Origin of the sequence: Acinetobacter lanii (genome assembly GCF_011578285.1) — a bacterium.
Lineage (GTDB): Bacteria > Pseudomonadota > Gammaproteobacteria > Pseudomonadales > Moraxellaceae > Acinetobacter > Acinetobacter lanii.
Window position 1 is genome coordinate 1,614,585 of record NZ_CP049916.1, and the last position, 57,671, is coordinate 1,672,255.

51 protein-coding genes and 4 pseudogenes (2 of these 55 cut by a window edge) are annotated in these 57,671 nt (G+C 39.3%); 30 read left to right on the plus strand and 25 right to left on the minus strand.

The window, feature by feature from the left end; all coding sequences use genetic code 11:
• Positions 1–133, minus strand: partial view of an IS630 family transposase gene (locus G8D99_RS07525; RefSeq protein WP_166323708.1) — the 5' portion only. The gene continues 386 nt to the left of window position 1, outside the view; the window shows 133 of its 519 coding nt (coding positions 1–133); the start codon lies at positions 131–133; its stop codon lies beyond the left edge, outside the window.
• Between the two features lie 23 nt (positions 134–156).
• Positions 157–534: an IS630 transposase-related protein gene (locus G8D99_RS07530; protein WP_166324020.1), complete on the minus strand. Its 378-nt coding sequence runs from the start codon at positions 532–534 to the stop codon at positions 157–159.
• A 52-nt stretch (positions 535–586) separates the two neighbouring features.
• On the opposite strand from G8D99_RS07530, the pseudogene G8D99_RS07535 reads away from it, so the two are divergent.
• From G8D99_RS07535 to G8D99_RS15905, 4 genes and pseudogenes are all read left to right on the plus strand, one after another.
• A pseudogene (locus tag G8D99_RS07535) lies at positions 587–1,135 on the plus strand (RHS repeat-associated core domain-containing protein); the annotation flags it as partial.
• A gap of 10 nt (positions 1,136–1,145) precedes the next feature.
• Entirely contained in the window at positions 1,146–1,559 is a 414-nt protein-coding gene (locus tag G8D99_RS07540) for a hypothetical protein (protein ID WP_166324024.1), read from the plus strand.
• 88 nt (positions 1,560–1,647) lie between these two features.
• A complete protein-coding gene (locus G8D99_RS07545; RefSeq protein ID WP_227554376.1) occupies positions 1,648–2,019 on the plus strand; it encodes a hypothetical protein in 372 nt (123 codons plus the stop codon).
• 95 nt (positions 2,020–2,114) lie between these two features.
• Positions 2,115–2,186: pseudogene (locus tag G8D99_RS15905) on the plus strand (RHS repeat-associated core domain-containing protein); the annotation flags it as partial.
• Between the two features lie 88 nt (positions 2,187–2,274).
• On the opposite strand, the pseudogene G8D99_RS07555 reads toward G8D99_RS15905, so the two are convergent.
• A pseudogene (locus G8D99_RS07555) lies at positions 2,275–3,126 on the minus strand (IS5 family transposase); the annotation flags it as partial.
• A gap of 23 nt (positions 3,127–3,149) precedes the next feature.
• Positions 3,150–4,225, minus strand: a protein-coding gene (locus G8D99_RS07560; RefSeq protein WP_104505755.1) for an IS3 family transposase whose coding sequence is annotated in 2 segments (ribosomal slippage) — positions 3,150–3,973 and positions 3,973–4,225 — 1,077 coding nt in all. Because the reading frame shifts where the segments join, the coding sequence is not laid out codon by codon here.
• Positions 4,226–4,296: 71 nt separating this feature from the next.
• Between G8D99_RS07560 and G8D99_RS07565 the strand changes: the two are divergent.
• A pseudogene (locus G8D99_RS07565) lies at positions 4,297–4,989 on the plus strand (type VI immunity family protein); the annotation flags it as partial.
• Between the two features lie 16 nt (positions 4,990–5,005).
• Here the strand turns inward: G8D99_RS07565 and G8D99_RS07570 are convergent.
• The 4 genes from G8D99_RS07570 to tusD are packed head-to-tail and all read right to left on the minus strand — an operon-like array spanning position 5,006 to position 6,449.
• A complete protein-coding gene (locus G8D99_RS07570) occupies positions 5,006–5,329 on the minus strand; it encodes a TusE/DsrC/DsvC family sulfur relay protein (protein ID WP_166324026.1) in 324 nt (107 codons plus the stop codon).
• A gap of 45 nt (positions 5,330–5,374) precedes the next feature.
• On the minus strand, positions 5,375–5,659 hold the full coding sequence (locus tag G8D99_RS07575) for a DsrH/TusB family sulfur metabolism protein (protein WP_166324028.1): 285 nt from the start codon (positions 5,657–5,659) through the stop codon (positions 5,375–5,377).
• A gap of 27 nt (positions 5,660–5,686) precedes the next feature.
• Positions 5,687–6,037 (minus strand): hypothetical protein, encoded by a 351-nt coding sequence (locus G8D99_RS07580; RefSeq protein ID WP_166324030.1) that lies wholly within the window; start codon positions 6,035–6,037, stop codon positions 5,687–5,689.
• A 43-nt stretch (positions 6,038–6,080) separates the two neighbouring features.
• Positions 6,081–6,449 carry a sulfurtransferase complex subunit TusD gene (gene tusD / locus G8D99_RS07585; protein WP_166324032.1) on the minus strand — a complete coding sequence of 123 codons (369 nt, stop codon included), beginning with the start codon at positions 6,447–6,449 and terminating at the stop codon, positions 6,081–6,083.
• A 72-nt stretch (positions 6,450–6,521) separates the two neighbouring features.
• Here tusD and galE point away from each other — a divergent pair, with 72 nt between their 5' ends.
• The 6 genes from galE (at position 6,522) to G8D99_RS07615 (ending at position 11,655) form a co-directional block, all read left to right on the plus strand.
• Positions 6,522–7,526, plus strand: a complete 1,005-nt coding sequence (gene galE / locus G8D99_RS07590) for a UDP-glucose 4-epimerase GalE (protein WP_166324034.1) — start codon at positions 6,522–6,524, stop codon at positions 7,524–7,526.
• Positions 7,527–7,735: 209 nt separating this feature from the next.
• Positions 7,736–9,130 (plus strand): class II fumarate hydratase, encoded by a 1,395-nt coding sequence (fumC, locus tag G8D99_RS07595; RefSeq protein WP_166324036.1) that lies wholly within the window; start codon positions 7,736–7,738, stop codon positions 9,128–9,130.
• A gap of 169 nt (positions 9,131–9,299) precedes the next feature.
• Positions 9,300–9,482, plus strand: coding sequence for a type II toxin-antitoxin system HicA family toxin (locus G8D99_RS07600; RefSeq protein ID WP_166324038.1), 183 nt, complete (start codon positions 9,300–9,302; stop codon positions 9,480–9,482).
• Between the two features lie 49 nt (positions 9,483–9,531).
• A complete protein-coding gene (locus G8D99_RS07605) occupies positions 9,532–9,936 on the plus strand; it encodes a type II toxin-antitoxin system HicB family antitoxin (protein ID WP_166324042.1) in 405 nt (134 codons plus the stop codon).
• Between the two features lie 277 nt (positions 9,937–10,213).
• The gene (locus tag G8D99_RS07610; RefSeq protein ID WP_166324045.1) at positions 10,214–10,705 is read left to right on the plus strand and encodes a hypothetical protein; all 492 of its coding nucleotides are present in this window, start codon (positions 10,214–10,216) and stop codon (positions 10,703–10,705) included.
• 347 nt (positions 10,706–11,052) lie between these two features.
• The gene (locus tag G8D99_RS07615; protein ID WP_166324049.1) at positions 11,053–11,655 is read left to right on the plus strand and encodes a nitroreductase family protein; all 603 of its coding nucleotides are present in this window, start codon (positions 11,053–11,055) and stop codon (positions 11,653–11,655) included.
• A 162-nt stretch (positions 11,656–11,817) separates the two neighbouring features.
• Here the strand turns inward: G8D99_RS07615 and G8D99_RS07620 are convergent, their stop codons facing one another.
• From G8D99_RS07620 to G8D99_RS07635, 4 genes are all read right to left on the minus strand, one after another.
• The gene (locus G8D99_RS07620; RefSeq protein ID WP_166324052.1) at positions 11,818–13,050 is read right to left on the minus strand and encodes an MFS transporter; all 1,233 of its coding nucleotides are present in this window, start codon (positions 13,048–13,050) and stop codon (positions 11,818–11,820) included.
• On the minus strand, positions 13,043–13,510 hold the full coding sequence (locus G8D99_RS07625; protein WP_166324055.1) for a MarR family winged helix-turn-helix transcriptional regulator: 468 nt from the start codon (positions 13,508–13,510) through the stop codon (positions 13,043–13,045). The genes G8D99_RS07620 and G8D99_RS07625 overlap by 8 nt, the downstream gene beginning before the upstream one ends.
• A gap of 149 nt (positions 13,511–13,659) precedes the next feature.
• Entirely contained in the window at positions 13,660–14,502 is an 843-nt protein-coding gene (locus G8D99_RS07630; protein ID WP_166324057.1) for a DUF805 domain-containing protein, read from the minus strand.
• 201 nt (positions 14,503–14,703) lie between these two features.
• Positions 14,704–15,255 (minus strand): thermonuclease family protein, encoded by a 552-nt coding sequence (locus G8D99_RS07635; protein WP_166324059.1) that lies wholly within the window; start codon positions 15,253–15,255, stop codon positions 14,704–14,706.
• A 1,181-nt stretch (positions 15,256–16,436) separates the two neighbouring features.
• Here G8D99_RS07635 and G8D99_RS07640 point away from each other — a divergent pair.
• From G8D99_RS07640 to G8D99_RS07655, 4 genes are all read left to right on the plus strand, one after another.
• On the plus strand, positions 16,437–17,675 hold the full coding sequence (locus tag G8D99_RS07640) for an acyl-CoA dehydrogenase family protein (protein WP_166324061.1): 1,239 nt from the start codon (positions 16,437–16,439) through the stop codon (positions 17,673–17,675).
• A 150-nt stretch (positions 17,676–17,825) separates the two neighbouring features.
• Positions 17,826–18,947 (plus strand): phosphotransferase family protein, encoded by a 1,122-nt coding sequence (locus G8D99_RS07645; protein ID WP_166324063.1) that lies wholly within the window; start codon positions 17,826–17,828, stop codon positions 18,945–18,947.
• The gene (locus G8D99_RS07650; protein WP_166324065.1) at positions 18,944–19,642 is read left to right on the plus strand and encodes a histidine phosphatase family protein; all 699 of its coding nucleotides are present in this window, start codon (positions 18,944–18,946) and stop codon (positions 19,640–19,642) included. The genes G8D99_RS07645 and G8D99_RS07650 overlap by 4 nt, the downstream gene beginning before the upstream one ends.
• Before the next feature lie 62 nt (positions 19,643–19,704).
• Entirely contained in the window at positions 19,705–20,448 is a 744-nt protein-coding gene (locus G8D99_RS07655) for an SDR family oxidoreductase (protein WP_166324067.1), read from the plus strand.
• 223 nt (positions 20,449–20,671) lie between these two features.
• Here the strand turns inward: G8D99_RS07655 and G8D99_RS07660 are convergent, their stop codons facing one another.
• A complete protein-coding gene (locus G8D99_RS07660; RefSeq protein ID WP_227554377.1) occupies positions 20,672–21,475 on the minus strand; it encodes a hypothetical protein in 804 nt (267 codons plus the stop codon).
• 227 nt (positions 21,476–21,702) lie between these two features.
• Here G8D99_RS07660 and G8D99_RS07665 point away from each other — a divergent pair, with 227 nt between their 5' ends.
• Entirely contained in the window at positions 21,703–22,413 is a 711-nt protein-coding gene (locus G8D99_RS07665; protein WP_166327617.1) for an SGNH/GDSL hydrolase family protein, read from the plus strand.
• 107 nt (positions 22,414–22,520) lie between these two features.
• Complete coding sequence (locus G8D99_RS07670) at positions 22,521–23,111, plus strand: uracil-DNA glycosylase family protein (protein ID WP_166324069.1); 591 nt, start codon at positions 22,521–22,523, stop codon at positions 23,109–23,111.
• Positions 23,112–23,186: 75 nt separating this feature from the next.
• On the opposite strand, the gene G8D99_RS07675 is transcribed toward G8D99_RS07670, so the two are convergent.
• Together G8D99_RS07675 and G8D99_RS07680 are read right to left on the minus strand one after the other, a co-directional pair.
• Complete coding sequence (locus tag G8D99_RS07675) at positions 23,187–23,624, minus strand: hypothetical protein (RefSeq protein WP_166324071.1); 438 nt, start codon at positions 23,622–23,624, stop codon at positions 23,187–23,189.
• A gap of 222 nt (positions 23,625–23,846) precedes the next feature.
• On the minus strand, positions 23,847–25,403 hold the full coding sequence (locus G8D99_RS07680) for a phospholipase D family protein (RefSeq protein ID WP_166324073.1): 1,557 nt from the start codon (positions 25,401–25,403) through the stop codon (positions 23,847–23,849).
• Between the two features lie 123 nt (positions 25,404–25,526).
• Between G8D99_RS07680 and G8D99_RS07685 the strand changes: the two genes are divergently transcribed.
• Positions 25,527–26,642: an S-(hydroxymethyl)glutathione dehydrogenase/class III alcohol dehydrogenase gene (locus G8D99_RS07685; RefSeq protein WP_166324075.1), complete on the plus strand. Its 1,116-nt coding sequence runs from the start codon at positions 25,527–25,529 to the stop codon at positions 26,640–26,642.
• Between the two features lie 88 nt (positions 26,643–26,730).
• On the opposite strand, the gene G8D99_RS07690 is transcribed toward G8D99_RS07685, so the two are convergent.
• A complete protein-coding gene (locus G8D99_RS07690) occupies positions 26,731–27,936 on the minus strand; it encodes an amino acid aminotransferase (protein WP_166324077.1) in 1,206 nt (401 codons plus the stop codon).
• A gap of 320 nt (positions 27,937–28,256) precedes the next feature.
• Between G8D99_RS07690 and G8D99_RS07695 the strand changes: the two genes are divergently transcribed.
• The 4 genes from G8D99_RS07695 (at position 28,257) to G8D99_RS07710 (ending at position 34,903) form a co-directional block, all read left to right on the plus strand.
• The gene (locus G8D99_RS07695) at positions 28,257–29,039 is read left to right on the plus strand and encodes an alpha/beta fold hydrolase (protein ID WP_166324079.1); all 783 of its coding nucleotides are present in this window, start codon (positions 28,257–28,259) and stop codon (positions 29,037–29,039) included.
• Positions 29,040–29,640: 601 nt separating this feature from the next.
• Positions 29,641–31,767 carry a bifunctional diguanylate cyclase/phosphodiesterase gene (locus G8D99_RS07700; protein ID WP_166324081.1) on the plus strand — a complete coding sequence of 709 codons (2,127 nt, stop codon included), beginning with the start codon at positions 29,641–29,643 and terminating at the stop codon, positions 31,765–31,767.
• 540 nt (positions 31,768–32,307) lie between these two features.
• Entirely contained in the window at positions 32,308–33,357 is a 1,050-nt protein-coding gene (locus tag G8D99_RS07705; RefSeq protein ID WP_166324083.1) for a 3-deoxy-7-phosphoheptulonate synthase, read from the plus strand.
• A 376-nt stretch (positions 33,358–33,733) separates the two neighbouring features.
• Positions 33,734–34,903 (plus strand): PilT/PilU family type 4a pilus ATPase, encoded by a 1,170-nt coding sequence (locus G8D99_RS07710; RefSeq protein WP_166324085.1) that lies wholly within the window; start codon positions 33,734–33,736, stop codon positions 34,901–34,903.
• A gap of 89 nt (positions 34,904–34,992) precedes the next feature.
• Here the strand turns inward: G8D99_RS07710 and gcvH are convergent, their stop codons facing one another.
• The 5 genes from gcvH to G8D99_RS07735 form a co-directional block, all read right to left on the minus strand.
• Positions 34,993–35,367, minus strand: coding sequence for a glycine cleavage system protein GcvH (gcvH, locus tag G8D99_RS07715; protein ID WP_166324087.1), 375 nt, complete (start codon positions 35,365–35,367; stop codon positions 34,993–34,995).
• A gap of 86 nt (positions 35,368–35,453) precedes the next feature.
• Complete coding sequence (locus G8D99_RS07720) at positions 35,454–36,485, minus strand: helix-turn-helix transcriptional regulator (protein WP_166324089.1); 1,032 nt, start codon at positions 36,483–36,485, stop codon at positions 35,454–35,456.
• Positions 36,486–36,578: 93 nt separating this feature from the next.
• Positions 36,579–37,034 (minus strand): MaoC family dehydratase, encoded by a 456-nt coding sequence (locus G8D99_RS07725; protein ID WP_166324091.1) that lies wholly within the window; start codon positions 37,032–37,034, stop codon positions 36,579–36,581.
• Position 37,035: 1 nt separating this feature from the next.
• Positions 37,036–38,886 (minus strand): ABC transporter ATP-binding protein, encoded by a 1,851-nt coding sequence (locus G8D99_RS07730; protein WP_166324093.1) that lies wholly within the window; start codon positions 38,884–38,886, stop codon positions 37,036–37,038.
• Between the two features lie 493 nt (positions 38,887–39,379).
• Positions 39,380–40,279 (minus strand): DUF4198 domain-containing protein, encoded by a 900-nt coding sequence (locus G8D99_RS07735; protein WP_166324095.1) that lies wholly within the window; start codon positions 40,277–40,279, stop codon positions 39,380–39,382.
• Positions 40,280–40,383: 104 nt separating this feature from the next.
• Between G8D99_RS07735 and G8D99_RS07740 the strand changes: the two genes are divergently transcribed.
• Genes G8D99_RS07740 through G8D99_RS07750 form a run of 3 tightly spaced genes read left to right on the plus strand, consistent with a single transcriptional unit; the run spans position 40,384 to position 44,081 of the window.
• The gene (locus G8D99_RS07740; RefSeq protein ID WP_227554378.1) at positions 40,384–41,961 is read left to right on the plus strand and encodes a DUF2271 domain-containing protein; all 1,578 of its coding nucleotides are present in this window, start codon (positions 40,384–40,386) and stop codon (positions 41,959–41,961) included.
• A 19-nt stretch (positions 41,962–41,980) separates the two neighbouring features.
• Entirely contained in the window at positions 41,981–42,571 is a 591-nt protein-coding gene (locus G8D99_RS07745; RefSeq protein WP_166324097.1) for a PepSY-associated TM helix domain-containing protein, read from the plus strand.
• Between the two features lie 13 nt (positions 42,572–42,584).
• A complete protein-coding gene (locus G8D99_RS07750; RefSeq protein WP_166324100.1) occupies positions 42,585–44,081 on the plus strand; it encodes a sulfite reductase subunit alpha in 1,497 nt (498 codons plus the stop codon).
• A 56-nt stretch (positions 44,082–44,137) separates the two neighbouring features.
• On the opposite strand, the gene G8D99_RS07755 is transcribed toward G8D99_RS07750, so the two are convergent.
• The 4 genes from G8D99_RS07755 to G8D99_RS07770 all read right to left on the minus strand — a co-directional run bounded on the left by G8D99_RS07755 (position 44,138) and on the right by G8D99_RS07770 (position 48,531).
• On the minus strand, positions 44,138–44,677 hold the full coding sequence (locus G8D99_RS07755) for a DUF2058 domain-containing protein (protein WP_166324103.1): 540 nt from the start codon (positions 44,675–44,677) through the stop codon (positions 44,138–44,140).
• 389 nt (positions 44,678–45,066) lie between these two features.
• Positions 45,067–45,246 (minus strand): hypothetical protein, encoded by a 180-nt coding sequence (locus tag G8D99_RS15910; RefSeq protein WP_406741511.1) that lies wholly within the window; start codon positions 45,244–45,246, stop codon positions 45,067–45,069.
• 164 nt (positions 45,247–45,410) lie between these two features.
• Entirely contained in the window at positions 45,411–46,613 is a 1,203-nt protein-coding gene (sstT, locus tag G8D99_RS07765; protein ID WP_166324106.1) for a serine/threonine transporter SstT, read from the minus strand.
• Between the two features lie 187 nt (positions 46,614–46,800).
• Complete coding sequence (locus G8D99_RS07770; RefSeq protein ID WP_166327621.1) at positions 46,801–48,531, minus strand: SulP family inorganic anion transporter; 1,731 nt, start codon at positions 48,529–48,531, stop codon at positions 46,801–46,803.
• A gap of 302 nt (positions 48,532–48,833) precedes the next feature.
• On the opposite strand from G8D99_RS07770, the gene G8D99_RS07775 reads away from it, so the two are divergent.
• From G8D99_RS07775 to G8D99_RS07795, 5 genes are all read left to right on the plus strand, one after another.
• The gene (locus G8D99_RS07775; RefSeq protein ID WP_227554379.1) at positions 48,834–51,053 is read left to right on the plus strand and encodes a type VI secretion system Vgr family protein; all 2,220 of its coding nucleotides are present in this window, start codon (positions 48,834–48,836) and stop codon (positions 51,051–51,053) included.
• An 8-nt stretch (positions 51,054–51,061) separates the two neighbouring features.
• A complete protein-coding gene (locus G8D99_RS07780) occupies positions 51,062–52,390 on the plus strand; it encodes a DUF2169 family type VI secretion system accessory protein (protein WP_166324109.1) in 1,329 nt (442 codons plus the stop codon).
• 41 nt (positions 52,391–52,431) lie between these two features.
• On the plus strand, positions 52,432–52,821 hold the full coding sequence (locus G8D99_RS07785; protein WP_166324112.1) for a DUF4150 domain-containing protein: 390 nt from the start codon (positions 52,432–52,434) through the stop codon (positions 52,819–52,821).
• Positions 52,822–52,910: 89 nt separating this feature from the next.
• A protein-coding gene (locus G8D99_RS07790; protein ID WP_166322579.1) for an IS3-like element ISAcsp5 family transposase occupies positions 52,911–54,040 on the plus strand; the annotation gives its coding sequence in 2 pieces (ribosomal slippage) (positions 52,911–53,163 and positions 53,163–54,040; 1,131 coding nt in all).
• Positions 54,041–54,156: 116 nt separating this feature from the next.
• Positions 54,157–57,671 carry the 5' portion of an RHS repeat-associated core domain-containing protein gene (locus G8D99_RS07795; RefSeq protein WP_166324115.1) on the plus strand. Its footprint extends 1,135 nt past the window's final position, so only the first 3,515 of its 4,650 coding nucleotides appear in the window; the start codon lies at positions 54,157–54,159; the stop codon falls past the right edge of the window.

Sequence of the window (57,671 nt, forward strand, 5' to 3'; positions counted from 1 at the left end):
CACCTGACTTAAATGCATGACAACGTTGACCTTTTGGAGACCAACCATATTCTGCGGTTTCATTGGTATTGATGCCTGATTCATCGATATAAAGAATGTGATCTTCACCATATTGCTGCTTCCACTGAGGCAAACACCATTCAAATACAGCACGGCTTAACTTGCAGGCTTGTTTGTAGAGAAAACTCTTTTTTTACGCGTCCAACCCATCTTATTTAGAGCTTTTAAAATGACATGATAGCCAACGCTATAACCGAATTTCTGTTCAAACAAAGGAATAAGATCTTTAGCTTGGGTAAATGGCGTTGTTTTTACAAATGCTTCAAAAGCTTGCAGGTCCAGAATCTTTGAGGGACGTCCTACATTTGGAGACTTAGGTTGTTTGAGTTGACCAGTCTGCTGTTCGATCAGGATCCAATCATCGAGCGTGGTTCTGGCAATATTAAATATTTCGCACGTCTTAGATTTATGCTTTGACTGTTTATAAAACTGCATGGCTTTTTCGCGTAAATCGACAGAATATGTTTTTGGCATGGTCTTAAAGATTAAAGTTTTTTCTATTGTAGCTCATCTTCTTAATTTAGCTATACATTACAACCGTCATCGTTATTATGCTCCGAATATTGGTCGTTTTATTTCTAAAGACCCTATTGGGCTTCTAGGTGGTCATAATGTTTATGCTTATGCACCAAATCCTGTGGAGTGGATTGATCCTTTGGGACTGAGTGGTTTTGACCCATTTAAAGATGGCGAAATAACGCCATTTCCTGACAATATCCATTTTGGACAGAAACGGATAGCTCCTCAATTTTCTAATATAGGCTCTCAGGCCTCAGATGCAATAAGGGGAAGAGATATAGCCGATGTTGCTAAAGATCTAAAAAATGGGAAGATAAGCCCTAATGAATTTGTTATTTCATATACTGTTGATCCTAAAACAGGAAAACCTATTACATTAAATAATAGGGGGTTAGCAGCACTTAGTGAGGCAAATGTTAAACCTGATAATGCTATTTTAGTGCCGTATGATAAAGCCCCTAGGCATTTGTTAAAAGATGGTGCTTCAAAAGATATTAATGTCACAACAAATAAAGATGGTTCAGCTAAACTAAGAAGTGTTTCATGTCCATTTTAAGGAAAATATTATGCATAAGTTAAACTTTGTAAGTTTTGAAAAAATATATTTAATAGGGAGCGTATTTGAGTTGAATTTACGCCAAAATGAGGAAGTTTTGAGTATTATTATGGATGGAGAGGAAAATGGATATGACGATCTAATTTTTTTCCATATTCATTTTAATACTGTTGCTTCATGCTATTACGAAATTAACGAAATGTGGCCTGAAGAAGTTGAAAGCAAATATGATATGAGTATTTTTGAGGAAACTAATTGGCAGGCTGGAGTTTATAAAGTTGAGAATTCAGATAAAGAACATATACAAAGATTTGATCCTCAAGATAAATTGAATCTAAGTAAATTTTTAGTTATTTCTCAAAATTGTTTTTGTGAGGTAATTGCTAATTCTAATATAGAAATTAAAAAACAGAAAAATCAGTAGTATCTTTGAAATTTAGTATCTTTTTTAAATTGTATGAAATTATTTTTATGTCGATATAAGGCTAGAATTTAAAAATAGGTGAAATTGAATGAGAAGTGTTGATGTAATAGAACAAGCATTACATTATTTAGGCTTGAAAATGGATTATAGTAATTATGAAGCATTAAATTTTTTAAGCAACTATCAAACTGTAAATTATATTAATAATTTTTTAGACTACATGAGTAAAAAATTGGATAAGGTTTTCGATAAAAGTCAAATTTTAGATATATTTAATGAGCTAAATGAAGCTAATTGGAAAGAAATTGATGATTATGGCTATAAAGAAGATCAATATTATATTTTTTTAAGATTTAAAGTCTTTTTGCTAACAATTGATTATGAAACAGATTTAAAAGAAGATAAAGAGTGGCTTAATTTTTTTGAAAATAAGTTTATTGAATACTTAGAAAAGAAATAATCAATGCATAAGCTTAGTAAACTTTATACTAGGCTTTTTTCTAATTAATAAAATATTGAAGAGTACTGCTTTAAACAGTGTTAGCAAAACATTAAGAACCAGGGCTTCATTATAACCGCTATCGTTATTATTCACCGTATGTAGGCCGTTTCATCACTAAAGATCCTGAGCAAGTACAAAGTGTACTTTGTACGCAGTGCAAGGGCTTTGTTGCACAAAGGTTTGAAAGGTAGAGCTACCCTAAGTGAACCAAATTTAAGTGGCAACTTGGGTATGAGGACGCCCTAATTCTGTAAATCTGTTGAGTACTGCTATACGTGCATGAATCTCGTTCACCTGACTCGGGAAACGCCTAGCCATTAATTTATCACCTAATAACTTGATGCAATGCATCTTGGTTTCCACCAAACTTCGACGATGATAACCCGACCACTTTTTCCAAAGAGATCTTCCTAGCCGTTTGACTGTTTTCAATAACTCATTGCGCTCTATAGACCTTGCTTGTTGATCTTTCCAGGGCTTTGCATTCCTCCTTGGTGGAATGACCGCATGTGCATCTCGATCTATAATGACTTGTCGGCAGTGCTTTGTGTCATAAGCACCATCTGTATAGACTGAATCAATTTTCTCATCCAATGGGATTTGAGCAAGTAAATCATCTAACACTTGTGAGTCGCTGACATTATTTGTAGTGAGCTGTACAGCACGTATTTGCAAGGTTTCGGCATCTATAGCAATATGAAGCTTACGCCATTGGCGACGATATTCAGGCCCATGTTTCTTACATTTCCATTCGCCTTCACCTAGAAACTTCAAACCAGTAGAATCCACGAGTAGATGGAGACCATCGCTACTTTTTTGATAGCTAATCGCAATATCAATATACTTTTGCCTTCTGCATATAGTTGAATAATCCGGTGCTGTCCAATCTAATCCACAGAGTTTGATGAGGCTCTGAACAAAACCTGTGACCATACGTAAAGAGATTCGGAATAGAGATTTGATCATTAAGCAGCACTGAATAGCTGTATCAGAATAGGTTTGATTTCTTCCGTGTTTACCCTGTTGTTGAGCATACCATTGAGTAGAGGGGTAATCCTCCCATAAATAACCGAAGTTAAAAGTAGAGGTTAAGCAGCCATTAGAGGTGGCTTTCCTTTGTTTGCTTGATGTGGTCTTTCATGGTTGTAATGCCACAGCCAACTCGTTGCATAATCTTGTACTTCATCCAAAGTATCAAATAAATGTTTACTCAGCCAGCTATAACGTATGGTCCGATTATAACGTTCAATATATGCATTCTGTTGTGGCTTACCCGGTTGAATATATTCAATACGAATGCCGTGCTCAGTAGCCCAACGTACAAATTCATGACTGATAAACTCCGGGCCATTGTCACACCGAATAACTAACGGTTTTTCTCGCCATTCCAATAGCTGATTCAACGTACGAATAACCCTGATTGTGGGCAATGAGAATCCTGCTTCAATGGCTAGGCCTTCGCGGCGGTAATCATCAATTACATTCAATAGCCGATACTTTCGACCATCGGAAAGCTGATCATGCATAAAATCTAATGACCAAACTTGATTTTCTCGGATTGGTTCCTTTAGTGGTTCTGGTGCATGTCTTTTTAGTCTTCTTCTTGGCTTAATACGCAGATTCAGTGCCAACTCACAGTAAATGCGATAAACCCGCTTGTGATTCCAGCAGTGATTCTCAACATGTCGTAAATATGAGAAGCACAGACCAAATCCCCAATCTGTATTTTCTTCAGTGAGTTCAATGAGCTGTTCAGCAATTAATGCATTGTCATCGCTGAGTTTGGCTTGATAGCGGTAGCAGGTTTCACTAATGCCAAATGCTTTACAAGCCAAACGAATACTAATGGCATGCTGGGCAACTACCTGATGTGCCATCTTACGCCGGCAAGATGGCTTCACCACTTTTTTACCATCGCTTCCTGGATGATCTCTGCCTTTAATCGTTCTTCCGCATACATCTTTTTAAGTCTGGTATTTTCTGCTTCCAGCTCTTTCAGTCGAGCCATCAATGAGGTATCCATACCGCCATATTTGGCACGCCATTTATAAAACGTGGCATTACTCATGCCGTGTTCACGACAAAGGGCGGCTACAGGTGTGCCAGATTCCGCCTGCTTCAAGATGGACATGATCTGACTGTCAGTAAATTTCGATGTTTTCATGCAGAATCTCCTGCTTGTATCTTAAGAGAAAATTCTACTTTTAGATCCTTTTATTTTTAGGGGGGATTACCTCTCCAGAGTTTGAAACAGTTGAGCGGATTTTCACAGACTATTTTTACGGACTCGATATTGACCATCCTGGTATGGAGTTTTCTCATGAAAATATGTTTATTGCAGAAGATCGTGATGGATTAGGTGGTGGTATTCGTACGCCTACTTGGTGCTTTTTACTTTCTCCTTATTGGTTAGAAAAATTAGGTTTAAGTGAAGAGCAAATTCGAGAAAGATTAAATGATCCGCGTATTGAAATAACTAAAATACAAGATTTAGAAAATCCTAATCAATACAGTCTATGGATACGTTTGGGTGAGTTGTCACTTTATCCAGTTGAAGAAGGTATCCCTGATTTATTGGTGATGGCAAATGAACTGATTAAGCCGATACGATGTGACAACTTAAAACTCACCACTTTAGATACTTGGTCAGATGATCCAAATCCACGTTTTGATGCAGTTAGCTCAAAGCAATGGATGGCTCGTTTTGATGAAGACAGCACTTGGCCTGAACTGAAACGAGTTGAAATCGAATCTCAAATTGAAGAAAGAATAGATATTGTAGCTGCTGGTGAATCATGTCCACATGCGGGATATTGGTATACATTTGCCAAAGAAAACTCACGTCAATACTTTAAACAAGGGCAAATTTTCCCTGATTTTGAAAGTGATTGGGGTGATGTGTATTGGCAGTTTGATGGGGAAGAATAAATTGAATTTAATCTTCTTACAAACAATTCGCCGGTTTAGGCACACCCGCCAAACGACTTAAATGGCGAGCCACTAAGCCTGTATTAAATTTTTCTTGAAGCAAAGCATTGTTAATTTCAGGACTCACCACTTTCATTAAAAATTTAATGAGAGGACGTGTCGCAGGAGAATGCCCAAATTGCGCATAAAACTGACGTACCGCTTCCAAAACTTCGAAATGCCATTCAGTCAATTCTAAATCCAGGGATTGAGCCAAAGTCTGCGCAACATCATGATTCCAAATGGTGTAATCCACCAAATGACCATCCTGATCTAATTCCAATACAACATTTTGACTCATAACAAAATCCAGAAACGTGAAACCAAGAATAGAAATTCAATCCGACTATTTTAAACTGATACAGCGCTGAAAAGAGAGCACTAAATCTGAAAATTCAGCGTAGTTGATGATTTTAATATCAGTATGAGGTTGTGAAGCAAATAACTCCGCATCATTTTCCAACATATAAAGCTGGGTTGTGTTCTTTAGCTGCACTGAGTCTGCTGCTAAAACGGCATCTCCCATCAGTACAATACTGTCTTGTTGTGTAGAGATTTGATTGAGTTTGCTCAATGCTGATTGTGTATTAGCAAAATGAGATTGAACCAAATAAAGTGTTTTCTCAGACATTATATTTTCCAACATTTATTTTAAAGCTTACCAATACAGAACGTGATCGAAAGACTGAATCAATTCAGCATTCAACTCAATAAATTCGATCTCTTGTTCAGATTGAATAACAAAAGGATGCTGCTGTTGAGTGGATTCAACAAGAATTGGAGTGAGATCATAAAATTCAAAACTGTCGACCATATTCGATGCAATCTTAAAAGCATGTTTGATTTGATCGAAAGCGAGTTCTGATTTCAATAGACTGAGTGCTGCATCTTGGAGTAAAACTTTAACTTCACAACCAAAAGTTGCCAAAACCATCGTTGCCGATAAACTCTCATGCACCTGCAGAGAATTTAAATTGGCTTGAGTTAATATAACGAGTACAGATTTCAAACAATTTACCTTTCAAAAGCAACAGTCAAATAAAAATAACAACTTAAAATTGAATTAAGCGTTCTGCGGATTGAACTGCATCGGCAAGTTCACCCAAACCAACCAACTCAAAACCTTGAGCAAGGTTAGCGCTAGAGATGTGATGTCGCTGTGCATTTTCTTGATCCGTTATACCGCGTGCAAGGGCAGCACTGACACAGACCGGAAGTCGAATGCCGAGTTTTTGCCATTCTGAAGTCAAATTACGTTGATCATCTGGAACCCACTGCAAAGCATTGGCAACAGATACACCATCTTGATAGAAAAAAACACGGAACTGTTGATTTTTAGTCTGTAGTGCTTGCGCAAGTCCAAAAGCATGCCAAGCATGAATAGAACTAGGAGCAGAGGTAATTAGCAATAAAGTAGACATTGAAACTTCACTTAATGAATGTGCAGAAACTGAATGGACATTCAGACTTCATAACAAAAAAGGTAGTATACAATGATTTTAGTGACGGGTGGTTTAGGCTTTATAGGCTCACACTTGGTTTTAAGCTTATTGGCACAAGGTCAAGAGGTCGTCATTGTTGATAATCTAGCCAATTCAAATTTACAAACTTTAGAAAGACTTGAATATCTTTCAGGCATGTATGTGCCATTTGTCAAACTTGACGTACGAAATACGCCGGCTTTAAACAAAGTCTTTGAACAATATTCCATTGATGCTGTGGTGCATACCGCTGGATTTAAATCAATTGAAGAATCTCGCTTAAAACCGCTTGAATATTATAATGATAATGTCAGTTGCATTATGAGTTTATTACGTGCCATGCAACGTACAGGCGTACGCAACTTGGTGCATTTATCGAGTTTAGCGGTCTATGGTCAATCAAGCTTAAATCTTGTTGAGGATTTAGCCTTTCAATATGACTACCCAAATCCCTATATTAAATCTCAACAAATGATTGAAGAGATTATCCGAGATACAGTTAAAACTGACAATGAATGGAACGTCGCAATTTTACGTAGTGGAAATGTGGTCGGGGCATTTGAACATGGTGTTCTAGGCGAGTTTGTGCAACCTTTACCTAAAAATATTGTGCCATTGGCGCTACAGGTTGCTGCATTACAGCGAGATGATCTTGAACTCCAACAGCATGTCGATACTGCTGATGGTACGGTTGAGCGTAGCTTCGTGCATGTGCTCGACGTTTGTGAGGCGATCTTTGCCAGTTTATATTGGCTAAATGGTAAATTGGGTGTTTCTGAAGCCTTTAATATCGTAGGTGAAGTGTCCTCTATTCAAAATCTTTTAAAGCAGATCGAACAGGTCACGGGTCAATCGATTCGGACACGTCAGAGTGATTATGTCTTTCAAGAGCTTGCGCAATTAGGCTCAAACAGTGATAAGGCATTGACTGTATTAAACTGGAAATCTAAACGTAGTGTGACGCAAATGATTCAAGACGAATGGCGTTTCTATCAAAATACTTTAAACTCTCGTTAATTGATTGAATAAAGACTAGAAGCATTCCATTGTTTCATTCCATCCTTTAAAGGTTTGATGGATTAAACAACTATTGAAGATTAGTATGACGTGTATTTTAAATATTGAAAATGAGAATTATTTACAAAAAGCTTGTGTAAGCATAGGATGTAAGTCAGTCATAGACGACATATAAATGACTTTAAAATTAAATGATCTAGAGGTGGAATATGCAAACACGTATTGAACATGACACGATGGGCGATGTTGAAGTACCGAGCGAAGCAATGTGGGGTGCACAGACTCAACGTAGTTTGCAAAATTTTAAAATCGGTGGTGAGCGACTTCCTCGTGCCATGATCCGTGGTATGGGCTTAGTCAAGAAAGCCGCTGCAATCACCAATGCTGAACTGAATCAAATTCCTCAAGAGCTCTCAACCTATATCGTCGGTGCAGCAGAAGAAGTGATTGCAGGGAAATGGGATGATCAATTCCCCTTGGTGGTTTGGCAAACCGGTTCAGGTACACAAAGTAATATGAACTGTAATGAAGTAATTGCCAATATTGCCAATCAAAAGCTGGGTAATCCTTTGGGGGCGCAAAAACCGGTTCATCCCAACGATCATGTCAATCGTGCACAATCGACTAATGACTCATTTCCAACTGCGATTCATGTGGCGTCAAGCTTATTGATCAATGAATTACTGATTCCTGCAGTGAAAGCACTTCGTGATACGCTTGATGAAAAATCTAAAGCTTTTGCTGGTATTGTGAAAATCGGACGGACGCATTTACAGGATGCAACGCCGTTAACATTGGGACAAGAGTTTAGTGGTTATGTGTCTCAGCTTGATCATGGCTTAAAACGCTTAAATCAAGCGCTAGAAGGGCTATATGAGTTACCTTTGGGGGGCACGGCTGTCGGTACAGGTTTAAATGCACATCCTTACTATGCCGTGAAAGCTGCTGAACAATTGGCAAAACTGACCGGTTTACCGTTTGTGACTGCACCGAATAAGTTTGAAGCTTTGGCGGGTCGTGATGCTGCAGTATTTGCTTCAGGTGCGTTAAAGACCTTAGCAGTGAGCTTAAATAAAATAGCCAATGACGTACGTTGGCTTGCCAGTGGTCCACGTTGTGGTTTAGGTGAACTGCGTATTCCTGAAAATGAACCAGGTTCAAGCATTATGCCGGGTAAAGTTAATCCGACCCAAAGTGAAGCGATGACCATGGTTGTTGCGCAAGTATTGGGTAATGACACCACTATTAATGTGGCAGGTGCATCGGGTAATTTTGAGCTGAATGTATTTATGCCAGTCATTGCATTTAACTTGATTCAATCGATTCGTTTATTGGGCGATGCATGTAATAGCTTTAATGAGCATTGCGCCGTTGGAATTGAGCCAAACCCTGAGAAGATTGATCATTTCCTATATAACTCACTAATGCTTGTGACCGCATTGAATCCTGTGATTGGTTATGAGAATGCCGCCAAAGTGGCGAAAACCGCTTACAAAGAAGGTAAAACACTAAAACAAGTGGCGGTAGAGCTGAACTTAATCACTCCTGAACAATTTGATCAGGTGGTTGTGCCTGAAAATATGGTGTCGGCGAATACGAAGTAATCGATTTATATTTGATAAAGCCCTCAATTAAGGGCTTTATTCTTTTTAAATTTAGACGAGATTGATTCTATAAAGATTTGAAGAGCAATATAAATTATAACTCTAGAGTTATTGATTAAAAACAACTCTAGAGTTATAGTGTGGTAATGAGATAAATATTGAGGGTTAAATGAAGAGTCTGGATTTAATCAGAATGATTGAAGCAGACGGTTGGTATCAGGTGCGATGTAAGGGCGATCACCATCACTTTAAACATCCAACTAAGAAGGGATTGGTCACGATTCCTCATCCTAAAAAGGATTTACCACCTGGCACTGTGAATAGCATTTTGAAGCAAGCGGGTCTAAAGTGAGCTGCACCAATTTCTAGATATATTGATTGACCCTATTTGGAGCGTAATAATGTTATATCCACTCGCAGTCGAGAGAGGCTCAGATCAACAAGCCTACGGTGTGATTGTCCCTGATATTCAAGGGTGTTTCTCTGCCGGAGATACCTTTGAAGAGGCACTTGAGAATGCTAAAGAGGCAATCGCAGGTCATTTAGAAATTTTAGCTGAGGATGGAGAAGAAATTCCTTTAGCATCAGAGGCTGTTAATTTTTTTGATAATGACGATTATAAAGGGATGGTTTGGGCTGTTGTTGATATTGATGTCAGCCGTTATTTAGGTAAGGCCGAAAAAGTTAATGTGACACTGCCAAGCCGTTTAATCCATTTAATCGATGATCGTGTAAAAAAAGACAATCGTTTTAAATCACGTTCGGCATTTTTAGCTGCCAGTGCAGAAAGAATGCTCAATGCATAAATATGTATGAAGAATAAAACCCGTCATGTGCGGGTTTTTTAATCTCCAAATTTTGGAGATTGATGATTTAATCAAAACTTAGCTTTGGATCATCTATTTCACTAAGCTTCATTAAATTCAACTTAAGCGATTTCTATTGAAGGTATTGCTCAATTAACGTTGAATAAGATGTGATAATTGCTAAAATGCAGCTTGCTTTTTTCACTGTTTGACCGTGAGTTTGTAGAAATTCATTGAAGTCTTTATTAAACAGTATGTTATCCCAAGGAATTATTTGATGTTCGATATTTATTTAACAGATGTTCAGAAGAATGTGCAATTTAAAGACTATCCAGGTGAGCACCCTATTAAATTTATTTTGAATTTCAAAAAGATTTTCCCAAGCGTGATGGAACTGATCCTACCTGTATTGCCATCAGATGAAAACTTAGAAGAGATGACATGGGAATCTACCACCACAGATCTCGAACAGTTTAAATTACTCATTAGCGGTTGGGGGGTAATTGAACTACGTTTAACCGCCATTGCGCAGTACAAAACCCGTGCTTTTGCAGATAACTTGGTGAAACAAGCTCAACAAAAACGTAAGACCTATTCAAAAGATCAACCTAAACTGTCTATGGTCGAATTAGACTACCTATTTATGCATGAAGTTCATGCATTGGTTGATGCTGAGTTGGTTGAATTGGGTGAGAAGTTCTATTTACCGACTCTACGTGATCTTTGGAAAGGTCAGCTTAAAGCAAATGTACTTGAAGCAAAATTCTAAGCTTAAAATCAGTTTTAAATGATTGTAAAAGTCCTCCTATTCAGGGGGATTTTTTATGCCTATACGCTATTTATAATTAAGCTACATTTTCCAATTCACAAATTGAATCACAGTGTGTTTCCAAAATTTATGAAAGATATGGAAATTGCGTATTGATTAAAAATAAATCAAATAAAACAAATTTTAATGAATATCAAATAAATACCATAGCAGTTACTACAAGAACTGCTTAAGGTAATAGGGCTAGAATTTGTATTGAATACGAACTAAACATCAGTTTAGATTATCTAATCAATAAAATTCAAAGTATCAAAATTCCCCGGTGGTATATCAAAGGATTTAGTCAAATGTCGAATCAGTTTTTAGATTTAATTAACAAACGCCGTACCATCTATGCCATTGGCAAGAACGTAGAACACACGCCAGAGCAATTAACTGATTTGATTCAAGATGCAATTAAACAAAGCCCATCATCTTTTAACTCCCAATCTTCTCGTGCTGTGATTTTATTTAATGCTGAGCATGAAAAGTTTTGGGGCTTTGTTAAAAACAAACTTAAGTCTTATGCAAAAGATGAAGCTGCTGCAGCCAAGACAGATGCCAAAATGGATAGCTTTGCTGCGGGTGTAGGCACAGTATTGTTCTTTGAAGATATGGATGTGATTCAAGGTCTACAAGAAAAATTCCCATCTTATGCAGAGAACTTTCCGATTTGGGCAGAACACTCAACTGCGATTGCACAATTCGCCGTATGGACAGCATTGCATACCGATGGTGTTGGTGCATCGTTACAGCATTACAATCCGATCGTAGATGAGCAAGTTCATGCAGAGTGGGATGTACCTGCATCTTGGAAACTGCGTGCGCAATTGGTGTTTGGTTCAGTAGAAGGCGGGCCAAATGAAAAGGGTTATATGGATGATGCTGCACGTTTTAAAGTGTTTAAATAAAGGTCTTTAAACATATCGGAACGGTTTGATTTGGCTGAGTAATCTGTGGATTGAAGTTAGATTGACTCGAAGCTGACTATGCTCAATGCCATATCCAAATCCAAAAAAAAGCGCTCAATTTGCTGAGCGCTTTTTTGAATACAGTAAAATGATGAAAAAAATTTAATGCGGTGTTGCACGGGCAGTTTTAACTTTTAGGCTAGACTGACGTCCATGCAGAAGATAATAAATTACGATACATAAGCAGGCACCAATGGCACTATAGAAATAGAGCTGAGCATATCCAATATAATCTAAAGCAATTCCGATAAAATACGGTCCAAAGCCTAAGCCTGCATCGAGGAAAATAAAGAAAGTTGATGTGGCAAAGCCCATTCGTTCAATAGACGCGCTTTTTACTGCAACGGTTTGACATACAGATTGTACATTGCCATAGCCTAAGCCAAGTAAACCTGCACTCAGTAATAACATCCAACCGGTATGGGCTTGACTCAATAGAAACAGTCCCAAAGCCATAATAATAAAGGCAGGGTACATAATCACATTTTCCCCTTTACGATCCAACAGTGGGCCAGTAAATGGACGTGAAATCATAATGGCGATGGCATACATCAAGAAAAAGACTGATGCTGTTTGCACTAAGTTAATTTCTTTGGCATAGAAGTTAATAAAACTTAGTACCCCCGAGTAACAAATAGATGCCAACAGCATGATGATTGCAATGGGTAAGGCTTTTGGTTCAATAAACTGCGAGATAAAACTGGGCTTTTGAACCTCGACTTGAGTGGTGAGGCTATTACTTGAAACTTGAATCTTTGGAATTTGGATAAAAAAGCCAAAGATGACACAGCTAAATGCGATCACACTGGATACGGCAAAAATCAGATTATAGCCTAAGTGAAGCATCATCCAAATGGCGAGGAAAGGGCCTATCGCTGTCCCAACAGTACTGCTTAAACTGTAATAACCAATACCTTCACCACGCCGTGTCGCAGGAATGATTTGCGCGATGATGGTCCCAAGTACCGTCGATGCAACCCCCATCATAAAGCCATGCATAAAGCGTACAATTAACAGTAAGCCGATATCAAATTGAATAAAATAAAGCCCTGAAAAAATCAGGAAACCGAGCAAACCTGTAATAAGGGTAATGCGATGACCAAATCGTTCTAAGAACTTACCCACCAAAAACCGACCGATCAACGTCCCAATAATAAATAAGCCTGATACTAAACCGGCTTGCGCCGTACTTGCACCCAATTCAGCGACTGCATAACCGACAATCACGATCACCAAAAGATAGAACACCAAAACTAGTTGAAAATTGATGGCACTGACTAAAATAAAATTTCTTGTCCATAAGGCGGGCGCTTGTGAATCAGATGTTTTAGTCATGTGTATTCTCCAGTTGGGCATTAATATTATTGCGGGATGTCTTAGGCTGTTGTAATTGATTCAGAAGTTGATTCAGGGTATCAAAACTTTGTTCAAGTGCGTGAGGCGTAAACGAGCTCAATAATGTTTTCTCATAGCTATCGATTTGCTCAGAACAGGTTTTAAACATAAGCAGCCCTTTTTCAGTGAGGCTTAAGTTTTTAGCGCGTTTATCGACGCCGTCTAAGGCTTGAATCAGTTCAAGATGAATCAGACTATGCACACGTTTGGTGATTGAAGGTTTTGAAACATTCAAATATTTGGCAATTTCGTTGGCATTAATTTCAGGTTGATCCTGAATTAAATACAGGACTTGCCACAATGAATAATTCAGTTGATGTTGCAGGAGAATTTCATTGAACTCGTCACTGAGTAAGCGTGCACTACGCAGCAAAACCGTTCTAAATTTAAGATTGGGCATAATAGTTAACTAGGGTAACTAAATTGATTAAAATTTACGCTTAATTGCACTTTATTTCAAGCTTTTCATTTATAAAAAGCCCGATAATGAGATTTTTCAAATAAAAAAGCCCATCTTGTTTAGATAGGCGATTGGATTCAGTTTAAAGTTTATTGTTCAGGCGCTTCAACGGCTTCAGTTGAGTCTTGTTCGGTCATCGGATCTGGATCAGTTTGATCTTGGGTGCGCTCTGCATCATCTAATACTGTGTCAATCGAATCATCAACACCGGTGCTTACGCTAGATTCAATTTGCTGTGGTTGTTCACGGGTGATTGGTTCATCGACATGCTGGGGCACTTGATCAACTTCCACTTGTTTAGTGGATTCCTGATCCATCAGTTCAGTTGACTCTTCATGCGAAGAAGACAGTTGCTCTGAAAGTAGATTCGGAAGGGCAAGGCTTAAAGCAAGTGTCGCGATGGTATATACACCAAAGATAATGGCAAAAATGATTCCCAATGCTTTTTCAGTTTGTTCAGTCGGACGATAATCACCGTATCGATTTGCACCCAAATCACCTTTGGTAAAATACAAATACAACATAAACAGCACCCCAATAATGGGAACAAACACCAAAAGTACCAACCATCCAGATCGATTGAGATCATGCAAACGCCGTATTGAAATACAAATCGTGACATAACCGTAGATCAGAACACTAACGATCGCAATTAAGGTTGCACACCATCCTGAAAAAGTGGATGTAAGCGGCTGAAAATCGAAGAAGTCAATTCCTGAAGTTGCAATGGCATAGACAGCACATCCAAAGGCGATAAACAGGGCACAGCTATACACCATTCCGGTGATAAAGAGCCATGCCAAATAAGACATACGGGTGAAACGTCCATGCGGTGACAGCGGTGAATCTTTGCTTGGCTGATTTCGTTCAGTAAGCTCAGTAGAGTGTATGGGTTCAACAGGAATAGGGTGACTATCAAGCGGTGTTGTCATTGTTATCATCCAAATGTTTTATGAGTTTTATAATGTTGAATACGTGATGAACGTGGTTTTTTAATTATGATGAATATCAATATATTATAAATTTAAAATCAGACCGCAATTTATTTTGTAATTTTAAAATGTAGTGGACTTAAGTCATGCTCAAGTCCATATGATTTAAATTATTAGAAAAAACTTAAATAGCCTAAGCAATTAATGCTGTTTACGATAGACACTTGGGCGAATCGGTTTGGTGCCACGCCATAAACCTTTTTTATTTCTTTTAGCGGTATCTTGCAAAGCGAGTAGATGCTTACGCTGTTTTGGGTCTTTGATATATTCCTCATATACCCATGCAGCACCACGTTTTACCATTTCCTCATTCATATTTTTTTTAAAACGATAGACAACTCCAACACATCGCCCGTAACGGTCTACATCGGTAATTTTGACTCGAACCCATTTACGGTAAACCATTTTTTTAATCAGACGTTGAGATTCAGCGCCGTAACTTTGGCTGGATTCAGGCGCATCAATATAGGCAAAACGCAGTTTGGTTTCCGAACGTCGTAAATTGAGTCTTGCGCAGGTGAGGGTATCGCCGTCGCTGATTGCAATTACACGGCACCAATAGCTTTTGCCTTTTTTATACGGTTTAAAAACCACTTGAGCCCAATTCAGTAAGCGCCGTAACAACAATAAAGCAATAAAACAAAGCACAGCACCGATTGCGATGAGCCATGTCGGGGAGAATTGTGAAAGCATCGTCAGAATAGGACTTTTAACTCAAAGAGAGACGCTTAGTTTAAAGCAAATAGCCTAAGTAAGCTGTTTGATAAGCAACCAAAACCTTATGAATTGATCTAATAACAAGCAATCAGTACATGAAACAAACAAATAAAGCGTAGGAAAAACACATCAAAATAGCCTAAGCAAAAATTTTATTATTTAATCTTTAAAAATTTATGACGCGAATTTTATTTCAAATCTTGATACCAATACATCTAGATATTTAATTCTGGCAGCGAAAAGAAACAGATTAAATATTCAAATCCTTAGACAAATCCTTAGGCAAATCAAGCTGATTCAAAATATGTGGAGGTTGCTTCAAAATTGCATCCAGTTGTTGACTCAATATTTGCATAGCAATGGGATGGTGCTAACAGCGGATAAAAAATTTACGGGACATATGTTTAGGGTTTAACAAAAAGTGTTTAAACAAGATGTCTATATGACGGCAAGAAACTCCAATATGTGCTGAAGATTGATAGCGTCACACTCTCAAATCAGCTTGTTGGGAATACAGCATAAATTGATCTAGCATTGGTGAAGTAAGTTGAATCTTGTCATTCATTTTTTTTTCGAGATCAATCGTAAAATTAACTTACTGTGAAACCAATTCAGCTGCCATATTTTTAGGATCAAGATTCACACTGAATAACTCTATATTTGGATTTAGATTTTGGAAATGGTTAAGCCGTCTAGGAATATGCTGGGCGCGATTTCATCATGAATTGCGATCTTATTATTTTGAAGTAAATGAGCTTCAAACGCATGTTGCTAAAACGAGATATTTGGATGGACAATAGTGCATTTTTTAAATGCGGATAGATTGGTTCGGCGAAAGGTCTCAGTAACATTTTTTGCGCCAGCGCGGATAAAAAAATCATCTCTTAATTGACTACCTAAACGTTATAGTGCATGACAAGTAATAGATTGATATATATAAAAACTGTGCAGTTCGACTGTTATTTTTGTGTTCAAAATTGCAGTAAAAAGAGGGTACATATTCATATCCATCTTGTGAAAAGAGGACATGTTGAGTGCTGTTTGATTATGCAAATAATTCATAGTGCTGTATGGAATTAAATCAGTTTATTCATCATCGTTTTTGAACTAAGCTGTTGTAAAGGATATTTCACGATGTGAATAAAAAGGATAAAACCATGTTTGAACTTTCTGCGCGTGCACAAGATTTTGTGTCACGTACCCAAGCCTTTATCTCTGATGTAATTGAACCTGTTGAAACGCAGTTTTGGCAGGATGTCCATGCACTGAATCAAGGCGGTGATTGGACACACTGGCAATGGCCCGCTCAACTTGAAAGTTTAAAAGATCAAGCCAAGCAGGCAGGGCTGTGGAATATATTTTTACCTGATGCAAAATTAGGTCAAGGTTTATCGGTTCAAGAATATGCCCATGTTGCAGAACTTTCGGGTCGTAGTCTGATTGCCCCTGTGGTCTTTAATTGCAATGCACCAGACAGTGGCAATATGGAATTGTTATGGCGTTATGGTACAGAACAACAAAAACAACAATGGCTTATGCCACTCTTAGAGGGAAAAATTCGTTCCGTCTTTTGCATGACTGAGCCGGATGTCGCATCTTCTGATGCCACCAATATGCAAGCCACCGCGATCATCGAAGGTGATGAGATTGTGTTAAATGGACGTAAATGGTGGTCTTCAGGTTTAGGCGATCCCAATGCCAAAATCATTATTTTTATGGCGCACACCCCAGATCCAACCAAAGATCGTCATCATCAACATTCTATGGTGTTGGTTCCTATTGACACGCAAGGGGTTAAGATTGAACGCATGTTGCCTGTATTTGGTGATTATGATGCGCCGCATGGTCATGGTGAAGTCAGTTTTAATCAGGTGAGAGTACCGATCAGCAATTTTATTGGCGGTGCAGGACAAGGGTTTGAAATTGCACAAGGACGCTTAGGGCCGGGTCGTATTCACCATTGTATGCGTTGTATTGGCGCTGCTGAAAAATCATTGGAACTGATGATTGACCGTGGTATGAGCCGTAAAGCCTTTGGCAAAGAAATTTTAAAACTCGGTGGCAACTTAGAACGTGTGGCTGAAGCACGGGTTGCGATTGATCAAGCACGATTATTGACACTTTATGCCGCTTATAAAATGGATACCCTCGGTAATCTTGCAGCACTTACAGAAATTTCAGCGATTAAGGTGGTAGCGCCAAGTGTTTTAGAAAAAGTAGTTGATATGGCCATGCAAATTCACGGCGGTGCGGGGCTTTCACAAGATACACCACTGACTGGATTTTTTGCCCAAGCCAGAGCCTTACGTTTGGCCGATGGTCCAGATGAAGTGCATAAAGGCATGATCGCAAAATTAGAGTTGGCAAAACGAGGCTATACTCAAAATCGTCATTAAATTCATGGTTATTAATGAAATTATATTGAAAACAGCATGATCACAATGTGTTAAAACATAATCTATGCCACATAGAAAATACATGACTTAAAACCCGTGTAGATTCTAGATATTGAGATAGAGAATAGAAAACTGGATAAGGAAGATAAAATGTCAGTGATCGATGTAGGTGGAGCAGTTCGAGCAGGAGAAGAACTCGATATAGACTCTGTCACCCGTTGGCTACATGAACAGAATGTTGATGTGCAAGGCAATGCTGAAGTAACTCAATATTCAGGTGGAGCTTCGAACTGGACTTACCGCTTAAAATACGACAATGCTGATTTAATTTTAAGACGACCACCGAAAGGTACCAAAGCCAAATCAGCCCATGACATGGCACGTGAATTTCGAGTGCAAAAAGCTCTGCGCCCATTTTATCCAGTCCTGCCAGAAATGCTGGCTTTGTGTCAGGATGAATCTGTGATTGGGGTAGACTTTTATGTGATGAAACGCATTGAAGGGATAATCCCAAGAGCGAAACTGCCGCCTGAATTACAGTTTGAAGAAGCACAAGTGCATCAGCTATGTATCAATGTTTTAGATAAATTGATTGAGTTACATCAAGTGCCTTATCAAGGCACGGAATTGGAAACATTAGGCAAGGGCGATGGCTACTGCCGACGTCAGGTTGAAGGCTGGGATAGTCGTTTTGAAAAAGCCCATACCATCAATGTGCCATCCTTTAAATACGTACGTCGTTGGTTATTGGATCATATTCCTGAAGATTCCAAAACGTGCTTAATTCATAATGATTGGCGTTTTGACAATGTCATTTTAGATCCACAAAATCCAACCCAAGTGATTGGGGTATTGGATTGGGAGATGGCAACTTTAGGTGATCCTTTAATGGATTTAGGTTCCGCTTTGGCGTATTGGGTTGAAGACACCGACAATCAAATCTTTAAATCCACACGGCGCCAACCGACCCATTTAAAAGGCATGCTTACACGTAAACAAGTGGTCGATTATTATCTAGAAAAAACGGGCTTACAAACCGATAACTGGGCATTTTATGAAGTCTTTGGCATCTTCCGTTTGGCGGTGATTGCACAGCAAATTTATTATCGTTATTACCATAAGCAAACCCACAATCCTGCATTTAAAGATTTTTGGATTGTGATTCATGCCTTACATATTCGTGCGCTTAAATTGATTGGCTTACAGAAAATCGAAGCCAATGAGCTTGCACAAAAATACATTGCTAAATTTAAAGAGTTAATGCCGAAATGACCACCATTTATTTTGTCCGTCATGGACAAGCATCCTTTGGTGCAGAAAGTTATGACCAACTGTCGCCCAATGGCGAACTACAAGCAAAACTTTTAGGGCAATATTTTGATCAAATCTTAAAAGAAGCGCCTTATGTAGTAGCAGGTGCAATGCAACGTCATCAACAAACCACCCAAATTGCATTGGCACAATGTTTTCCTGAAGCAGGCGTTGACACCAACGCAGCTTGGAATGAATTTAACCATCAACAAGTTTTTGCCCAATATGAACCTCGATTCAATCAACCACATTTACTCAAACAGGATGTGGCACAACACAAAGACCCGCGTGCGTATTTAGGCCAAATTTTCGAAGGTGCAATCGCACGTTGGACGGGGGGAGAGTTTCATCACGAATATGATGAATCTTGGCCTGAATTTAAAGCACGGGTCGAAGGCGCATTGGTAAACTTGTGTCAGCAACTTGCCCAAACTAAACCACGTTATGCCGTGGTGTTTACCTCAGGTGGCGTCATCTCGGTTATTGCAGGCAAACTCTTAGAGTTAAATGCCAATCGAACCTTTGCACTCAATTGGGCAATTGCCAATACCAGTTTAACCACCGTACGTTTGGTCGGGACAGAACCACAATTACTCAGTTTAAATGAACATCATTTTATTAAGGCGCAGCGCCCTGATTTGTTGACATGGATATGATCAAATCAGTTTAAATTAAAGATAAGCATTGATAAAAAGACATTAAAGAAAAGGACATAAAAATGGCAAAAACAATCTTAATTACCGGTGCCAGTTCAGGCATTGGTGCAGGCATGGCACGTGAATTCGCACAAAAAGGCTATAACCTCGCCATTTGTGCCCGTCGCTTAGAACGCTTAGAACAACTGCAACAAGAATTAGAATCAAAATACGGCGTTCAAGTGAGCCTAAAAGTATTAGACGTGACCGATTACGATCAGGTCTTTGAAGTGTTCCGTGCATTTAAGCAAGAGTTTGGCAGCATTGATCGGATTATTATCAATGCCGGTGTCGGTCAAGGACGACGCATTGGCAAAGGCAATTTTGAGATTAACCGCGCTACAGTGGAAACCAACTTTATTTCAGCATTGGCACAGTCTGAAGCAGCAGTTGAAATTTTCCGTGAACAAAATGCCGGACATTTGGTGATGATTTCTTCAATGAGTGCTGTACGAGGTATGCCTAAACACTTAACCGCTTACGGCGCAAGTAAAGCTGGTGTAGCTCATTTAGCTGAAGGGATCCGTGCAGAACTTATTGATACCCCCATTCAAGTGACCACTATATTTCCCGGCTATATACGTACTGAAATTAATGAAGGTGCAGGCAAATTACCTTTTGAAGTGGATGAAAAAACAGGTTCACGTTTGTTGGTGGCTGAAATTGAAAAAGCCCCGATCAAAGCTTATGTGCCGAAGTGGCCTTGGTTACCTTTGGGATTAGCCATGAAAGTCTTACCTTTAAAATGGGTCAATAAACTCGGTTGACAGTGAACAAGTATATTGAGCATCTATCGAAGATCATCAGCAAGACTCATCATCAAAACCAAAAGGCATTCGTTGTTCATGCCTTTTGGTTTTTAATTTCAATGGTTTTATTAATGTTTTGTCGATCATCGCTCGTGTTGACTGTCATCCATGATATTGATCTAAATCAAATATGGAGCAGAGTATCTTTAATCGCATCTGAAGTAGATTTTGAAGAATGTATTTATTGAATCAGATGACCGACTTGATTCAATACAGTTTGGTTACCTTTGGTCACAGAAAGTGAAACTTCAGGTGAATCATCTGCACCGATGAGATTTCGATCCACTCGATACTGATATTGCCCCGATTTAAACAGGTAGGCATGATTGCCTCCAGAGCCTTCACATTCCACACGACCCTGATTTAAAACCAAGTCAGGTGGAGTAGACATTAATTTATTGTTTTTCCATGAGGCATAGCGATACTGTCCATTACTGAGTAAATCGATACGAACGCGATGATTCGAAGTTTTAAACTGAAGCTCAGGTTGTTTAAAGGTTCTGACACTGGCATGCAACTGCTGTTTTTGTTGCGCAAGCAATTGCGCTTTTAATTTCTTTTCCGCCGCAGATTGATAATTGACCGCAGAAATCTGACTTTCATTCAACCAAACGATGCCATCATCCAACATGACTCCACGCCAACCCACACTCGACCATTGTTTTGAGGTGGACGATGCGATCTTTTCAATCAGATGCTGATCAAACACTTGGTGAAAGCGAGTCTGCATTTGTTTGGCATTTTGAATGGCAGGAATCGGCGTTTCCCGCTGTAAAGGATATTGAATATGTTGTGATATTTCAGGGATTTTAGTGTATTTGAACAATTGAATGATTTTTTTTACTTGCGATTGTTGTTCTGTATTTAATTGATCTGCATAACTGCTACTCGAAATGGCGAGCGAGCCAAGTAAAACTATGCCAATTAACTGCTGAGTATAGCGGGCATTATTTTTGAGTGGTTTTCTCAACGTCCAAGTCAGCATGATTTCATCCTTATTCTTCATCATAGAGTTAAACAATTAACAATTTGAGCGATTTGGCAAAGAAATGCAATGAAGCATCTTGTAAAAGCACGGGTTATCACAAAAATGATTACCATCATGCAGTGTAAAAAAATTATTTAAGTTGTTTATTCAATGAATAATCAATGAAATTTTGGGGCAAGTCACCTAAAATCAAAGCAAGCAATAATTTAAAAGATCCAATACACATGTTACTTAAAGCCACCACTATTGCATTGATCCCAGCACTCATTCTTCAGGGAAATCGCGTGAAGAAAAATATTTTACGTTTAGATGAACCGGCAGGTGAGCGTATAGGGCAAATGGGTCATGGCAAGGCATTGTCTATATTGATACTGGGGGATTCCGCTGCGGCAGGTGTTGGGGTGGAACATCAACGGGATGCCTTATTGGGTAGCGTGCTAGAACAATTACAGCACGACTTTAGTGTTCAATACTGTCTGCATGCCAAAACAGGTTATACCACTTCACAAGTCACACGGTCTCTGGATGAATTAGAGACACAGCATTTTGACATAGTGGTAACATCCATTGGGGTAAATGATGTCACCAAGCTGATGCCAGCAGAACTTTGGATTGAAAAACAGTCTCGACTGTACCAACAGATTAACAATAAATTTACACCGAAATTAGTGATCGCGGCAGGCGTGCCACCCATGCAAGAATTTCCAGCATTGCCGAATCCTTTGGCTTGGCTATTCGGTCAATATGCCAAAAAAATGAATCAAAAATTAGACAAATTTGTGGCTCAACAAGCTCATATGCGTTGGATCCCTTATGATATGGAACAGTATAAACAATTAAATCTAGAAATGGCCAAAGATGGCTTTCATCCAAGTAAAGCGGTTTATCAACTTTGGGCCAAGCAAGTGGTTGCACATATTCGTGATGTTTTCTAATGCAATTATTTCAGATATGGACAGCTGAATGATGAATTCATCTGTCTAAAAAGTATTATTCATTCATCAGCAGATACATGGCGAACATGGCAAAGGGGGAAATAGATATGCAAGACATTCCGATAGAAACACATCCGTTGGCGCCTTTTTTACCTGAAAATGCCAAATTACTGATGCTCGGGAGTTTTCCTCCTCCGCAAAATCGTTGGAAAATGGACTTTTACTATCCCAATTATCAAAATGATATGTGGCGTATTTTTGGTCACTGTTTTTTTAATGATAAAAACCACTTTTTGGATTTACCGAATAAGAACTTCCATCTTGATCAGATTATTGGGTTTTTAAATGAAAAAGGCATCGCGATTTATGACACTGCGTATCAGATCAAGCGCTTAACTGGAAATGCGTCAGATAAATTTCTACAGATCGAAACACCGAGCAATATAGCGAATTTACTTCAAAAAATTCCTGCATGTCAGAGCATTATGACCACAGGGGATAAAGCAACTGACACTCTAATGTTATCCATGCCTGAAGGAACAGTGAAACCATCCATTGGTCAATCAAGTCGAGCTTATTTAGCTGATCGAGAAATTACACTTTATCGGATGCCATCTTCCTCAAGAGCTTACCCTTTGGCTTTAGAGAAAAAAGCACAAGCTTATGCGCAGCTGTTTAAGCAAGTTGGTTTGCCTTAATTGATTGTATGCGATTGAAATTTATAGTATTTAATTTCCTTAAAATCACAATCAAGATTTATGCTGAATCAAAGATTAGCCATCGTATTCAACATAATCCCATAAATTTAAACGTGCCTTAATGTCACGGCGAATATTGGGCATTAAAGGAAGTAATGTACCATCAATCCATAGACTCAACGCTTGAATCGAAATCAATTGTTGTTGCTCATCTATTAATTTCGCACCTTTGACTGTAACAAGTGTCGATTCAGTTTCGTTGGTTTCAATGCCTTTAAACAGCACTTCAAGTTCATAACCCGTATCTCGAATCAACCATTCCAATTCAATTTCAATATTGCTATTGGATTTTAAAACGGCTTGTCCCTCAACAACCTCTACATCATTTTCACAATCATATTCAACACGCACTTTGGCCAGATGCCAGTCTTGCTGACCCAATTGATCTAAGGTTTTAAAGGGCACAAGAATATCGTTCAAATTGAATTGACGGCTTAAATCAAAGAACTGCATGGTGAATCATCGCTGTGGGAGCTAAAAAAGAGGAGAGAGTTCAACTGAACTCAAGCGTGAATTTTAACGTAAATTATATAACGAGTAAAATAAGACCATCAGCTTAAAATCTTAAATTAAGAAATGGATGGATTGAGTTTAGTTATTGAATTGAGTTAAAGCTTAAATAGATCGATTTTAAAAAACGTTCAGTATTGATAGTTCGATGTACTGATTGTGTCATTACATCATCCATTCAATCGGTAGATAGGATACGGCATGCATAGTAAAGCGCTGAAATTGAGTGGTTTCCGGATCATAAGTATGGGTTTTAATGGAACCATCCTTTTGCTGCTCTAACCAAATCACTTGACCTTTTTCATTCAGTTTCAATTTATAAGCCACTTGAGGAAGGTATTGATCGAGGGACTTGGATATACGCTGTTGTAAGCTTTCAGACTCAACTACTAAACCCACCTCGGTATTTAAATGCGCAGAACGTGGATCAAAATTAAAAGAGCCGATAAATACTTTTCCATCCACATCAAAAAATTTAGCATGTAAGCTTGAAGCATTTTTGCCTTTGGCAGGAATCACATTGCCTGTCATGGCTTCATACCAAGTGCGTTTTTCACGTTCGATATAGGGTTTAAACTCATAAAGCTTTACACCACTTTTCAATAAATCCACCCGATACTTTTGATAAAAGGCATGCACCAAAGCCACATCATTGGCGAGAAAAGAATTGGTGAGGATTCTGACATTGACTTTATTTTGATTCAAAGAAGATAAATAGGCTGTTCCTTTTTTTGTGGGTACAAAATAGGCAGACACCAATTCTAAATGCTGTTTGGGTTGACCCATGATTTGAGTGATTTGATTACCAATGAGTTGATGATCGCGTGCTTGACCACGAATTTTATCGGGACTATCCGCCAGAAAATCTGCCTTTGCCCATGCAATCGGACGATTTTTTAAATTTTCTGCCACCAACGTCTGTGCTTGTTTAATCTTATTCAGCATCTGATCAGGTTGCTGACCTTCAAACCGACTATAGCGCTGACGTAAAGCTTTGAGGTCTTGCTTATTTGAACTTCCCAAGATTTGTTGAACAGGATAGCTTAAATCATCATTCCAAAAAATTTGAAAGGTGGAATTGGCCGCTTTTAATGCTGTCCCTGCGAAGAAAATATCCATGTCGGTAAATTGAAAATGCTCACTGGCATCAAAATATTCACGGCTAATATTCCGTCCACCTGTGACTGATGCGGCACCATCAGCAATGATCAATTTATTATGCATACGATGGTTAATGTGCTTGAAGCGAAAAGCATAATCCATTACCCGAAATGAGCGATATTTATAGGGATTAAACAGTTTAATTCTGAAATTGGGGTGTTGAGCTAAAGTTTTTAATGCGTCATCCAGTTTTGTACCATTCTGATCATCAATCATTAATCGCACTTTGACCCCACGGTCGGCAGCTTTGAGTAGTTCAGACAGCATCAGATGACCAATAGAGTCGTCTTCCCAAATGTAATATTGCAAATCAAGGGTATATTTTGCATTGCGAATCAAATACAAGCGTGTCGCGATACTCATAAAGGCATCATCCAATGCCAAATACGCAGTTAAACCTTGATTAATTTTATCTTGACTGGCTTGATTTGAAATCCACTGTTCATAATGTGCTCGAATGGGTTGATCTGGGCGTGATTGATTGCTCGGTAAACTACATCCACTGAGTGCTGCGCATAAAACCGTTAAAAATAAAAAAGATGAATCTTTCAAAATATTCATAAGGTTATCATTAATTCATTTTTTATCCGTTCAGAATATCATCATGTTATAGTTTGAATCTACTGACAGAAAGTAGATACTGTCTTTCGTTTTAAATCATCGTAATACACAGGATGTTCGCCTATGAAATCTCGCGCAGCCGTAGCATTTGGTCCAGGTCAGCCCCTTCAAATTGTTGAATTAGATGTTGCTCCACCCAAAGCTGGCGAAGTTTTGGTTAAAATTACCCATACAGGCGTATGCCATACCGATGCATTTACTTTGTCAGGCGATGATCCTGAAGGTGTGTTCCCTGCAGTACTGGGTCATGAAGGTGCTGGTATTGTGGTGCAAGTCGGCGAAGGCGTGACCAGTGTCGTTCCAGGTGATCATGTGATTCCACTCTATACTGCTGAATGTGGCGAATGCTTATTCTGTCAATCCGGTAAAACCAATCTGTGTGTATCGGTTCGTGCGACCCAAGGTAAAGGCTTGATGCCAGATGGTACCACGCGTTTTTCATATAATGGCGAACCTGTTTATCACTACATGGGGTGTTCAACGTTCTCAGAATATACCGTTGTGGCAGAAGTTTCGTTAGCCAAAGTCAATCCTGAAGCCAACCCTGAGCATGTCTGTTTACTCGGTTGTGGTGTGACCACAGGTTTAGGTGCTGTTAAAAATACAGCCAAAGTTCAAGAAGGTGACACTGTTGCCGTGTTTGGTCTCGGTGGTATTGGTCTTGCGGTTGTGCAAGGTGCAAAAAAAGCCAAAGCCAGCCGTATTATTGCGATTGATACTAATCCTGAAAAATTCAAATTGGCTGAACAGTTTGGTGCAACTGAGTTTTTAAATCCAAAAGATTATGATCGCCCAATTCAAGAAGTGATTGTAGAAAAAACAGGTTGGGGCGTAGACCATTCATTTGAATGTATCGGGAATACCAATGTCATGCGTTCTGCACTCGAATGTGCGCACCGTGGTTGGGGACAATCGATCATTATTGGTGTGGCAGGTGCAGGTCAAGAAATTTCAACCCGTCCATTCCAATTGGTGACTGGGCGTTCTTGGAAAGGTACAGCATTTGGTGGCGTGAAAGGGCGTTCAGAATTACCAGGCATGGTTGAAGAAGCCATGAAAGGTGATATTCAACTTGAGCCATTTGTAACGCATACCATGGGCTTAGACCAAATCAATGAAGCATTTGATTTGATGCATGAAGGTAAATCGATTCGTTCGGTGATTCATTTTGAAGATTAATTCTTCAAGTTTGTAAATAAAAAAACGGGCCATTGCCCGTTTTTTTTTATTGTCTAATGAAATTGAATTCGAATGATATTGAAATCGATTAAGCAGTCGCTTTTAACACTTCAGCAAAGGCTTTCGCCACAGTGTCAATGTTGTTGAGGTTTAAACCTGCAGCGCACATACGACCACTACGAACCAAATAAATACCATATTTTTCTTTCAAAATATCCACTTGTTCAGCCGTTAAACCGGTGTAACTGAACATCCCTTGTTGCTTCACAAGGTAGCTAAAATCACGCTCAGGTAATTCCGCAGACAATTTTTGCTCCAGAAGCTGACGCATCTTAATAATACGTTCACGCATTTCTTTGAGCTCTTCTTGCCATTGAGCTGTTAATGCCGTATCGTTCAGGACATTATTCACCAACAATGCACCCGTGGTTGCAGGGCTTGAATAAATACGGCGTACCGTTGCTTTCAACTGACCCAAGACTTTTTGAGCAGTCTCTTTGTCGTCACAAACGAAAGTTAAACCACCAACACGCTCACCATAAAGGGAGAAGATTTTAGAGAAGGAATTGCTGACAATAAAGTTCATGCCAGATTTATCTAGGGCATGAATCAGGTAAGCATCTTCCTCTAAACCTTGACCAAAACCTTGGTAAGCAATGTCTAAGAATGGAAGTAAATCACGTGCTTTGAGCACTTCAATCACTTGATCCCATTCAGCAGGCGTTAAATCTGCACCTGTTGGATTATGACAACATGGGTGAAGCAGCACCACTGCTTTAGCAGGAAGTTTATTTAACTCTTCCAACATTGCCGGAACATTGACACCATTGGTTGTTGCATCAAAATATGGGTAGAAATGTGATTGCACACCTGCACCATTAAAAATGGCGATGTGATTATCCCAAGTCGGTTGGCTGACCCAAATATCCGATTCAGGAAAATATTTTTTAATAAAGTCTGCACCGACTTTCAGTGCGCCAGAACCACCTAAAGTTTGAATAGTCACCGCACGACCGTCTTTACGTGCTTGACTGTTTTCACCTAAAACCAATGCTTGCGTCGCATCGTTATAAGACTTTAAACCATCCATTGGCAAATACAGTTTAACTTTATCATTGCCAGCAGCGATGTTTTGATGGGCTTGTTTAACGGCATTTAGCTGAGGAACAATGTTATCTTCATTATAATAAAGACCAATACTTAAATTTACTTTTTCTGTACGTTCATCCTTACTGAACTCTTCCATTAAAGACAGAATTGGATCGCCTGCATAAGGATCTACATGTTGAAACATGGTCTAAATTCCTAAATCAAAAACAAATAAAATCTCTTGGATAATATATAGAAATAGAGCGACCACTCAACTCTAAAAACACGACTAATTCTTATAAGTGTTGAAACTTTTCATTATAAACATGGTGCTTTACATTGGTATTGACACTTGATTGCTGTAATTCGTGATGAACGCTGTTGAAATGAAACGTTTGAATGCAAGGTTTAAATAGAACGTTTCAATAGAAGAATGTCACTTGATTTGCTCAGCGGATTTAAGTTACATACAACAAGCAATTGAGCCAAACGCCCAAACAACCATCAGCATGAAAGGAAGCACCTATGCAACTCAACTATGAATTCACTCAGGCCGAATCTAGTCTGGCACAAGGAACACTGGTTCTGATTCACGGTTTATTTGGAAGTTTGAGTAATTTAGGCGTGTTGGCAAGGGCATTTCAAACTGATTACGACATTGTGCAAATTGATCTGCGTAATCATGGCTTGTCAGAACATAGCGATGAAATGAATTATAGTGTTATGGCACACGATGTCATCGAGACGCTAGATCAGCTTAAGATCGAACAATTTTCTGTGATTGGTCACTCTATGGGGGGCAAAGTCGCAATGAAATTGAGCGAAATTGCCCCCTCACGTTTAGCCAAATTAATCGTTTTAGATATGGCGCCGGTGGCCTATCAACAACGCCATCACGATGCCATATTCAAAGCCTTAAATGCAGTAACAGAAGCTCAGGTTCAAACACGTAAACAAGCCACAGAGATCATGCAAAGTGAGATCCATGAAAATGGCGTCATTCAGTTTTTACTTAAATCTTTTAATCAAGGGCAGTGGCACTTCAATGTCGAGGTGCTATATCGATATTATACTGAGATTACGGGTTGGAATGAGATTAAGCCATGGACGAAACCGAGTTTGTTTATTCGTGGTGAGAATTCTCAATATATTGCCCAACCTGAATATGTCGATGCCATATACAAGCAGTTTCCACACGCAAAAATTAAAACCGTATCCAATGCAGGACATTGGTTGCATGCTGAACAGCCTGAACAAGTGATTGCACATATTCGCACTTATTTACAGCAAATTAAGTCAGAAGTTTGAGTAGCACTTTGAGCTTACAGCATGAGTAAACTTGTAAGATTTTTTAAGATTTAATTTAAGATTTAATTTAAGATCAAAATGGATTTACTCTTCAAGCGGGTTGTCGCACTTTTTGTACAGCCCATACCTTGAATGTATTAATTTTTGGTCGAGTACTGATTATTCAATAATATTTGAATGATATTTTAATTTGCCTACAAAGTAATCAAATGTGTTCTCTGTATTCATCATTTTTTAGCTATAATTTAGCCACATAAAAATGAATGAATAGTATTCTAAATATAAAATTAAGTGCTTATTTTGTATTTTAAAAAAATCTAAATTTGAATCAATTTTTATCCGATTTAAGTCAAATCTGTTTGTTTAATATTCATATTTTTTCTATTTCGTGTATTATCCATACAAAGGACAAGTATTTATTTTTTAAGAATAAGTGCTATAATAAACATTATATTGATTTAAATGTGATCGGTATCACAAATCAGATTCAGTGCCTTGTTTATAAATGTGATTAAAATCAAATAATGATCAAAATCTATACAAATGATTTTTTTCAGTTATATTAACCGTATACCGATTCGAATTATAAATAGGTAATTTTATGAGTATTCTTGATTTACATAATGATTCCATTTTGAATCAGGGAGAGAGTTCTCAAAATAAGTCGACACCAAAAAAAGCACAACTCAGTGACGACTTCAAACTCGCTCTAGATTTACTTCCGCAAATGGTTTGGTTAACAAAATCAGGAATTGGCTATGCCAACAAAGCATTTACTTCTTATATCGGCTCAGATTCAGTTCACCTAAGTGATCATGATTGGATTAAGTTTTTGCATCCAGAGGATGCAGAACATCTTTATAACATTTGGAATAATGCACAAAAGACTGGTCAAAAATTTGAAAAAGAATGTCGCATAAAAAATAAAGATGGTGAATACCAATGGTTCTTATTGATTGCTGAAAGTAGCAAGCAATATCAGCAGTATTATGATTGGACCATGACGTGTACCAATATCCATGAACGTGCATTGAAACTTCGTGAAACTGCCGATTTACTTCGTGCCAATACCGACATGCTTGATGTCAGCGTGGACTGTATCAAAATCATTACCCCAGAAGGTAATGTGTCGCATATGAACCGTTCAGGGTGTCTTGCACTCTTAGGCAAAGAGCGTGTGCGTAAGTTTGGTATGTCATGGTTGGGGCTATTGCCAGCAGAAATACGTGAACAAGGGCAGCAAGCGATTAAACTGGCGGCTAAAGGTCAAAATGCACGTTTTGCAGGTAAAAGTGTATATGGTGATTTGACCATGTATTGGGACAATATCCTAACCCCTGTAATAAATGAAAATGGTGAAACCACCAGTATCCTTTGTGTGTCACGTGACATTACCAAACAACGTGTTGCTGAACTTAAACTTAAAATTTCCAGCGAGTGTGATGAGCTCACCGGTTTAATGAACCGTCGTGCCTTCAAACTGAAACTTAAACAATCGATTTCAGAAGCCAAGCGTAAAAAAACCAGTATCGGTATGATGTTTATTGATTTAGACCATTTCAAAAACATCAATGACACGTTGGGGCATCCAGCAGGTGATCATTTATTGCGTGTACTGTCTAAGCGTTTGTCGAAATGCTTAAATGAACATGCCTATGTGGCGCGTTTGGGGGGCGATGAGTTTGCAGTGATTGTGACCAATATGCACAGCACCGATGAATTAATTAAAGCGACAGCGAAAGTTTTAAAGCAGAATGAAGCACCTGTAACTTTTGCCGGAAAGTTGATTAATGGCGGTATGAGTATTGGTTGTGCGGTGTATCCTCAAGATGCAACCGATGTATTGGGCTTAATGAAATGTGCCGACACCGCCTTAAATGACTTGAAAGAACGTGGCCGTGGTGGCGTACGTATGTACGATGCTGAAATGCTTGAAATTGCAGAACAGAAAACTCAGCAGCTAGAAACCACCCGTTATATTTTACGTGAAAATCGTGTGGTACCGTTCTATCAACCTAAAGTGCGTTTAGACAACCGCGAAATCATTGGCTTTGAAGCTTTATTACGTTGGCGTGATGATGAAAAAAATGTACATTTCCCAGCCAGTATTGTAGAAGCGTTTAATGACTATGAGTTGGCAAGTAAAATCAGTGAAGTGATGCATGACAAAATTTTCACCGATATGGCGTCTTGGATCAAATCGGGCATTAAAGTTGTGCCGATATCGATTAATGCCTCGCCTGTAGAATTTATGCGCGATAATTATGCTGAGCTACTCATTAAACGTTTAGAAAGTTATGCAATTCCGCCTGAATTGATCGAAATTGAAATCACGGAACATATTTTATCCGACCGTGGTTCTGAGTTTGTGATTCGTGCGTTGAAAAAACTCAAAGCTTATGGCATTCGCATCTCACTAGACGACTTTGGTACCGGTCATTCTTCTATGACCCATTTACGTGATTATCCTGTTGATTGCTTAAAAATTGATTATGCTTTTGTCAATCGTATGAATGAAGAGCAGTCGATTAGCTCGATTGTTGAGGGGATTGCGAAACTTGGTCCGATCTTGTCTTTAGACGTCATTGCCGAAGGAATCGAAACGGTGCAGCAGCTCGATAGCCTGCAACAAGTCGGTTGTAAATATGGTCAAGGTTTCTTATTCAGTCGTGCCATTTGTGCCAAAGAAGCGCAAAGTATGTTGCAAGATCAAGTCAGCAAAGCTTAAGCACTTTCCAAAAAATACTGCTCAAAATCTTGGGCAGTATTTATTTTTTATTTAAATATTATTTATATTTTTCATCATGTTAATTTAAAAATTTACAGTTACAACTCATAGATTTTTGGCATCAATCCTATAACAATATTTTTAAATAAAGTACTTGTAAATGAACCTAATAGTGCGTATTGTGATTTCAGATTCTATTTTTGATGGTTTAAAACCCATGCAACAGCAACGCTTAAATACCAACGCTTATTATTATTTTTGGCAATTTATCACCTAGTTGCCTGGATGCGTTCGGGCAACATTTTGGTTGCCGACAAAGTTTATACCTGATCGGCAGCCCCGATCAGGTTTTTTTTATGCGTTAAGGTTTTAAACCGATTTTAATTTTTTGGAGCAGCTCATGAACACATTTACTTATTCTTATTTTAGCAACGGTTTCTGGTTTTACTTTAGCCAAGCGGTAACGCTCGCCTTAGAACCCTCTAGACATTTAACGCTCAAATAAAAATGTAGGACTGATTCAGTCCCCAAGGAACGACCATGAATGCTGTAACTTCGACTTTAGAACACACTAAAAATATCCAACAGGAAAAAATGTTGGCTTTGCCTTACCAGTTAAAGGCACATTTCCAATTGACGGAAAAATTGGCACAGCAAGTGGCTGAACAACGCCAAACCATTCAAAATATTTTAGATGGCACAGATCATCGTTTAATGATTATTACTGGACCATGTTCAATTCATGACCCTGAAGCTGTCCTTGAGTATGCTGAGAAACTCGTTCATCTACAAAGCCTGGTTTCAGATCAAATTTTCTTCGTGATGCGTGCTTATATTGAAAAACCACGCACTACCGTGGGTTGGAAAGGGTTCTTGTATGATCCAAATTTGGATGGATCATCCGACATGCAATTGGGTTTAGAACTCTCTCGTGAATTGTATTTAGAGATTATTCAACTTGGTTTACCGATTGCCTCTGAAATTTTAAGTCCTATGGCGACCGCTTATTTCGATGACCTGTTGGCTTGGGGGGCGATTGGGGCACGTACCAGTGAATCGCAAATTCACCGTGAAATTTCCAGTCAAATGCCATACAGCATTGGTTTCAAAAATGGCACCGATGGCTCAATCCAAATCGCACTCGATGCGATTCAATCTGCATCAAACCCTCATCAGTTCTTGGGCATGAGTCAATCGGGTCTGCCAAGTATTTTAGCATCTAAGGGTAACCCGCATGCGCATTTGATTTTACGTGGATCAAATACTGGCACCAATCATCAAGCGGCTGAAATTGCCAAAATCAAAGAAAAGAATAAAGGGATCTTGCCTGCACTGGTGATTGATTGTAGCCATGGCAATAGTGCAAAAAACCCACTTAATCAGCCTGAAGTCCTCAAGAAAATCGTGGCTGAACGCGCTGAAACTGAAGTGCGTGGTGTAATGCTAGAAAGTTTCTTAGTTGATGGTCAACAGAAAATTTCATCAGATATGCGCTATGGTCAATCCGTAACCGACGGTTGCTTGGGTTGGGAAAAGACCCAACAATTGTATTTAGAGGCTGCTGACAGTTTGAGAGTGCAGGGAAGTTAGTCCATTAGTCCAGTTGAACTTCTCAACTTTTTCGCTCTGTAGTTTGAGTCGTCATTGAAAAAGAACTTAGCTTAAGATTCTTGCTTTATCATCGTTCATCGGTGATAAAGCTTTTCATTTAAAATGTTGAAAAAGTTAATAAATGGTATTGGTCTAAAAATCAGGCTTGAATCTCGATTTTTTTTGATGCTTTAGACATTTTTTAGGCTTTCTTCAGCTTGATTCAAGTTTTGTGATTTGAGCAGTAGTCCGAAATTGTGCATTATAAGACACATCATCCAATATAAATAAACATGTGTTTTACTCGATAAAATTTAAAATACGTTTGTCATTGATAAAAATATTATTCATCTGAATCTGTGAAATGGGGTCGCTAATGTACACAGCTGAATTATTGAATGAAGCGCGCAATTTTATGTTTCGCTTACTCAAAAATGTCTTTGAGCACGGAGGCTCAGATCTGTTTATTTCTGCAGATTTTCCACCGAGTATGAAGCATCAAGGCATGATGAAGCCTTTAAGTTCTCAAGCCTTAACCGGTGAAAAAACCAGACTGTTTGCTTACAGCCTGATGAATGATAAGCAACGTGACGAATTCGAACGAGAACTTGAGTGTAACTTTGCAATCAGCATTCCAGAAGTTTCACGCTTCCGGATCAATGTGTTTCAACAACAGCTCAATGTCGGCATGGTGATTCGAACCATTACATCTGAAATTCCAACCTTCAGTAAACTGAAACTTCCAGCATCGTTAAAAGATGTAATTATGGAAAAACGCGGTCTAATTTTGGTGGTTGGGGGAACCGGTTCAGGTAAATCGACTTCATTGGCGGCAATGATTGATCATCGTAATGAAAACTCAGCAGGGCATATCATTACTGTTGAAGATCCTGTGGAATATGTACATAAACATAAAAAGTCGATGGTGACGCATCGTGAAGTGGGTGTGGATTGTCACAATTGGCACAATGCACTCAAGAACACCTTACGCCAAGCACCTGACGTGATTTTGATTGGTGAGATTCGTGATACCGAAACTATGGAACATGCCATCGCATTTGCTGAAACTGGACACCTTTGTCTAGGCACATTGCATGCCAATAATGCCAATCAAACCCTGGATCGCATTATTAACTTTTTCCCTGAAGAACGTCGCAACCAATTGTTAATGGATTTATCTTCCAATATGAAAGCGATTATTTCTCAGCGACTGATTCGTACCGAAGATGGCAATGGCCGTCGTGCCGCAGTGGAAATTATGCTGAATACACCTTTAGTGTCGGATGTGATTTTAAAAGGGAATTTCCATGAGCTGAAAGAGATCATGACCAAATCACGTGAATTGGGTATGCAGACTTTCGACCAAGCGCTTTTTGATTTATATAATGAAGGTGCCATCAGTTACGATGAGGCTATTCGTAATGCAGACTCTATGAATGAACTGCGTTTAAAAATCAAACTGAATAGTACCCGTAAAAATGAGCATTCAGCAAAGAGTAATAGTTCTTTTAGTATGTTTGATGATGATATTGGGCAAGAAGCATAATTTTTTATATCTCTGCCTAAAAAACGTAAAAAAATCAGCCATTGGGCTGATTTTTTTATAACACATCTATAAAACCAAGCCTTTAAAACTTAAAGACCTGCTTCATAGTCTGCACTTGAAAGTAATTTTTCAACATCTGCAATATTGTCCGCTTTGATTTTATAAATCCAGCCTTTGCCATATGGCTCGTCATTGACGAAATCAGGATCATCTTCAAGATTTTCATTGATTTCAACCACTACGCCTGAAATTGGGGCATGAATATCAGACGCGGTTTTGACCGATTCAACCACACCGACTGCTTCACCCGCAGTGAGTTGACGACCAACTTCTGGTGCTTCGACATAGACCAAATCGCCCAAAGCATCTTGTGCATGGTCCGAAATACCCGTAATCACAAGGTCACCCTCAATTTTTACCCATTCGTGTGTCGTGGCATATTTCAGCGTTGAAGGATGATTCATCCTGACTCCTTGATTCAAATGTTTCAAAATAACGTTTTTTCAGTGTTATACAGGTTTTTTGAAAAAAACGAAAGTTGAATTGTTTTTTATAAATATGGATCTTTACGCCAACTGCTTGGACTACGCCCACTCCAACGTTTAAAGGCTCGGCTGAAATTGGCGACATCGGAATAACCTAATTCATCGGCAATTTGTTCAAGGCTATAATCGGTACGGGACAGCAGCGAAGTCGCATGTCGGTAACGCACTTCATCGACTAAAGTTGAAAAGGAGGTGCCTTCAGCAGCAAGCTGTCTTTTTAAGGTGCGATCCGACATATGTAATCGATCTGCGACATGTTCAATGCTGAGATAGTGTTGCTCCGAATGGGTCAAAATATCACGCACACGCATCGAAATACGACGGCGCTCACCCAATTCAGACAGTTCTGCTTCACATTGATTAATTGCAATTTGACTGGCAATCGGGTCAGCATTGACCATTTTTAAACTCAGATATTTTTTATCAAAACTGGCCAAAAAATGGGTTTGATCAAAATGCACCGTATGCTGGGATGACATGCGCGCCAAATATTTTTCAAAGCCTTCAGGTTTTGGAAAATCAAAATTAATTTCACCTTGTAAATCATCAATCCCAGTTAAGGCTTTGGCCATGGTCATTACACCAAAGGTCAGTGCCATTACAATTTCAGTGCGGAGTGGTTCGATATCAATATCGCATTGTAATTGCAATGAAACTTGTTCAGTGAATGTAGAAAAATGAAATTGTAAAAAGGGCATCCGCAGTTGAATAAAGCGATTGGCTAAAATCAAGGCATCCATAATTTCATTCGAGGTCATGATGGCATAGCCAATAAACCCATGAATGGAAATGCGCATTTGATTGCCCAAATGGTAGCCCAATGAACTTTCACCGGTCATTTTACGTGCCAAGATAATCATCTCATTGGCCGTGTTCAGGGGAATACGAAATTCAGGATCGGCAAGTTGTTCGGGGGTGTAATGAAATGGGGCAAAAAGAGATTCTGCGCTATAGCCCCAACGTGAAACAACGTCTAGTAACAAAAGTCCATATACACCTGGAATGCCTAAATCTGGGCGAACTGAGCCTATTTTCATGTGCGATCCATTGCTCACAATTATTTTAATTTTCTAAAAATTGATATTGGCATAAAACTTGATTTAAATCAGTTAAATTGTCTGACAAGGCTTTTAGCCTTGTCCTGATGCAAATTCACGTTTAAACACCACGATTTTAGTGGTGGATAATAACAACACATCACCGACTTGGTTTCGCGCTTGGGTCACATAGGTCACAATGGCACGATCATTCTTGGTTTTCGACGGCGTAATTGCCACAATTTCAACTTCGACATGAATACGGTCACCCACACGTGCGGGACGTGGCCAGCGCAGACTCGACTCTGAGCCAATTAAACCACCCGCCACAGGGAAACATTCGGTCCAAAGACGCATGGTCACGGCAGATGTATGCCAACCGCTGGCTGCAATACCTTGAAAAATCGGATGATCTTTGGCTTTTTCTTCATCGGTATGGAAAACTTGTGGATCATACTTATTGGCGAAATCTTTGATTTCTTCTAAAGTCATTTCGTATTCACGACTTTTAAACTGATCGCCAATTTTTAAATCTTCAAGATATAACATTCTATTCGTCTTCCTTTTCTTGCACTTTTTGTTCTACTAAAAAACCGCCGGTTTGTCTTTGCCACAGTTGTGCATAGATTCCGTTTTGAGCAATCAATTGCTCATGGGTGCCTTGCTCAGCAATATCCCCTTGATCTAAAACGATTAAGCGGTCCATTTGTGCAATTGTAGATAAACGATGCGCAATTGCAATCACTGTTTTGCCTTGCATCAAATCATCAAGGCTGGATTGAATTGCAGCTTCCACTTCAGAGTCTAAAGCACTGGTGGCTTCATCCAAGACCAAAATAGGCGCATCTTTTAAAAACACTCGTGCAATGGCAATACGCTGACGTTGCCCCCCTGACAGTTTCACCCCACGCTCACCGACATAAGCATCATAGCCGGTACGACCGCGTAAATCGGTGAGTTGCGGAATAAATTCCTCAGCTTTGGCTTTACGCACCGCTTCAAACATTTCTTCATCAGACGCTTCAGGGCGACCATATTTAATATTTTCAGCCACGGTACGATGTAATAAAGAGGTGTCTTGTGTAACTAAGGCAATATTTTTTCTGAGACTGTCTTGAGTGACGTCCTGAATATCTTGCTGATCGATTTTAATCTGACCTTGATTGAGTCGATAAAAATTAAGAAGCAGTTGAATCAGTGTCGATTTCCCTGCACCTGAACGCCCCACGATCCCGATCTTTTCACCCGGTTTGATGGTGAGATTAAAATGATTAATGACATTTTTGTCGTTGTAAGCGAAACACACATCGCAGAATTCAATTTCACCACTTTTGATTTTTAAAACAGTGGCATTTTCTTTGTCTTGAATATTAAGCGGTTTACCGAGCGTCGACATGCCATCTTGAATGGTACCGATATTTTCAAACAAGGCCGAGGTTTGCCACATCATAAAAGCAGCCATACTGTTCAGTTTTAAAATCATCGCTGTGGTGGCTGCAATCACTCCAATCTGTGCTTGACCTTGTAACCACAACCAAACTGCAGTCCCTAAAACCCCAAAAAATAAAACCGCAGTGAGCAGGTTGGTACACACTTCGTAAGATGTGCCCAAACGCATTTGAGCAAACACCGTACGCATAAAGTTTTGCATTGACTCTTTGGCATATTGGCTTTCACGACCAGCATGTGCAAACAGTTTTACCGTTTGAATGTTGGTATAAGCATCTGTTACACGACCGGTCATTACCGCACGGGCATCTGCTTGTGCTTTCGAAACTTTTCCTAAACGTGGAATAAAGAACAGAGCAGCACTGACGAATAAAATCAGCCATAAAAATAACGGGACGAGCAGAATAGGGGAAACATTCCCCAATACCACACTGATGGTAATGAAATAGATAATCACATAGGTGACCATGTCACCCAAAATCACCCAAAACTCACGCACAGCAAGTGCAGTTTGCATGACTTTGGCAGATAAACGTCCTGCAAAGTCATTGTGGAAAAAATCCAGTCCTTGCAATAATAGTAGATTGTGAAAGCGCCAACGCAGTCGCATTGGGAAACTACTAAACAAGATTTGATGGCGTATAATCGACTGTAAACTTGAAAATAAAATATTGCCCAATAAAAAGAAGCTGAGCATCAACAGATTGTTTTTATGTTGTTCTAAAAAAGTCTCAGGTGTAGACTGGGTCAACCAATCCACCAAATGACCAATTTGAGAAAAGAAAATTGCTTCAAAACTGGCGGTCGCAGCGGTGAATAAAACCAACAACAGTAAATATCTTTTAACGCCAGATGCAGCTTGCCAAACAAAAGCAAAAAATGTTTTGGGCAAGGGTTCGTTTAAGCCTTGGGTGGGATAGGGATCAACCAATCTTTCAAACCATTGCAACATTTATGATCTCGATATGCTTAATTTTCATAAGCTCGAGTGTACTGTGAAATGGGGTTTAAGTAAAAATTTATGCGCGCTGGTCGATGGGATTTGTACTATTATTTTTCAGCGTTTTCTAACCATTATTAACTCAGTGATTGGCTATTGATTTAGCTTTGAGCGTTTAAAGATTATGTAGGGTGAACATGAATCAATCATAATCAATGGTGTTCTTTCAAAAAAGAAAAATTGATCGTAACAGCATAATCTACATGATCAATGAAATTTCCTTGTCACTGTGGCAGAAGGTCTGGATGAGGTGCGTTAAAGTGAAGAACTTCTGCTTTACGAAGCACTGCTTCAGATCTTCTGAAAAGAGAGCAAAATTGATGATAAATTTTAATGGGATAAAATGATTTATGAAAGAAGTTCATTAAAAAGGGATAAGTCAACTTATCCCTTTTTTTAGTTGTGTCATGCATTTTGGTTTAAACCAACTGCATGACACACGATATTATTGTGTCACTTCAACAGTTAGACCATAAGTATAAACATCTGTTGCAGGTTTCTTTGTGGCATCTGGATTTGCTTCAGGGTAACTGGTGGTAATGAGATACACGCCCGGTTCATCAAATTTAACTTCGAATTCACCTTTTGCATTGGTTTTAACTGCAGATAGCTCTTTTGTCTGAGCGCCATCAAATTGACCTGCACCTTTAAAGACATCGATTTCTAAATCTTTGACTGCTTTACCATTGTTTAATACTTGTGCTTTCAGTGATTCACCTTCATACAATTCGTTTGGATGCGTAATAAATTTCAGTTCAAAGCCTTTGTTGGTTACCGCAGGGATTGCGCTTGGTTTTGCTTTGCTAATAAACGTTTCTGCAATCAGGTGATTGGTCACTTCAAGGGTTTGCGCATTGGCAGGGACTTGATCTGACATAATCATACGGGGTGGTTGAGCAGGTTTTGCATCTGCAGCTTTCGCTGTTTGTGCTGTTGATTGTTTTGCTTCAGGCTTAGGCGCATTTGCCGCTTGTGGGCGCGCTGCACGTACACGTAACCAACGACCATCAACCAATGCATATTTACCGCTATTACCTAACGCATCTTGGGTACGAATACGATAAGTACCATCTTTGGGTAAATCGAATTCAGCTACACTGAAACGTTTAAGCGATGCCGCAGGATTGATCGTTTTTTGTTGACCATCTGGCTCCGTGATCACATAACTGGTTTTAAAGTTAAAGCCCGGTGTGAAGAATTTTTCAATGGTCACAGCACTTTGGAAACTTAGATTTTGTGCTGCTTTGGTATCAAACGCTTCTGGCAATACAAATGGGCTCATGGTGTGTGCAGACGCCACAACAGGTAATGATGATAACAGTGCTATTTTGAGCCAGCGATTCATAATAAGTACATCCAAGTAAAAAAATCGTAATGAATTTGGTTTAATTTACTTGATAACAACTCTCATTATCAATATCATCTTAAAAAATATTTTGGAGCATCGGTGTGGCTACAACTGTGAGAAATTTTAATCCTTTGCGTGTTGCATTTCGACTTTCACCTATCATGATGGCAATTGCACTGATTGCTCCATTTGGCACACAAGCCTCTGAAAATACAAAAAACGTTACCCCGATTGATCAAAATCAATTTCCAAGTCATCAATTCCACCGTGATCATGTTCTAGGAACATCTTTAGATGTAGTGATGACGGGTGTTGATAAGCAAGATGCAAAACGTGCGCTGAATGCAATTGAATCTGAAATTGCTCGTTTAGATCAAATTTTATCGACTTGGCGTGATGACAGTGAAATCTCAGCGTTAAATCAGACTGCAACCAGCAAACAAAAAGTATCGCCTGAGTTATTTGAAGTGATCGCAGCGTGTGAAAATTGGCGCAACCAGACCTGCGGTGCGTTTGATGGCCGTTTAGGTCAATTGATTACGGCTTGGGAAAAATCACAAGGCATTGCCAAAGTCGATGCCGAAACCCGTGCGCAAATCATCAGTCATTTGGATAAAAACCAGATTGAGTTAGATGCTGAAACGCAAACCATTCAAAGTAGCTCAAGTGTGAAATTTGCCCCAGATGCTTATGCCAAAGGCTATATCATCGACCGTGCTTTAGCGGCTGCACGTCAAGCGGTACCTGAACTTGAAGGTGTGCTGATTGATCTTGGTGGCGATATGCGCGTATGGGGCAGTGCGCCACAAAAAGCCACTGCTCAAGCAACGGGTTGGAACATTGGTGTGCAAGACGCTTTTAATCACTTTGACAATGCTGCACCGAGCCAAGTGCTTAATTTACAAGATCAAGCGGTTGCCTTTAGTGGTAAAGGCTACCGCAACTTGGCAGGTCAGACGCATTTACTTGACCCTAAAACCGGCGAAGCTTTGCAACAGGTTGAACAATGTGTGGTGGTGGGGACTTGTGCAGCCGATACCGATGCTTTGGCTACCGCACTGGCAGCCATGTCACCAACCGATGGTTTGGCTTTGGTTGAAGCACTGATAGGTTATGAGTCTCAACTGACCACAGCGGACGGCGCAATTTATCAAAGTAGCGGTTGGAATAATTTGCTACAATCCGACGCGCCCGCAGAGATGCGTAATGTTGCTAGCTCAAGTGCTGCAAAATGGCCTGCAGGGTATCAAGCGATTGTGGATGTTGTGATTCCAAAGCTTGATGTTGAGAAATACCGTGCACCTTATGTGAATGTTTGGGTGACCGACAGCGACAAAAAATTGGTGCGTACTTTAGCGGTATGGGGCAAGGACGAAAAATGGATCAACACCAACTACGTATGGTGGAGACGCTATGGTCGTCAAATGACCAACCTTGATGCTGTGGCAAAACCTTCACGCCAACCGGGTCATTATAAGTTGGCTTGGGATGGTAAAGATGACAATGGTAAAGCGGTGAAAGCAGGTCAGTATCAAATTCATATTGAAACTGCGCGCGAACACGGCGACCATTCTTATCAAACCATGAATCTTGATGTGAAAGCCAAAGCAATTCATCAGGCTTTAGCGGCACAAAAAGAAATTGGTGCGATTAAACTTAACTTCCAAAAAGTGAATTAATTCACTTCGAGATTTGACAGTGTACCAACGTCGAGATTTTTACCGCCATGCACGCTATGTGCATGGTTGGTTGTCTGCATTTGCTTTTCTAACTTTAGTGTTCTTTTCTGTCACGGGTTTATTGCTCAATCATCCTGATTGGTTTGAACCAGCTCAAGATGAAACCAGTCATGTCATCACATTGCCGAAGGAACTATTAAAATCCATTGAGGGTAAAGAAAACCCAAGCGATGAGATTTTGGACTATGTCCGCTCAAAACAGGATTTGGTGGGACGTTATAAAAGCAGTGAAGTGATGGATGGCGAGGTGATGATTCACCTTGAAAGTCCTGCCGGTTCTAGCGACGTGTGGGTCACACTGGACAATGCTGAAGCAGAAATCACCACCAAACCCGCCTCTACGGTATCGCTGATCAATGAGTTACATCGTGGTAAAAATGCCAGCACAGCATGGAGTTGGATGATTGATATCTCAGCAGTGCTGATTTTACTGTTGTCGATTGCAGGGTATATTTTATTCCTGAGTATTAAAACCCGTTTGGTGACTCATTTAACCCTAACAGCAGTGAGTATTGCGTTACTTCTATTGTTGATTTGGTCTGCAATTTAAAAGGGTATAGGTCATGACTGAAGCAGTGAGCTATATTCTGATTGCACTGGCAGTGCTGTTGTTTTTACATGTACTGTGGTTGGTGTTGCTGTTGTGGCAAAACAAATCTAAGCAGCTTAAACAACCTTTAGATCAAAGCCATGAATATTTAATCATTTATGCCACGCAGTCTGGCAATGCCGCCAACCTTGCACAGCAGACTGCAGAAAAGTTTAAGCATCTGAATATTTCCAATCGGGTGTTAGATATTCAGCATGTGCAAGCGGATGACTTATCCCAAGCGCAAAACATATTATGGTTTGTCAGCACCTATGGCGAAGGTGATGCACCAGATGCTGCACGACAGTTTTTGTTTAAAATCATGTCAAAAAGTTTGGATTTGAGTCAGCAAAAATTTGCAATCTTGGCACTCGGTGATCGTCGTTATTCCAACTTTTGTCAATTCGGTTTAAATCTTGAAGCATGGTTAAAACAGAACAATGCCCAAGAGCTGTTTAAAACCGTCTGTGTTGATCATTTAAAACCGCAAGATTTGGTTACTTGGAAAAATCAACTTGAACAAGAGATTCATAGCTCTTTGGTGGATTTTACTGAAATTGCATCCAAGCCATGGTCTGCTTTAACCTTATCAGAACGTGAATTACTCAATCGAGGCAGTCAAGGCAATCCCTTATACCGCATAGCACTGCAGTTTCCACAAGGATTTGACTGGCAATCAGGCGACATCATTGAAGTGCAATGTGCCAATTCTGATGCGCGTATTCAACAGTTTATGAGCGTGTATCAAGCTGAAATTGCCCAGCTTGCACCTGATTTTGATGCGCAATCTTTAAAAATTAAAAATCTGCATCTTTTACCCAATCGTTTAACAGATGAAGATGTTTTAACTTGGATCTCACGATTTAAAGAGCTCGATTATCGTGAATATTCGGCAGCCAGCATTCCGTCTATGGGTTATTTACAGTTGGTGATCCGTCAGGAAATTTATCAAGGACAGTTGGGGCTTGGCTCAGGTTGGCTCACTGAGCATGCGGTGTTGGGTGAAACCATTCAGGCGCGTGTGAGATCGAATCCATCTTTCCATCTGGCTGAGCACATTCGCCCAATCATTTTAATTGGCAATGGCTCAGGAATTGCCGGTTTAATGTCGCATCTGCACCAATGCCAAAAATTAGGTTATATCAACAATTGGCTGATTTATGGTGAGCGTCAACAGCAGTTTGACCGAGGTTTTGTCGAGCAAATGCAAGCGTGGAAACAGCGCGGGACGTTAAGGGAATTGGATTTGGTGTATTCACGTGATGGACACAAAGTTCGCTATGTCAGCGACTGCCTGCATAAAAAATCCCATCAGCTTGAAACGTGGGTAGAACGTGGAGCGGTGATTTATGTCTGCGGCAGCTTAAAAGGCATGGCGCAAGATGTCGATAATGCCTTAACTGATATTCTTGGTGAAGATGTGGTTGAGCAACTGATCCAAGAAAAGCGTTATCTTCGAGATGTATATTAACAAATGAAGTTTAAAAAAACCGATGTCATTATACATCGGTTTTTTATGAGATTAAATTACCACATTAAATCATCTGGAATCACATAAGCTGCGTACGGATCTTCTTCATCAGTCACATCGTTATTGTTGTTTTCTGCGTTATTGACAATGATAAAGCCCGCTAGCTTTTCATTGATTCGATCCGCCAAAGCTTTTGGTAAAAAGGCATAGCTTTCACCATTTTTAGCCACCACCAAACTACCGGAAACCAAGGCATTATAAATTTGTTGGTTGATATAGACTTTTTTGATTTTAGATTCATCGATGAACTGATAGCTAATCTCACCATCGGTATCTTTAATTTTGTGATGATTGATCATTTGCACCACAGAAGCATGCAAGGTTTTTTCATCTAACAAACGTTTCTTTTCAGCATTTAAGGCTTGGTCTTTTGCCAATTTTTCTTGCAAATCTTGCTCAATCTTTGCCTTGATTGCAGCATCATCGCTTTGACCTGTACGTTGTGCATGTACTGCTTGCTTAGACAATTTTTTCGCCTTTTTATTGTCCACTAAGCCCGCTTTAAGCAATTGCGCCTGCAATGCATTTTTAACCATGAGAAATACCAACCATTACTTTTAAAGATGTAAATGCCGAAAATAGAATACCCAATACATCAGGCAGAGCCTCAAGCTCCAACCTGCGGGAAGAAGCAATGCATGTAATTGTAAATAAGGATAGGTCACTGCCGCAACCAAACTTCCACAGATAAAGCCAAATAAGATCAGTAAATGTAACATCACTTTCTTATGATCGGTTTTCAGCCCTCTAAAAAAGTAGCCCAATGCCAGTTCTCAGTCGGCTAGTAGCCATGATCAATGCGTGGTATGAATAATGTTACCTTAATCATGACTGAACACCACATTTTATACCCCCATGATTGATTGCACATGCTCAAAGGTGGTAGAGCGAGCATAGCCTTGAATCAATCACCAACGCAAGGCAGTCAATACGTTAATGAGGGCAAGCCATAACGGCGACCCAATTTAAAATAACGATTGCCTAAAATAAAGCTGCAATAACTTGAACCAAGTATATAGCTTAGTAAAACTAAAATGAGGAGCAGTGCAGAGGAGTCATCATGTTGAGCCACATGCAATGCCAAAAGATGGGCATTTGCGGTCATATGCGACACAGATTGATATAACAGAGAAATTAGATCGAGAAATCAGACTGAGAACATTGATCATGCCCGCATTCATTGCGAGCACGAACGCCCCGAATTGAACCCATTTGGGTAAGTGTTGAAATGGCATATCTTTGTATTAAAAAGATCGCCATTCCAATAGATTATTTTGTAGGTGCTTGATCAACCGCAACCGTAAACAGAACGTCAGTTGAAGAGTTAAGGGCAGTTTCAGTCGAGTCTTGCAATACGCTGATCACCATACCAATGGCAACCACTTGCATGGCAATATCACTCGAGATATTGAATAAACCACAAGCGACCGGAATCAGTAGCAATGAACCACCGGCAACACCTGATGCACCACAAGCAGAAATCGTCGCTACGATCGATACAATCACCATGGTCAGAAAGTCAACTTGAATACCTAAAGTATGTACAGTAGCCAAGGTCAATACGGTAATGGTCACCGAAGCACCTGCCATATTGATTGCAGCACCCAACGGAATCGCCACACTGGCAGTCGACTCAGGTACACCCAAACGTTTAGCCAAGTCTAAATTTACTGGAATATTTGCAGCTGAACTTCGGGTAAAGAAAGCGGTAATGCCACTTTCACGAAGACATTTTAAGACCAACGGAAACGGATTCTTACGCGTTACAAAAGCCACCATGATTGGATTAATCACCAACGCAACAAAGAGCATGGTGCCAATCAAAACCGCAAGCAACTGACCATAGCTCGCTAAAGTCGATAAGCCCACCTGTGCAAAAGTCACAGCCACTAAACCAAAAATACCCAATGGAGCAAGGCTAATCACTGTACGAATGACAAAATTTACAGCTGCAGCAGCATCATTTAAAAAAAGTTTAGATGAATCACTGGCATGGCGAAATGCCAAACCAAGTGCCACTGACCAGGTCAAAATACCAATGAAGTTTGCTTCACTAATCGCTGTTACAGGATTCGCAACGAAACTTAAAATCAGATTTTTAAAAATTTCAGTCAGGCTGCCGGGTGGCTGTAAAGCTGCGTCAGCAGGAACATTGAGGAGGAGGGTGGTGGGGAAAAGAATACTTGCAAAGACTGCAGTGAGTGCAGATAAAAACATCCCAATGCCATACATGGCCATAATGGGTTTAATTTTAGCACTGTGCCCGCCACCCACAGAGAAGTTCGCAATAGAAGCTAAAACCAACACAAAAACCAAAATAGGCGCAACTGACTTTAGGGCCTTGATAAAAACTTCACCAAAAATGCTTAAATTGGAGGCAAATTCAGGGAAAAAGATAGCTACGGCTATGCCTAAAACGATGGCGATGATAATTCTGGTAACTAAACTCAAACGTGCTAGAGCAGCGAACATAACTGAACCTAATTTGCCTAGACTGGCTTTAAAATCGAATAAATAAGTGGGCTATTCTATACTGAAATCAAATAACACAATTAGAACAATTTAATAATAAAAAATAAGCCATTAATAACATGTAACTTTTTAGAAAATATCATGATTTTAAAAGCTTAGATTTAAATCAAAATTGCACAAAAAATGTTTATGAGTGAAAGGTTTGGGCATCTAATTCATGCATCGCTTGATAATGGGTTAAAAATACTTTTCCAGTGAGCTTAATCAGTAAATCAGACTGTTTTAAATGATCCATGACGGGACCTTTGACCTCACTTAGATGTAGGGCAATATTCAGTTTCTTAAGATCACTATTAATTTCTTCCAAAGTTTCTAAAGCGCTTAAGTCAATATTACTGATACTTGAGCAATTGATCACCACATGCTCTAAATGTGCGTGTTGACTGACTTCGGCAATCACAAACTCCTTTAAAGTATTGGCATTTAAAAAACTGAGATTTTCATCAATTCGTACCGAGACTAAGCGGGTACTGGTCAATACTTCATGCCGGGAAATATTGCGAAAATGCTGTGTGCCTTGCACCATACCAATGACCGCAATATGCGGTCGACTGATGCGCCATAATAAAAGAATAAAGGTCGAAACAATGCCAATCATTAAACCCGTTGAGATATCAATGCACAGCACGCCAAAGAAAGTGACCCACATGGCAAAGCCATCGGCTTTCGAGTATTTCCATGCATCAAAAAAGGCTTTAAAGCTGACCAACTTCCAAATCGAGACAATAATTGTGGCAGCAAGAATCGCCAAAGGTAATTGTTTAAATAAGCCTGTGAAATATAGACTCACCACAATAATAAACAGCGACGAAATCACACCTGCCATCGGGGTTTTTGCGCCGGCATCGGCATTGACTACGGTACGCGATAAACTGCCCGTGACTGGAAAGGCAGAACTAAAACCTGCCGCCAAGTTTGAAAAACCGAGAGCCACCAACTCTTGATTACTGTTCAATTCTGCACGTTGCTGAAAGGCAGTTGCTTGTGCGATCGAAATCGACTCTACAAAACTGACCATCGCAATCATGGCTGCACCAGGTAACAGCGTCCAAACCAAATCTAGTGTCCAAAAGGGCATACTTAATGGCGGAAAGCCCGATGGAATTTCACCGACTGTTTTAATGCCCATTTCGTCTATATGCGCAAAATGCACCAAAGCAATTGAAATGACGACCAGGAGCAATGGAATGGTTTTATTTAACATTTGAGTGGATGGAATTCGTTTCTTCATCCATGAGGACTGTAGGGCTTTGGGCAGATAAATCAGAAAAGCTATAGCCGCAAGACCAAAAGCCAAAGTATTAATATTACTTAAGTTGAGGTATTGCCACAGACTGATGCCAAACTCAATGATATTGCTGGCTTGTAAAGGCACATCGAGTAAAAACTTAATTTGACTTAAGGCAATCAGCAATGCCGAAGCAATAATAAAACTTTTAATCACCGGATGACTGATCAAGCGAATGAGAAAACCAAAACGGCAAATCCCCAACAATAACGAAATGATCCCGACCAACAGTGCCAATAGGCATGCCGCTTGGACATAAACAGGTGAACCGACTTCGTATAAAGGCTCAAGGGTCGCAAAAGTCATCATGGAAATCAGTGCCACAGGACCAATCGATAAATTTGGACTAGTGCCAAACATGGCATACACAATCATCGGCAAAATGCTGGCATATAAACCGGTAATTGGAGCTAAGCCTGCAATCATAGCATAAGCCATCCCTTGCGGGACGAGCATTGCCAAAACAATCAGTGCTGCCAGTAGATCATCCTTAAACACAGCTGTATTGTAGCGTTTTAACCATGATAAAGCGGGCAGTAATTTAAGGATTTGATCTTTGGACAAGGGTATACCTACATACGGCTAAAATCATTTGTGTAAACGTATATCCTATTAAAATTCAAAACTGCATGAGCATTAAATAACAAAATATACAAGTCGATATTAAGCCCATAAAAAAAAGCTAAGCACAATAGATCTATAGCAGGCTCAAATTTAACAAAAAAGATAAAAATATTTTATTACACATGATGTAAAGTAAAACTTAATAATTTAAACTAACTTTTGATTTAAATCATCAATAACAATTTCCCATAAAATTAGTCACGTACAACTTAACGCATTCTAACAAATTACAATAATTGGTGCCTGCTGTGGATCAACAAAATCGAATTTTAAAGCTGACTTTCCCTGATAATGATGTTGCATTTGCCTCACAAATGGTCGTCAACTATTTAGAAGCACATGAACAGTTTAATCATGATTTTATTTTTAAAGCTGAAATCTTATCTGAAAATTCCCAAATACCTTTGGATGATTTAATTGGCAAAATGGCGTGTATTGAATGTATGCGCCACGATGGTAGTTCACGGTTTTTCAACGGTTATGTTTTTAGTTTTAAATTTATTAAAAATGATGCGGGTTATAGTCGTTATGAAATGATTTTGAGACCTTGGCTGGCGTTTTTAACTTACCGAAATGATTGTCAAGTTTTTCAAGAAATGTCACTTAAGCAACGTAGTCTGCAACTCTTCAAAAATTGTCATTTTAGTGACGTTCTTTGGCATTTACGTCAACCTGATCCAGAAGCGACCTTTTCTGTGCAGTTTAATGAAACAGACTATAACTACTTACAACGTCAGTGGGAAAAGGCAGGTTGGATCTATTGGTATGAACATCGTGCCGATGGACACACCTTACATATCATTGATCAAACCCAAACCTGTCAAGGCATTAAAAGCCCGAATAATGAATTAGTTTGGCGGGGGAGTGATTCTCATAACAATCTAGTTGGTATTACCTCTACTGCAAGTCAGTCTCAAATGACCTTTAATCATTATTCTTCATCTACGTTTGATTTTAAATCTCCAGATCAATTACAGTCTGAGTTTAAACCCACTACTGCTTTCGCAAATAAAATGAATCTCGAAAGCTATGTTTATGATGGTGCGTATGCATTTAAAGATGCTGAACAAGGCAATAAGAATTTAAAACAAAAAAGTGATGCAATAGCAGCTGAAGCAAAAATGCACTATTTAGGCTGTAATAATGCGTATGCTGAAATTGGGCATTGGTTCAAATTAACACGAGCAGATTCTTCCACAGATGTGCCTGCTGAATATTTGATTACCAGTCTGTCCCATAAGGTGGGAAATAACTATCTGTATGAAATAGAGACAAGAACAGCACAATATGAAGCTGAAATTGAGTGTTTAGATCGTAATTTAGCTTGGATTCCAAAGCTCAATAGTAATAGCGAAGCGGTTTTAATCTATGGCTTACAAACAGCAAAAGTAGTTGGACCTCCAGGTGAAGAAATTTATACAGATAAATATGGTTGTGTAAAAGTTCAATTTCATTGGGATCGTTTAGGGCAGCAAAACGAAAACTCATCCGCATGGGTACGAGTTGCAACCGCTTGGGCAGGCAGCAACTTTGGTATGGTCTCAATTCCTCGTATTGGGCAAGAGGTTATTGTTCAGTTCTTAGATGGCAATCCTGATCGACCTGTCATTACTGGCAGTGTCTACAACGAAGACAATTTACCCCCTTGGGAATTGCCTGCAAACGCCACTCAGTCAGGGATATTGTCAAGATCAACGGTAGGTGCAACCACTGAAAATGCCAATGCGATTCGTTTTGAAGATAAAAAAGGTGCAGAAGAAGTCTGGATTCAAGCGGAAAAAGATCAGAACATCAATGTTAAAAATAATGAAACCCATACGATTGGGGTAGATCGAACCAAGTCGATTGGCAGCAATGAAACCGTGTCGATTGGTGCAGATCGTACTGAAACGGTGGGGAATAATGAAACCATAACCATTGGGACAGACCGTACAGAAACGGTGGGTAGTAACGAAACGATTAATATCGGTGCGAATAGAACCAAAACCGTCACAGGCAATGAGAATATCACCATTCAACAAAACCGGACTAAATCGGTGGTCGGGAATGAAACCGACAGTATTTCCAAAAATCAAAATATTAGTGTGACGCAAAATCAGTCTACTTCAGTCGGGCAAAATCAAACCGTCACTGTGGGCTTAAATAAAATTGAATCTGTTGCGATTGCAAAGGCGCTTAATGTCGGTGCCGCATATGCTGTGACTGTGGGCGCAGGCCATGCTGTGACCGTCGCTGGTGCGATGAATACTGCCGTCGGTTTAGCACAATTTGAGCAAGTGGGCTTAGCCAAAAATATTAGTGTAGGGAAGACATTTACAATTGACGTGGCGGATAAATTTGAACTTAGAGTGGGTGCTTCCACTCTGGTATTAAAGTCTGATGGCTCAATTACAATTTCAGGTAAAGAGATTTTGATTGACGGCTCCGGCCCAGTTCAAATTAATGGTAAAGATATTGATCTTAATTAATATAAATTATGACTCTCGAAAATAATACTGTGTTTCCTGCGCTGTTATATACAGTAGCTGATGCACAAAGGACTGAAAAATATGTTGTAGTGATGAAAGTGAGCTACAAGATCAATCGTTTGTCTGAAAATCAATGGGATTTAGAGCTGATTGAAGACGGTTCTATTCCTCTTTGTTTGGCTGATGAGTATTGGGGTGAAATAGGCAAAAGCAGTGTAAAAATCGAAAGTGATTTGGCACCTTTTAAACCCAAATGTGATGTCATTATTAATGGGTCTGCTTATTCAAAAAATGAAAAACCGGTGTCTGCAATTGCTGTACGAATTCGATTGAGCGTTCCTAAACAACATCAAGCATTAATTCCACCTAAAATCCCTCAGCCATTGAATCCCAAAATGCCTTTAACTGAATCTCAAAAAAAGCAGTGGATTAAGGAGCAACAATTATATGAAGCCCAGTTAGTACGTCAAAAAAATATTGAATATGTTTCCCAGCTTGAGAAAACATTAAGTGTGTTAGGTGAATCACATTTTGAACAAAATATTTTATTGCCAGGTTGGAAAAGAACGAGATTAGCAGCTTTTGTAGCATGTCCTATTCGTTGGGAATATACCTTTGGTGGACATCATTTCCTCAAAAAAAATGATAATGATCTGACACCGGTTTTAAATGAAGCATGCTATACCAATCCTTTAGGATGTGGATGGGTTGATAGTTCATATTTTGAATGCTGTGAAAAAGTTAACCACTATAAATCTAAAACTGAAAAGTTAAAAAATTTTAAAATTATCAAGGCACCAAGAGTTGAACAATATTTGCAACGCCAAAAAAAACCGGCTTTTATTGATCAAGCTAAAAAAGGCAAGTTAGAAAAAGTGAGTCAAATGCAAGAAATTGCATCTAAATATCCTTTTATACCTGCTGGTTTTGGTTTTATTGGGCGTTCTTGGTTACCTCGAATTGCTTATGCAGGAACCTATGACCAAAAATGGTTAGATGAACAGCATCCTTATCCACCTTTTGATATGGATTATCGATATTGGAATGGCGCTCCTGAAGATCAGCAGATTGAAGTATTTAACCCTGCTTCTAAATTGGAATTATGGAATCTGGTTCACCCAAATTTCTCTGATGATGGGTATCTTTGTGTACATTTTAAAGGTCATCAACCTTTAGCGACTATTTGTTGTGAAGATGCAACGCAGGAAGAAGTTGCGCTTAAAACTGAGACAGTTCTGATTGATACAGATCAAATGACGATTAGTCTTACACATAAAGTTGTCATTGATAAGCAACCTGAATCAATCACTCTCATACGACTTGATTTGGTGAATTAAAAACATTTTTACAATGACAAGATTTAGGAGAATTATACGTTATGGCAAAAGAACTACAATTGCGACAAGAATCAGGCTGGATCGTTGTTTCAAGTACGCCTGATGTATGTCGTACCCCAATAGGCAGTTCAGTGGTGCCCGTACCTTATATGATTGTTGCTCAGTTAGTGAACTCAGTCAAAGTTTCCAAAAATGTGAGAGCAAATGGAAATCCTGTTGTATTACACCAAAGTGTGATCACCAAAACAATGGGCGATGAAGCGGGTGTGTTGAAAGGTTTGAGTAGTAAAACCCATATCGCCAATAATTATCCTGATGAAGGTAGCTCAAGCGTCAGAATTAACGGTAAAAAATCTATCCGAAAAAAAGACAAAATATATATGAACTCTCACTCAGCCAGTAAAGGTAATACATTTGGAAAAGTAAGTTAAATGATGTGGTTCTAGGATTTTAGACCACGCCTATAAGTGATAATCTACTCCCCAATAAGCATGGGAAATGCTTGTTTTTGGAGTCAACCATGACACGAAGAAAACGTCGTAATCATTCAGCAGAGTTTAAAGTTAAAGTTGCTCTCGCAGCAATTAAAGGCGACCACACACTCGCTGAACTTTCTACTCAATTCGATTTACATCAAAACCAAATCATCGATTGGAAAAATCAACTGCTTGAGCAATCAGTCAATATTTTTTCACGACCAACAGCACAACAAGAACCAGAGATTGACCTCAAAGCTCTACATGCCAAGATAGGACATCAGGCATTGCAAATTGATTTTTTAGAAGGTGCGCTCAGAAAAATAGGGCAGCTGAGCGGCAAAAAATGATCGATAAGACCCATCAACTTTCGGTACGACAACAATCGCAATTGATTCAAATCAATCGCAGTACGTTGTATTACAAGCCCAAAGAGATTTCATCAACTGATTTGAGTTGGATGCGTCTAATCGATGAAATTCATCTCGACTACCCATTTATGGGCAGTCGAATGATACGAGATATGCTACAGCGTCAAGGACATCAAATAGGTCGGCGTAAAGTCCGACGTTTAATGCGCTTGATGGGAATACATGCCTTGTATCCAAAACCCAATACCAGTAAGCCTAATCTTGCACACCGTATTTTCCCATATCTGTTGAAAAACATGGTCATCGATCACTCTAATCAAGTCTGGTGTACAGATATCACGTACATTCCTATGGCTAAAGGCTTTGTCTATCTGTGTGCAATTATAGATTGGCATAGTCGTAAAGTACTGGCTCATCGAGTATCGATCAGTATGGAAACAGACTTTTGCATAGATGCGTTGCAAGAAGCAATTGTGAAATATGGTTGTCCAGAGGTGTTTAATACAGACCAAGGCAGTCAATTCACAAGCGAGGCATTTTTGAATGAGTTAAAATTGCGAAATATCCGTATCAGTATGGATGGGAAAGGACGATGGATGGATAATGTGATGATTGAGCGTTTATGGCGCAGCGTGAAGCATGAGGAAGTCTATTTGAAGGCTTACGATACGGTTAAACAAGCGAAACAATCACTTGCTGAATATTTGGATTTTTATAACATGATACGTCCTCATTCAAGTTTGAATAAGGCAACACCGGATGAATTTTATGATGAACATTTACTAAAAGTAATGGCAGCATAATTTAAATATTTAGAGCGGATTTATCACTTATAAAACTGAATTGAGTGGTCTAATTAACGGAACCACATTATAAATAAGTACTAAAACATAAAAAAATATTATTAGGAGTTTCATTTATGCCTTTACCCCTTATCCCCATTGGACTTGGTGTAGCCCGTATCGCTGTTGGTGGTTATAGAATTGTTAAAGGCATTAAAACTGCTAAGCAAATCGCAGATGCGAAAAAAGCTGCCGATTTAGCAAAAAAAGCGGCTGAAGCAAAGAAAAGAGCTGATCAAGCAAGAAAAGCGGCTGAAGCAAAAAGAAAAGCTGAACAAGCAAAAAATACGGGTACCCAAGTTAAAGGTCAGAAGAAAAAAAAGAAAGATGATAAATGTGATAAAAAGAAAAAAAAAGGTAGTCCAGTTGATAGTGTAACTGGATGTAAGGTTTTAGATGGTTCAATAGACTTAGATTTTAGCCTAAACTCGGCATTTCCTTTGGTTTGGAAACGAACATATTCAAGCCAAAGTGATATTGGGACATCACAAAATCCATATACTTGGTTTGGTCAAGGATGGGACTGTCCCTTTGTAGCCCAAATTAAAGTATTCACTTTTCAAAAGAAGATAGAATTAATATTACCCATGGGTAATATTGTGGAGATTCCTTTCTTAGAAGAAGGTTCAACCTATTATTGCTTACAAGATAATTTGACATTGATCCGTGAAGAAACAGGGAGTGAATTTCCACATTCTACCTATCGTTTTAAAATTGCGTTGGGTACATTAGCATCAGCATCAACGTTTTATGAATTTTATCATCAAGTTGATCATAAGACATCTAAGCCCGAATATTTAATTTTATGTACAGGGACACAAGATTTATACGGTAATCGAATTCAATTTGAATATTTACACCAAGATCATGCCAGACAAAATTATCCGAGTCATATTATTGATAGTATCAATCAGGTGCTTTCTCTTGAGTTTGTCGAGATAAACAAGCAAATTCGTTTAACAGAAATTCGACATCTAAAAAACATAAATCATATACGAGAGCATTCGCCTGAAAAAACAACTCATTTAACTTTAGACGACATTTTAATTTTGGCTGAAAAAGAAGCCAATCGTCAATTTGTGAGTCTAGATGATGTGCTCAATATTAAAACCTTAGTACGATATGGGTATTCAGATGAAGCTGATTTAGTACAAGTCTACACAGATAATAGTCCTGTAGAAGCGAACCAACCTTCAGATTATCGCTTAAAATTGGTACGTCAATTTGAGTGGAACAGCCATATCATGGTCGCTCATCATATTGTAGAGGGTCTAAGTAGTCACTATGAATATGATGAATACACAACCCAAGGAAAGGTGATTCGCCATTGGATCAGTAACGGGGAAGAGTTTATTTTTCAATATCATGATGGGTACACGGATGTTATATCAGCACCGAATAGTGCCATTGAAAAAATAGAACGTTTTTATTTTGATAAATATGACTATTTACTTCAGTATATCGATGGAAATGGTTCTTCCGAATTTTATGAATACAATGAAAATCAACAACTCATCAAAAAAATTAATGCAGAGGGCGGAATTACACAGTATCAATATAATGGTGCTGAACTAACAAAAATTCGTAGTCTGATTCAATATGATGCCGTAACTCATTTGCCTATATGGCGAGAAATCAGCTTAACTTGGACTGAAGGTCGATTGACTACAGTGACTGACCCTTTAGGCAATAGCGAAACCACAGCTTATGATTTTGCCGGTCAACCTTTAGTCATCACTGATGCTTTGGGCCATCAAACTCATATCAAATACACACCCACAGGTATGGCATATCAGCTGACAGATGCTAAAGGCGGTCAGAAGCGCATGTTGTGGGACAAATTCGGTAACCTACAAAAGTATCAAGACTGTAGTGGTAAAACGACCAATTATCATTATGACCGTTATGGCCGACTCACTGCTGTTCAGAATGCATTAGGGCTTGAAACCCGTTTTAAATATTATGCACACCAGCAGCAACCGAGTGAAATTCACTACCCAGACGGAACGATTGAACAGTTTAAATACGATGCTTTAGAACGATTAATTGAGTATCGAGACGCCTTAGGCCGAACGACAACCTATCAATACAGTGTGGATAGCTTACCGACTCAACGTACTGACCCAGCCAATGGAACAGTGACCTATCACTATGACCAGCTCAGAAGGTTTGTCGGTTTAACCAATGAAAATGGACAGACCTGGACACTTGAATATGATGCGAATGATCAAGTGATTGCGGAGACCACTTTTGATGGGGTGCGTACGGAATATGAATATAGTGCTGCGGGGCATCTGATCAAGCATCGTCAACTGACTGAAAACAAAGAAATCCGATACAGTACCGTTTTTAAACGCGATTTATTAGGGCAATTAATTGAACAATATATCGTTGATCATCATGACTTAACGGAGAAAAAAAGAACACGCTATGAGTACGATCTTGCTGGGCAATTGATACAAGCGCGTAATGCTGACAGCCATGTCAAACTGAGCTATGACGCCATAGGTCAACTCAATAAAGAACAACTCATTGCCCATTGGTTCAACGAGGCAACACAAGAACATACACAGCGTACCCATACGTTGACACATTTGTATGACGAATTGGGCAACCGAATAGAAACGACATTGCCCGATGGGCGTAAGCTCAAGACCATGTATTATGGGTCTGGTCATGCGTGGCATTATGCCTTAGAGGATAGCGAAGGCATCCATGAGATCAGCAGTTTAAAACGTGATGATTTACATCAAGAAATCGAACGAACTCAAGGGCAACTACATAGCCAATTTAAACTTGATCGAATGGGACGACTCACTGAGCAAAGTGTGGCATGGGAGCAGGATCCATCTCAAAAACGTTTAGAGCGCTTATATGACTATGATCAAGCAGGTCAGCTTAAAGAGATTTTAGACAAAAGGTACTTATATTCAACATCTCGTACCCAACAAGGAAACAACCTTGTTGGTGGATCTACCGCTTCATGGCAACGTAAACAAAGCTATCAATACGATGTTTTGTCACGGTTAACAGGAAGTGAACTGTCCACACAAGGTCAAAGTGAGAATTTCATTCAGATACGAGAGCAATTTGCTTTTGACCCTGCGAGTAACATCTTACCAATAGCCTCTACAGCAGAAAATAAACAATCTAAAATTTTAGATAACCGTGTGAAGCATCTTGAGCAAGCCCATCAAACTGTGAACTATGAGTATGATGATTTAGGGCGTGTGATACAAAAACGTATTCACATCAAAGATAAGAATGCCTTTGGACATATCCACCAACAACTCAGTGGCAATCATTTACTCAATCAATTTACGACACGACAAATAGATTTGGAGTGGGATGAACAGAATCAGCTTAAAGCCTCAACCTCGATGAAGCCCGATGGAAGAGGTGGGCAAGAGATTATACAAACACAGTACTGTTATGATCCATTTGGTCGAAGGATAGCGAACCAGAGTCAAACCTATAAAAAAGAAATCATTACGCAGCAAATTCAAGCCAAAATACAGCACGAAAAAGCTGACTCACAAAACTCAGAACCAACAGCGAACCATCAACTGGGTTCATCCATGAACTTAAGTTT

Excerpts from the sequence above, each read along its gene's own strand:
- G8D99_RS07530 (WP_166324020.1), bottom strand. The coding sequence starts at position 534 with ATGCCAAAAACATATTCTGTCGATTTACGCGAAAAAGCCATGCAGTTT.
- G8D99_RS07540 (WP_166324024.1), top strand. The coding sequence starts at position 1,146 with ATGCATAAGTTAAACTTTGTAAGTTTTGAAAAAATATATTTAATAGGG.
- G8D99_RS07545 (WP_227554376.1), top strand. The coding sequence starts at position 1,648 with ATGAGAAGTGTTGATGTAATAGAACAAGCATTACATTATTTAGGCTTG.
- G8D99_RS07570 (WP_166324026.1), bottom strand. The coding sequence starts at position 5,329 with ATGAGTCAAAATGTTGTATTGGAATTAGATCAGGATGGTCATTTGGTG.
- G8D99_RS07575 (WP_166324028.1), bottom strand. The coding sequence starts at position 5,659 with ATGTCTGAGAAAACACTTTATTTGGTTCAATCTCATTTTGCTAATACA.
- tusD (WP_166324032.1), bottom strand. The coding sequence starts at position 6,449 with ATGTCTACTTTATTGCTAATTACCTCTGCTCCTAGTTCTATTCATGCT.
- galE (WP_166324034.1), top strand. The coding sequence starts at position 6,522 with ATGATTTTAGTGACGGGTGGTTTAGGCTTTATAGGCTCACACTTGGTT.
- fumC (WP_166324036.1), top strand. The coding sequence starts at position 7,736 with ATGCAAACACGTATTGAACATGACACGATGGGCGATGTTGAAGTACCG.
- G8D99_RS07600 (WP_166324038.1), top strand. The coding sequence starts at position 9,300 with ATGAAGAGTCTGGATTTAATCAGAATGATTGAAGCAGACGGTTGGTAT.
- G8D99_RS07605 (WP_166324042.1), top strand. The coding sequence starts at position 9,532 with ATGTTATATCCACTCGCAGTCGAGAGAGGCTCAGATCAACAAGCCTAC.
- G8D99_RS07610 (WP_166324045.1), top strand. The coding sequence starts at position 10,214 with ATGTTCGATATTTATTTAACAGATGTTCAGAAGAATGTGCAATTTAAA.
- G8D99_RS07615 (WP_166324049.1), top strand. The coding sequence starts at position 11,053 with ATGTCGAATCAGTTTTTAGATTTAATTAACAAACGCCGTACCATCTAT.
- G8D99_RS07620 (WP_166324052.1), bottom strand. The coding sequence starts at position 13,050 with ATGACTAAAACATCTGATTCACAAGCGCCCGCCTTATGGACAAGAAAT.
- G8D99_RS07625 (WP_166324055.1), bottom strand. The coding sequence starts at position 13,510 with ATGCCCAATCTTAAATTTAGAACGGTTTTGCTGCGTAGTGCACGCTTA.
- G8D99_RS07630 (WP_166324057.1), bottom strand. The coding sequence starts at position 14,502 with ATGACAACACCGCTTGATAGTCACCCTATTCCTGTTGAACCCATACAC.
- G8D99_RS07635 (WP_166324059.1), bottom strand. The coding sequence starts at position 15,255 with ATGCTTTCACAATTCTCCCCGACATGGCTCATCGCAATCGGTGCTGTG.
- G8D99_RS07640 (WP_166324061.1), top strand. The coding sequence starts at position 16,437 with ATGTTTGAACTTTCTGCGCGTGCACAAGATTTTGTGTCACGTACCCAA.
- G8D99_RS07645 (WP_166324063.1), top strand. The coding sequence starts at position 17,826 with ATGTCAGTGATCGATGTAGGTGGAGCAGTTCGAGCAGGAGAAGAACTC.
- G8D99_RS07650 (WP_166324065.1), top strand. The coding sequence starts at position 18,944 with ATGACCACCATTTATTTTGTCCGTCATGGACAAGCATCCTTTGGTGCA.
- G8D99_RS07655 (WP_166324067.1), top strand. The coding sequence starts at position 19,705 with ATGGCAAAAACAATCTTAATTACCGGTGCCAGTTCAGGCATTGGTGCA.
- G8D99_RS07660 (WP_227554377.1), bottom strand. The coding sequence starts at position 21,475 with ATGCTGACTTGGACGTTGAGAAAACCACTCAAAAATAATGCCCGCTAT.
- G8D99_RS07665 (WP_166327617.1), top strand. The coding sequence starts at position 21,703 with ATGTTACTTAAAGCCACCACTATTGCATTGATCCCAGCACTCATTCTT.
- G8D99_RS07670 (WP_166324069.1), top strand. The coding sequence starts at position 22,521 with ATGCAAGACATTCCGATAGAAACACATCCGTTGGCGCCTTTTTTACCT.
- G8D99_RS07675 (WP_166324071.1), bottom strand. The coding sequence starts at position 23,624 with ATGCAGTTCTTTGATTTAAGCCGTCAATTCAATTTGAACGATATTCTT.
- G8D99_RS07680 (WP_166324073.1), bottom strand. The coding sequence starts at position 25,403 with ATGAATATTTTGAAAGATTCATCTTTTTTATTTTTAACGGTTTTATGC.
- G8D99_RS07685 (WP_166324075.1), top strand. The coding sequence starts at position 25,527 with ATGAAATCTCGCGCAGCCGTAGCATTTGGTCCAGGTCAGCCCCTTCAA.
- G8D99_RS07690 (WP_166324077.1), bottom strand. The coding sequence starts at position 27,936 with ATGTTTCAACATGTAGATCCTTATGCAGGCGATCCAATTCTGTCTTTA.
- G8D99_RS07695 (WP_166324079.1), top strand. The coding sequence starts at position 28,257 with ATGCAACTCAACTATGAATTCACTCAGGCCGAATCTAGTCTGGCACAA.
- G8D99_RS07700 (WP_166324081.1), top strand. The coding sequence starts at position 29,641 with ATGAGTATTCTTGATTTACATAATGATTCCATTTTGAATCAGGGAGAG.
- G8D99_RS07705 (WP_166324083.1), top strand. The coding sequence starts at position 32,308 with ATGAATGCTGTAACTTCGACTTTAGAACACACTAAAAATATCCAACAG.
- G8D99_RS07710 (WP_166324085.1), top strand. The coding sequence starts at position 33,734 with ATGTACACAGCTGAATTATTGAATGAAGCGCGCAATTTTATGTTTCGC.
- gcvH (WP_166324087.1), bottom strand. The coding sequence starts at position 35,367 with ATGAATCATCCTTCAACGCTGAAATATGCCACGACACACGAATGGGTA.
- G8D99_RS07720 (WP_166324089.1), bottom strand. The coding sequence starts at position 36,485 with ATGAAAATAGGCTCAGTTCGCCCAGATTTAGGCATTCCAGGTGTATAT.
- G8D99_RS07725 (WP_166324091.1), bottom strand. The coding sequence starts at position 37,034 with ATGTTATATCTTGAAGATTTAAAAATTGGCGATCAGTTTAAAAGTCGT.
- G8D99_RS07730 (WP_166324093.1), bottom strand. The coding sequence starts at position 38,886 with ATGTTGCAATGGTTTGAAAGATTGGTTGATCCCTATCCCACCCAAGGC.
- G8D99_RS07735 (WP_166324095.1), bottom strand. The coding sequence starts at position 40,279 with ATGAATCGCTGGCTCAAAATAGCACTGTTATCATCATTACCTGTTGTG.
- G8D99_RS07750 (WP_166324100.1), top strand. The coding sequence starts at position 42,585 with ATGACTGAAGCAGTGAGCTATATTCTGATTGCACTGGCAGTGCTGTTG.
- G8D99_RS07755 (WP_166324103.1), bottom strand. The coding sequence starts at position 44,677 with ATGGTTAAAAATGCATTGCAGGCGCAATTGCTTAAAGCGGGCTTAGTG.
- G8D99_RS15910 (WP_406741511.1), bottom strand. The coding sequence starts at position 45,246 with ATGACCGCAAATGCCCATCTTTTGGCATTGCATGTGGCTCAACATGAT.
- sstT (WP_166324106.1), bottom strand. The coding sequence starts at position 46,613 with ATGTTCGCTGCTCTAGCACGTTTGAGTTTAGTTACCAGAATTATCATC.
- G8D99_RS07780 (WP_166324109.1), top strand. The coding sequence starts at position 51,062 with ATGACTCTCGAAAATAATACTGTGTTTCCTGCGCTGTTATATACAGTA.
- G8D99_RS07785 (WP_166324112.1), top strand. The coding sequence starts at position 52,432 with ATGGCAAAAGAACTACAATTGCGACAAGAATCAGGCTGGATCGTTGTT.